Here is a 57,671-nt window from a genome sequence, read left to right on the forward strand (position 1 = left end):
ACAGCAATAATTCTAGCCAGGGGCGACCGGGCCTTCTAAGAATTATCCTTAACTAAAGCGCAGAGCGTGACCGCTATCGCGAAAAATCCTAAAAAGTCAAACTCTGCTCATGATAACCATTTTGTTGAAGAAGCTACTCTCTGGCTTAGTTACTGCGTGTAAATCCTGACGGGGGGACAATCATAAATCGCGGAAAGAAAGCGTAACCGCAAATCTTCTTCTACACTTAAGTGGCTACATCTTAGTGACTTTTTAAATTTTGGCGAGGAAATGGAATGAAGATAATACTCTGGATCATTGCGATTATATTTATTGTGGGCCTGCTGACGCTGACCGGCGTGTTCAAAATTCTGTTCTAGGCGCCTCCCCGTAACGGGGAAGCCTCTCCCCGTTACCCCTTCGTCTGCGCCGTCATACTCTCTAATGGACGTTCACCGCTCTTGTTCTGAGCGACCTTTTTTTTACGCCGATACACAGGTCCTCCTGCCGCAGCGTAATAGGGGGTATCCGTCAATGTCATCGGTTTATGGCAATTCGCACAAACTGCGCCATGATGATTGCCGTAGCGGCAACCGCGAGTTGAAAACACAAATTTACCACATCCACATCTTCCGCAGCGCATAATCACGACACGTTCTCCCTTACGTCAGAAATCTGCTACTTGATCCTGATTTATCTTATCAAAATAAGATTATTAAATGATAAATGTTATTTATTAATTTTTAATGTGGACATTCACCTCTAACAACTTGATTTTAAAATACTCACAGTAATGCTGTGGATACAAAGTGCGCAAAAACACGATAAAAATTACTTCTTTATTGCTGATTTTTTCCTTTTTAATGTGATAAATGCCAACTTTTCTCTGGGATAACGCAGGCGTTTTTGTGCTTTAGTCACTTTACGTGATTGTGATGTTTGTTGTGAATTACATGTTATTTAAAAGGGGTTGATAGGAGATATTACTTAGGAGTTAAGCATTAAAGCTCTGAATGTTTCCAGTATATTGACAGGCATTGTTAAGAAAAAGATAAGTCTATTTATTGAGCGTTCAAGTTGCGGGTTTTACACTTAAACGATTCGGGAACCGGTTTTTATTAGCCGGTTTTATCATCCTTATCGATCACACCCACTGGCATAGCACCGCATGAAGTTGACCATTACTCTACCTTTTATCCTGACCCTGTCCTTACTTACGGCTACAGGAGCGGCACAAGCCAAAACGCTGGGTGAAGGAATCGCCTATACGTGGCAATCCTTCAGCGATAAAGTCACTACGACCTGGAACGATCCGCAACAATATGACCTCTATGTGCCCGCTATCACATGGCATAACCGTGCGACATACGATCGTGAGCATATCAATAAGTACAATGAGCGACCCTGGGGAGCGGGAGGCGGCATTTCCCGCTACGACGAAAAGGGAAACTGGAACGGCCTCTACGTGATGGCGTTTAAAGATTCCTTTAATAAGTGGGAACCCTTTGGCGGCTACGGCTGGGAAAAAATCTGGCGCCCTGTCGAGGATCGGGACTTTCGCCTGGGTCTGGGCTACACAGCGGGTGTAACGGCACGCGATAACTGGAAATATATCCCGGTTCCGGCAGTGTTGCCCCTCGCATCAATAGGTTACAGTAAGGCCACTTTTCAGATGACCTACATTCCGGGCACGCACAATAACGGTAATGTTTATTTCGCCTGGTTCCGCTGGCAGTTTTAACGGCGGTGGGCAATAAAAATCGCTTCTGGCGGTAAAAAAGTCGACATTTATCACTTTTTCACAACTGACCACTGGACAAAAGCCTCGGCAATTGCTGTACTAACTGTCGACACAGTTTAGTGTCCATTTTTCATGTAAAGGTAATATAGATGTCTAAGATCAAAGGTAGCGTTAAGTGGTTTAATGAGTCCAAAGGATTCGGTTTCATTACTCCTGAAGATGGTAGCAAAGATGTGTTCGTACACTTCTCTGCCATCCAGAGCAACGGTTTCAAAACTCTGGCTGAAGGTCAGCGCGTAGAGTTCGAAATCACCAACGGTGCCAAAGGCCCATCTGCTGCTAACGTTGCCGCCATTTAAGTTATCAGACAGAATTCTAAAAACCCGCCGACTGGCGGGTTTTTTTTTGCCCTGCGCTTCCAGATCAAGAGAGAGCATAGTGCGTGTGTGGCTGTTGCCAGATAGCCTCTGAACCTGTCCCTACACGTTTCAACTTTCGTCACGCCTGAGTAAGGTTACCGGCTTGCGAATCTCTGATGACAGACTATAAGTGTTAAATTCCCCCTCATATTATGCAGACCCATGTCAGGAGAAAATGATGATAATCCGTTTCGCACAGGCGAGTGACAGTTTTGCCCTGAGTGCATTATTAGCTGAACTCGGCTATGAAGGGACGGAGTCATTCATCGACGACCGGCTTGAACAGCTTATTAACGATCGGATGGAGCGTCTGCTGATTGCTGAAGAGGGTAAAACCATTCTGGGCTTTCTTTCCCTGCATTTTATTCCTCAACTGGCGCTGCAGGGGGACTTTGCCCGCATCAGCTATTTCTGCATTGCCGAAGGCGAGAGGAGTAAAGGTACGGGGCATCAACTTCTTCAATATGCTGAAAAGCTGGCGCAGGAGCACGGCTGCGATCGTATGGAAGTCCACTGCAACGAGCATCGTATTAAGGGCAACGCCTTTTACAGGCGGGAGGGTTACCGTGAGGCGCCTTGTTATCTGATAAAGCTATTGTCAGGACGGGCTTAATCATCCCGATAGACCGCGATTCATTATTCTCGCGCAGCCTGTTAGCGGAAGATGCTGATATCAGATTGGCTTTCCGGCAAAATTTGCGCGCCTTTTGGGAGACAAACATGAAAGTGGCACTTGGGCAATTCGCCGTCAGTCGCGACTGGCGGGAAAATAGCCTGACCTGTACCGGACTGATGGCGCAGGCGCTGGTGGGAGAAGCCGATCTACTGCTGCTGCCTGAAGCCGTGCTGGCACAGGATATGAACGATCCCAGTCGGGTTATTGAGGCTGCTCAGCCGCTGGACGGCCCCTTCCTGAAAGCGATACTGGCCGCCAGCCAGGCTAATCAGCTAACCACTATCATGACCGTCCACGTTCCTGACCGGACGGGAAAAGTGATGAACGTGCTGATTGCAGTGCGGGCTGGCGAAATTATTGCCCGTTATGACAAGCTGCATCTCTATGATGCTTTTGCGATGCAGGAGTCGCGCAGGGTAACGGCAGGAAGTAAAATACCGCCACTGATCGAGGTGGCCGGAATGAAAGTCGGACTGATGACCTGTTATGACGTTCGCTTCCCCGAGCTGGCACGCCGGCTGGCGCTGGAGGGGGCTGAGGTACTGGTATTGCCGGCAGCCTGGGTCAAAGGCCCGCTAAAGGAGATGCACTGGGAGGTGCTGGTCACAGCGCGCGCGCTGGAAAATACCTGTTATATGGTTGCGGTTGGCGAATGCGGCCCACGAAACTGTGGAAACAGCCTGGTCGTCGATCCGCTGGGTGTCGCCATTGCTAAAGCCGGAGAATCGCCTGCACTGCTATTTGCCGGACTCGATCCGGCCCGTATTGCTCATGCGCGCAGCGTGCTGCCGGTGCTGCAAAATTGTCGCTTCGCATCGCCAGAACTGAAATGACCGGGCGGCGAGCTGTAGCGGAAGCGTTCCTTAACTCCAACCAGCCCGTCACAGGTTTTGGCTTTGCTTTAGCCTGAATAGTACTCTGTTACAGATTGGAGTTGTATTGAGCAACCGGCCGCGCGTTAATAGAGCCTGTAGAGATGACCACAATCTTATTCAGGTTACTAAAAGAAGGGATATATGGAAGGTTTCAGTATTGCCAAATTACTTATCATCGGTGCTCTGATCGTTTTACTCTTCGGAACTAATAAGTTACGTAGTCTCGGCGGGGATCTGGGTGCGGCGATAAAGGGCTTTAAAAAAGCGATGAGCGATGATGACGCTGTGACCACTAAAGCGCCAGTCGCTGAAGATAAGCCAGCCGGTCAGGTCGCGCATAAAGAGTAATTGCCTGGCGGGCAATAAAAAAACGGATGAACCGGTCATCCGTTTTTTTATGCATGGCCAAAAAGTGTAAATAACTGTAAATTCACGGGCAGCCTGTGCTACCTCAGGACGCTATTTTACTTCCAGCCCTTTTGCCTGCATATCCGCATGATAGGAGGAGCGGACGAAAGGACCGCAGGCAGCGTGGGTGAAGCCCATCTCCATCGCGGCCTCTTTCATCTCATCAAACTCCGCCGGGCTGACGTAGCGCTGCACTGGCAGATGGTGGCGGCTTGGCTGCAGATACTGACCTAAGGTCAGCATGGTCACGCCGTGACGGCGCAGATCGCGCATCACCTCAACGATCTCAGCATTGGTTTCACCCAGGCCGACCATCAGGCCCGACTTTGTCGGGACGTCAGGATGCGCTTCTTTGAAACGCTCAAGCAGTTTCAGCGACCATTCATAGTTGGCGCCGGGACGAACCTGACGGTAAACGCGTGGCACGTTTTCAAGATTGTGGTTGAAGACATCCGGCGGCGTAGCGGTAAGAATATCCAGTGCGCGATCCATACGCCCACGGAAGTCAGGGACCAGCGTTTCGATTTTGATCGTGGGGTTTTTAGCGCGAATGGCCGTGATACAGTCGGCAAAATGCTGTGCCCCACCGTCACGTAAATCGTCGCGGTCAACGGAGGTGATCACCACATAGCGAAGCCCCATATCGGCAATAGTCTGTGCGAGCTTTTCCGGCTCGTTGGCGTCTGGCGCAACCGGACGGCCGTGGGCCACGTCACAGAACGGACAGCGACGGGTGCAGATGGCACCCAGAATCATAAAGGTCGCCGTACCGTGGTTAAAACATTCTGCAAGGTTAGGGCAGGAGGCCTCTTCACAGACGGAGTGCAGGCCATTTTTTCGCATGGCGGCTTTGATGCCCTGAATGCGGCTGGAGTCAGCGGGAAGTTTGATTTTCATCCACTCCGGCTTGCGCAGTATCTCCGTGCGCTCGGTGACCACCGTTTTAACCGGGATCAGGGCCATTTTGTCTGCGTCGCGGTATTTTACGCCGCGTTCCATCTGAATGGGTTTACTCATAATCTTGCAAATTCCAGGTTGGCATGCGCTGAGGTCCGCATAAACTCAATGAGTTGTTGAACCGTCACTCCTCAGGATGGGGAATGACCGCATCGTGAATGCTTCAGATTGAGGGCTTCAACTTTTTTTGATAAAAGCGCAAAAATTATATCATCTCGCCGGGTCAGTTTCAGCCAGCCTGCGAGAGAATATGTGACGAAATTGTAAATCCGCACGTACGGTCACGTTGCAGGCAGCTGTTGACCCTCCAGCCAGCGGAGGCTCCCGATGCCGAGTAGTCTGGCAAAGTGCTCAATCAGCAGCGGCTGCACCTCCGCCAGCGTAGTGCCGGGTTTCAGCGCGCTCAGCTGCGTCATCTCCAGGCCCGCATAGCCACAGGGGTTGATGCGCAGAAAGGGCGTTAAATCCATATCCACATTCAGCGCCAGCCCGTGAAATGAGCAGCCATTGCGGATACGCAGACCCAGTGAGCAAATCTTCTTATCGTCCACATAGACGCCTGGCGCATCGGGACGGCTTTCCGCCACGACGTTAAATTGCGCGAGCGTGCTTATGACCGTTTGCTCCAGCGCAGTGACCAGCTGACGGACGCCCACTTTACGGCGCTTCAGATTGATCATCACATACATTACCTGTTGGCCGGGGCCGTGATAGGTCACCTGCCCGCCGCGGTCGCTTTGCATAACAGGAATATCACCGGGCGTCAGCAAATGCTCCGCCTTGCCTGCCTGACCCTGCGTAAATACAGGAGCATGTTCAACCAGCCAGATTTCATCGGGCGTCTCATCACTGCGTCGATCGGTGAAATGATGCATCGCCTGAGAAACAGGCGCCCAAGGCTGAAGGCCCAGTTGACGGATAAGTAGAGTATTCTGCGGCAAAACGCGTGGTCCGTTTGAAGAGTGAAGGGCAGTATAACGCCGACAGAGAGCAACAGCCAGATGCCCTCCGTCAGCTTTGATGCTTACAGCACCATACGAACAATTTCGATTTTACCCAATTCTTCATACAGCGTTTCCACCTGCTCAATGTGAGTGGCAGTAATAGTGATGGAAACGGAATGATAATTGCCTTTGCTGCTGGGCTTCACGTCCGGGGAGTAATCGCCTGGCGCGTGGCGCTGAACAACTTCCACAACTTGATCAACCAGTTCCGGCTGTGCAAGGCCCATTACTTTATAGGTAAAGGCGGTTGGGAATTCGAGCAGTTCTTTCAGGTTGGTTTTCATGGGTGGCTCCGGTAACGCAAAACAAAGACTCCCGCCGCAGCGGGAGTCTACAGATGCTTCAAATATGGGGGGCAATTATACCGAAATCAAGAGATGAATGCTGTTCTTAACGGGGCATACCTGCATTCGCTAGCCCGGCGGGTTAGCCGAACCAGTGATGGAACGTCAGCTTGATGTAGTCGATGATGCGGCCAAAGAAGCCGCCTTCAGGCATATCGTTCAGCACAACCAGCGGATGCTGCTCAATGGTTTTGCCATCAAGCTGGAAGTTGATGGTACCCACAACCTGATTTTTGGTTAACGGTGCATGAAGCTCAGTATTGCTCAGGGTATAGCTGGCTTTCAGATCTTTCATCCGTCCGCGAGGGATAGTCAGATAAACATCTTTTGCAACGCCCAGCTGCACGCGGTCGCTGTTGCCAAACCAGACCGGCTCGGAGGCAAACTCTTTCCCGGCCTTCAGCGGTGCCACGGTTTCAAAGAAGCGGAAGCCCCAGGTCAGCAGTTTCTTACTTTCGGTTTCACGGCCTTTATAGGTACGACCGCCCATCACTGCGGAAATCAGGCGCATCTGCCCTTCCGTTGCTGACGCGACCAGATTGTAACCCGCCGCATTGGTGTGGCCCGTTTTGATGCCGTCCACATGCAGGTTGGTGTCCCACAGCAGACCGTTACGGTTGGTCTGGCGGATATTGTTGTAGGTGAATTCTTTCTCTTTATAGACGGCATACTCATCCGGCACATCGCGGATAAGCGCCTGACCAATCAGCGCCATATCGCGCGCTGAGCTGTACTGCCCGTCAGCATCCAGGCCATGAACGGTCTGGAAATGGCTGTTTTTCAGGCCAAGCGCGTTCACGTAGTTGTTCATCAGCCCAACGAAGGCATCCTGGCTACCGGCGACATAATCCGCCATGGCCACACAGGCATCGTTGCCCGACTGCAGTACGATCCCACGAGTTAACTGGGAAACCGGCACCCGATCGCCTGGTTTAAGGAACATCAGCGAGGAGCCTTTGAACACCGGATTGCCCGTCGCCCAGGCATCCTTACCTACGGTTACAATATCATCCTGACTGATTTTCCCCGATTTAACGGCCTGACCGATAACGTAGCTGGTCATCATTTTCGTCAGGCTGGCCGGATCGCGACGCGCATCGGCATTTTTCTCGGCAAGCACTTTTCCTGAGTTATAGTCAATCAGGATGTAGGCTTCAGCATCAATGTCTGGCACGCCGGGGATCATAGTTTTGATATTCACGTCATCGGCGTGGGCAAAAGTGGTCAGGCTGAAAAGTATCAGCGATCCCGCCGTCAGGCGTTTGAGCATTTTAGGGGAAGTCAGATTGTTCATGTAAGGACTACAACATCCATGGGCTGAGTTAAAAAAGTGACCCACTATAGCAAAAGCACCCCAGACCGGCATCCGTCTTTACCTGCTTAAGGTTAGCAGATGTATCAAACTGTTAGCGGACACCGGTCTGGCGAAAAGTTGTTACAGTGCGTCTGGCGCAACGGCAGTAATAAAGGAAGCGTGGCCAGCCTCGCTGGTGAGGCGCTGTTGCAGAGCGCTGGCCTGCTGTCGGGAGGTAAACCGGCCAAGCTGAACGCGATAAACCTCTCCCTGATGGCTTACCGCACCTGGCACACCGAATTGTTTGCTGAGGGATTCCATCAACGCTTTAGCACGAGCACCATCGCGCAGCGCACCGACCTGTACCGCGAAGTTACCTGAAGCCGGAGACGGCTGGCTGGTCACTGCCGCCGCCGCGGATGTCGCCACGACAGGCGCCGCCGTTTCAGGCGACTCAATAACCCCATCGCGCAGGGGTTGCGGCGCGCCCAGGAAGCCGTTGCTGCGAACCGGTGCGCCCATTCCCTCTTCGCTGTTAAGGCTGCTGTTCTCTACCGGACGAACATCTACAGCTTCGGTTGGCGACGTCACCCGCTGAGCAGCAGCCGTTGCTGCGCCGCCGCCCATGACGGTCATTCCGCCGCCAATATCTGGACGGGGCGGCAGCGCATAGCTTTGCTTAGCGACGCGGGTACCAATGGTGCCGGGACCGGAAAGCGTACCGTCGGGAGCCACGCTGATGTAGTCAACCTTAACACGGCTGTTATTGGAGATATTCAGCCGGTCGCCTGCCGCCCTGGAAAGGTCAATGATGCGGCCTGGGGTAAAGGGGCCGCGATCGTTGACGCGAACGACAAGCTGGCGGCCATTCGCCAGGTTGGTGACGCGGACATAGCTGGGCAGCGGCAGCGTGGGATGCGCGGCGGTCAGGGCTTCAGGATCAAACTGTTCCCCGGTGGCGGTCCGCTTGCCTTGCGCTTCTTCGCCGTACCAGGAAGCCAGACCCGTTTCGCTGAAGTTGGACGGATCTTTCACGATGCGCCAGCTCTTTCCATTGGCGCTATAGTCCTGGTTAGTGTCCGGATTGACGGGCTCGTAGCGTGGCTCCACGCCGCCGATCTCAACGACAGGGCCGTTATAGGTTGCCTGGTGTTGCGCTACCGGCGCCTGCTGCTCGCTGGTCGTACAGGCTGCAAGCAGCACCGACGCCAGGCTAATCCAAAGCCAATCCTTACGCATGTTCAAGCCTCTTAAACGCTTTTCGATAACAGTTTTCGGTGGGTGTGAATAGACATGATAATGCCAAACCCGGCCATCAGCACGATCAGGGCAGAGCCGCCGTAGCTGACCAGCGGCAGCGGAACCCCGACCACCGGCAGTATGCCACTCACCATGCCAATATTCACGAAGACATAGACAAAGAATATCAGCATCAGGCCGCCGGCCATCACCCGGCCGAAGGTTGTCTGGGCTCGTGCGGCCATCACCAGACCGCGCATGATCAGCAGAACATAGAGCAGCAGCAGCACCAGTACGCCGACTAAGCCCAGTTCTTCTGCCAGCACAGCGAAAATAAAGTCCGTATGCCGCTCCGGCAAAAACTCCAGCTGTGACTGGGTACCGTGAAGCCAGCCTTTGCCACGGAGACCGCCGGAACCGATAGCGATTTTAGACTGGATGATGTGGTAGCCGGCCCCGAGCGGATCGCTTTCGGGATCGAGCAGCATCATCACGCGATCCCGCTGATAATCATGCATCAGGAAAAACCATAAAATCGGGATAAACGCGGCGACCAGCGCCACGGCTATCGCGATCAGCTTCCAGCTCATGCCGGAAAGGAACAGCACGAAGAGGCCGGATGAGGCGATCAGGATCGAGGTGCCCAGATCGGGCTGTGCCGCAACCAGTAGCGTTGGCATAAAAATCAGTATCAGCGCGATGCCGGTATTTTTCAGTGTGGGAGGGCAAATATCCCGGTTGATAAAGCGCGCCACCATCAGAGGCACCGCAATTTTGGCAATCTCTGAGGGCTGGAAACGAACGATGCCCAAATCAAGCCAGCGCTGGGCGCCTTTACTGATATGGCCAAACGCATCCACGGCAATCAGCAGAATGACGCAAACGATATAGAGATAGGGCGCCCAGCCTTCATAAACGCGCGGCGGGATCTGGGCCATCACCAGCATGACGACAATACCTATCGCCACCTGGACAAGCTTACGTTCCATCATTCCGGGATCCTGCCCGCTGGCGCTCCACATGACCAGGGAGCTGAAAACCAGCAGCGCAACGATCAGCATAAAAAACAGCGGATCGACATGAATTCGGGTCCAGATAGTACGTTTCTGGTGACGATCATTCATGATTATTCACCCTCATAGCCTAACGGCACCGGAGCGGCGTCAGGCAGGTTGGTATTGTTATCCCCGAGCATAATGTGATCGAGAATCTGACGCATGATGGTGCCGACCGCCGGGCCTGCGCCGCCATTTTCCAGAATCATCGCGATCGCCACACGGGGGTTTTCATAAGGGGCGTAGGCCGTCATCAGCTTGTGGTCCCTCAGGTGTTCGGCAATTTTATGCGCGTTGTAGGTTTCATTCGCTTTCAGGCCATAGACCTGCGCCGTACCGGACTTCGCAGCGATTTTGTACGGGGCATCAGAGAAACTTTTCCGTGCTGTGCCGTTGGGGCGGTTTGCCACACCATACAGACCATCTTTGGCAATCTCCCAGTAGCCGGAATGGATATCGGCAATGGGAGCGGATTCCGGCTGGCGCCACGGCACCTGCACGTTATTCTCCACATAAGATTTCATCAGATGGGGCGTCTTGACGATGCCGTCGTTTATCAGCGTCATCATTGCCTTGTTCATCTGAAGCGGCGTGGCGGTCCAGTAGCCCTGACCGATACCGACCGGAATGGTATCGCCCTGATACCAAGGCTTTTTATAGCGTTTTAACTTCCATTCGCGGGTTGGCATATTGCCCGGCGTCTCTTCCGTCAGATCGATACCGGTAAGATGGCCATAGCCAAATTTACTCATCCACTCAGAGAGACGATCGATGCCCATGTCATAAGCGACCTGATAGAAGAAGGTATCCGCCGACTCTTCCAGCGATTTCGTGACGTTCAGGCGTCCATGGCCCCAGTGTTTCCAGTCACGGAAGCGTTTTTCAGAGCCCGGTAACTGCCACCAGCCGGGATCGAACAGGCTGGTATTTTTGGTGATTACACCGCTGGTCAGCGCGGAAACGGCGATAAAGGGCTTCACCGTAGAAGCCGGCGGATAGGCGCCCTGCGTGGTGCGGTTAATCAATGGCCGGTCAGGATCTTTAAGTAACCTGTTGTAATCCTTGCTGCTGATGCCGTCGACGAACAGATTCGGGTCGTAGCTGGGCATTGATACCAGGGCAAGGATGTCACCATTTCTGGGATCGGTGACCACCACGGCAGCACGGCTGCCAGCCAGAAGCGTTTCAATATATTGCTGTAGCTTCAGATCAATCGTCAGATAGATATCCTGACCGGCCTGGGGCGGCTGTTCATGGAGCTGACGGATCACGCGGCCACGGTTATTCACTTCCACTTCTTCGAAGCCGGTTTTGCCGTGCAGCATATCTTCGTAATAACGTTCAATTCCGAGCTTGCCGATATCATGCGTGGCGGCGTAGTTAGGCCATTTGCCCTCTTTATCCAGGCGTTCCACATCACGGTCGTTGATTTTAGAGACGTAACCCAGTACATGCGTCAGCGCTGAGTTATAGGGATAATAACGCCGCTGGTAGCCTTTCACTTCCACGCCGGGAAAGGCGTACTGATTGACTGCGAAGCGGGCGACCTGAACATCGTTCAGCCCTGTTTTAACCGGAATAGAGGTAAAGCGGCGGGAGCGTTTGCGCTCTTTTTCGAAAGCGGCAAGGTCTTCATCGGTCAGATCGACGATGGGCCGCAGCGCCTGCAACGTTTTTTGCAGGTCATCGACTTTTTCCGGCACCAGTTCTATCTGATAAATGGTTCTGTTCAACGCCAGCGGAATACCGTTACGGTCGTAAATAATACCGCGGCTGGGCGCAACCGGCACCAGCTTGATGCGGTTGGCGTTAGAACGGGTGCTGTAATCACTGTAACGAAGGATTTGCAGATGATACAGATTGGCCACAAGAAGCGATGAAAGCAGTAAAATTCCTGCAAAAGCGATCAGCGCCCGGCGAACAAACAGGGTCTGCTCGGCGGTATAGTCACGAAATGAGTTGCGTTTTAATTTCATCCGCTGCTTAAGTGTGTCCGGTTAACCCTGTCGCTTATTCGCGATGATAGGGGTGATTCGCAGTAATGCTCCATGCACGATACAGGCTCTCTGCAACCAGTACGCGAACCAGCGGATGGGGCAGGGTGAGTGCAGAGAGTGACCAGCTTTGTTCCGCTGCCGCTTTACAGGCGGGGGCTAGCCCTTCAGGGCCGCCGATCAGCAGACTGACGTCGCGGCCATCCTGCTTCCAGCGCTCAAGCTGGCTGGCCAGCTGCGGCGTTTCCCAGGGATGGCCGGGAATATCGAGCGTGACGATGCGGTTGCCTTTACCGACAGCTGCCAGCATCAGCTCTCCTTCTCGTTCAAGGATGCGCTTGATATCCGCGTTTTTGCCCCGTTTGCCTGCAGGCACTTCTGTCAGCTCAAAAGGCATATCTTTGGGAAACCGGCGCAGGTATTCCATAAACCCGGTTTGTACCCAATCCGGCATTTTGGTCCCCACGGCGACCAGCTGGAGCTTCACCTGCTAACTCCAGAGCTTTTCGAGTTCGTACAGACGGCGGCTCTCTTCCTGCATTACGTGCACAATGACGTCACCGAGATCGACCACGACCCAGTCTGCGGTCACTTTACCTTCAATGCCTAATGGCTTGAGACCGGCAGCGCGGCTCTCCTGCATCACGTGATCGGCAATGGAGGCGACATGGCGCGTTGAAGTGCCGGTGCAGATAATCATGCAGTCGGTGATGCTGGATTTGCCCTGTACGTCGACAGCGACAATATCCTGGCCTTTCAGATCGTCGATCTTATCGATGACGAAGTCTTGGAGTGCTTTACCTTGCAAAAGGTTCCCCCTCGGGTGTGAGTGTGACATACGATTTTTCCGAAGCCTTCCGGAAAATTTAGCGGCGAAGTATACCATGAGGTTTGGGGTTACGATATAAACCCGCATCATTGATAAATGCCAGAACGGGAGCGGGCAGGAGCGAGTCGCAGGCTGTGCCGTTATGCAAGCGCTGGCGGATCTCCGTGGCGGAAATGGGGAGCAGGGGCGTCTCTGCCAGAAATACTTTCCCGGCGGGGTTCTTATGGAGTGCCTGAGGCGTATGCACCTGGTGCTGATGCAGCCACTCTTGTAATGGCGGACTGGCCATCTGGCGATCGTAGCCGGGCCGCTTGCTGACCAGCAGATGAGCAAACGACAGCAGTTCCTGCCAGCGATGCCATTTGGGCAGAGAGAGCAGTGAATCGTAACCAATAATAAACGCCAGCGGCTGTTCCTGTCCGCGTTCTGCCCGAAGTGCGGCCAGCGTTTCGATGGTGTAAGAGGGCGTTTGTCGCGCCATCTCACGGAGATCGATATCGAAAAGAGGGTCATCCGCTATCGCCAGCCTGACCATCTCAATACGCTGAGCGGGCGTCGCTTCAGGCTGAGGACGATGCGGCGGAACGTTGTTTGGCAGCAGCGTAACTTTATTCAGTCCAACCTGGGCGGCCAGGCTTCTGACCGGTTTCAGGTGCCCGTAATGAATGGGATCAAACGTACCACCAAAGAGCGCCTGTAGTGCGGGTTTCTCAGACATCACAAAAACTCTCCGGAAAATCGCTACTGCACAGCAGCAGCGACAGGGTTTCCAGTTCAGGCCAGACATCCTGCCCGTAATCCTGCTTAAGCGTCAGCTCGATACGGGTCAGCAGGCCGACAGCCTGAGCAAGCTGACGGGCATGAAGACGTTGCAGCGCTTCGCTAAACAACGGGCGGCGGTTCTGCCAGACGCGATGCTGATCGAATAGCGTACGAAGCGGCGTACTGTTCATCTGGCGCTGCAGTGTAACTAGCAGCAGCAGCTCGCGCTGAAGCGTTCTCAGCAGAATCACGGGCTCACTCTCTTCTGCCTTCATCTGCCGCAGAATATGGCGCGCCCGTTTGCCTTTGCCAGCCAGCAGCGCATCAACCCAGTGAAACGGGGTGAAGTGAGCCGCATCGTTGACGGCTTCTTCCACTCTTGGCAGCGTCAGTTTGCCATCCGGCCAGAGCAGCGACAGACGTTCAAGCGCCTGCGACAGCGCCAGTAAATTCCCTTCGTAACAGTAGCAGAGCAGCTGAATCGCCGCGTCGTCCAGCGCCAGTTTCAGGCTTTTTCCCCGTGCCGCCACCCAGCGCGGCAGCTGCGCCTGTTCCGGCGTCTGGCAGGGCACCACGACGCCATGGGCGCTGAGGGCTTTAAACCAGGCGCTGTTTTCCTGCGCTTTGGTCAGCTTCGTGCAGCGCAGCAGTAGCAAAATGTCGGGATGCAGAAGCGTGGAAAGTTTCATCAGCTGTTCGCCAATAGCCGCATTAGGGCCATTTTCCGGCAGCGTCAGCATCAGCGTCTGACGGCTGGAGAAGAGGCTGAGCGCCTGGCAGGCAGAAAATATGGTATCCCAGTCGGTTTGCGCATCCAGCGCGATGCTGAAATGCTCCGTAAAGCCTTGCTGCTGTGCAGCAGCGCGGACCGCATCCTGAGCTTCCTGCAGCAGCAGCGGTTCATTACCGGTGAGGATATAGCAGGCGCGCAGCCCGTCACGAAGCTGCGCGCTCAGCTGTTCAGGATAAATCCTGATCATTTTGCATAGGTATCGTCTGGCAGAGCGGAACGCGGGGAGACCTGATCGATAGCGGCCGGTGTGGCGTTCAGCGTATCGATTGAGCTGTCGTTCTCCGCTGCGTGCACGGTCAGAAGCTTACGGACCAGCTGCTCGGCGGCCTGGGTGCGCATCTCGCTGTAGATAATATTCTGCTCGGAGTCCTTCGCCAGCGCGGCCAGTGGGTTATCGAAGAAGGAACGATAGACCGTGGCCCGGATTGGGTAAATCCCCTTATTCGGGATCATGACCTGAGCGCGGACGGTCATCACCATCGAATACTCTGCCGTTTTCCCATCCTGGAAAATAGAGGCCGTATCGCGGCCAAGCGTTGCGCCCTGTAAACGGAGCGAAGGCACATCGGTACGCAGGCCGGGATCGTCCAGAATTGTCACGTCGTTCAGACGCAGCTGCTCACGAACCGCGCGCGTCAGCGGGCCGTAAGGATCCGAGGTGTCAACAATCATGGTTTTCATTTCGGGCGGAACCGAGGTGGTCCCGCGCAGATGAAAGCCGCAGCTGGCGGTGAGCATCACCGCCAGACCAACAGCCAGAGAGATAATAGGATGTCGCACAATTCCTCCTGACATCAACCCACGACCAGGTTAAGCAGCTTGCCCGGGACGTAAATCACTTTACGGATGGTGACGCCAGCAAGATATTTGGCGACCAGATGTTCCTGCGCGGCACGCGCCTGAACCTGCTCCTGCGTGGCGTCCGCCGGAACGGTAATCTTGCCACGCACCTTACCATTAACCTGCACGACCACCAGCAGAGAATCTTCAACCATTGCCGCTTCGTCGGCCTGCGGCCATGCTGCGTTGTCGACGTCGCCCGCACCGCCCAGCGCCTGCCAGAGGGTGAAGCAGGCGTGTGGGGTAAACGGATAAAGCATACGAACCACGGCCAGCAGGGCTTCCTGCATCAGCGCACGGTCCTGTTCCGTTTCCTGAGGCGCGCGCGCCAGCTTGTTCATCAGCTCCATAATGGCCGCGATGGCGGTGTTAAAAGTCTGACGACGACCAATATCATCCGCCACTTTGGCGATGGTTTTATGCAGGTCGCGGCGCAGCGATTTCTGTTCATCGCTCAGACTCGCCACGTCGAGTGCGGCTGTCGGCCCTTTCTCGGTGTGCTCGAAGACCAGTCTCCAGACGCGCTTAAGGAAGCGGTTTGCACCTTCCACGCCAGATTCCTGCCATTCCAGCGTCATATCCGCCGGAGAGGCAAACATCATAAACAGACGGACGGTATCCGCACCGTAGCGTTCCACCATAACCTGGGGATCGATGCCGTTGTTCTTGGACTTGGACATCTTGCTCATACCAGCGTAAACCAGTTGGTGACCGGCTTCGTCGGTGGCGTTGATGATGCGGCCTTTCTCGTCGCGCTCAACGGTAACGTCAACCGGTGAAACCCAGTTACGCTCGCCGTTAACGCCGGTATAGTAGAAGGCATCGGCCAGCACCATGCCCTGACACAGCAGGCGTTTGGCCGGCTCATCGGAGTTAACCAGCCCGGCATCACGGAGCAGTTTGTGGAAGAAGCGGAAATAGAGCAGGTGCATAATCGCATGCTCAATGCCGCCCACATACTGATCGACCGGCAGCCAGTAGTTTGCCGCCGCGGGATCCAGCATGCCTTTGTCGTAGTCCGGGCAGGTGTAACGCGCATAGTACCAGGAAGACTCCATAAAGGTGTCGAAGGTGTCCGTTTCGCGCAGGGCTGGCTGGCCGTTAACGGTGGTTTTTGCCCACTCAGGATCGGCTTTAATCGGGCTGGTGATGCCATCCATCACCACATCTTCCGGCAGGATCACCGGCAACTGATCTTCCGGCGTTGGCATCACTGTGCCATCTTCCAGCGTTACCATAGGGATAGGTGCGCCCCAGTAGCGCTGACGGGAAACGCCCCAGTCACGCAGACGATAATTCACCTTACGGGTGCCGACACCTTTTCCGGCCAGCTTATCCGCGATGGCGTTAAAGCCCTCTTCATAGCTCAGGCCGTCAAACTCGCCGGAGTTAAACAGCGTACCTTTTTCGGTCATCGCCGCCGCGCTGAGATCCGGTTCGGTGCCATCGCCATTAAGAATTACCGGCTTAATCGGCAGATCGTATTTGCGGGCAAACTCCCAGTCGCGCTGATCGTGACCTGGAACGGCCATCACCGCACCGGTGCCATATTCCATCAGGACAAAGTTGGCTACCCATACCGGCACATTTTCGCCGCTGAGTGGATGCACGGCATACAGGCCGGTGGCCATGCCTTTTTTCTCCATCGTCGCCATCTCGGCTTCGGCAACTTTGGTGTTACGGCACTCCGCGATGAAATCCGCCAGCACAGGGTTATTCATCGACGCCTGGATCGCCAGCGGGTGGCCGGCAGCAACGGCGAGGTAAGTCACGCCCATAAAGGTGTCGGGACGCGTGGTATAGACGGTCAGCTTCTCTTCGCTGTCGGTGACGTCAAACGTAATTTCCACCCCTTCAGAGCGGCCAATCCAGTTACGCTGCATAGTTTTGACCTGCTCAGGCCAGCTCTCCAGCGTGTCCAGATCGTTTAACAGTTCATCTGCGTAATCGGTGATCTTAACGAACCACTGCGGGATCTCTTTGCGCTCGACTTTGGTATCGCAGCGCCAGCAGCAGCCATCAATAACCTGCTCATTGGCCAGTACAGTTTGATCGTTCGGGCACCAGTTGACCGCTGAGGTCTTTTTATAGACCAGACCTTTCTCATAAAGGCGGGTGAAGAACCACTGCTCCCAGCGATAGTATTCAGGCTGGCAGGTCGCCAGTTCGCGATTCCAGTCATAGCCGAAACCCAGCAGCTTAAGCTGGTTCTTCATATAGGCGATATTGTCGTAGGTCCAGGGCGCCGGCGCCGTGTTGTTCTTGACTGCCGCGCCTTCAGCGGGCAGGCCGAACGCATCCCAGCCAATCGGCTGCAGAACATTTTTACCCAACATACGCTGGTAGCGTGAAATCACATCACCGATGGTGTAGTTACGGACGTGGCCCATATGTAGGCGGCCAGAAGGATAGGGCAGCATGGAGAGGCAATAATACTTCTCTTTACCTTCCTCTTCCGTCACTTTGAACGTTTGCTTCTCTTCCCAGTGTTGCTGAACGTGGGATTCTATCTCTTCCGGGCGATATTGCTCTTGCATGGTAGCCAGTGGTCCTTTGTAAATAGCGCTGATTCCTGCAGCATTCAGGGCTCAGGGGCGGGCCTCTTACCTTAAGGGAGATACGTTACAGAAACGTATGCGATCGGTAAGGGAGCCTGTCGCCACCTGGCGCTGTCGTGAATGCCATGGGATATCAACAATTTTCTGAGTGCGTTTAGATCCGCATAGCATAGCTGATAAGCATCGGGCGCAACAACAGTAACCGCCGCCTCTTCGGTCTTTTCTCTGCAAGCTGGAAGGGAGTGTGCAGTTTTCTCAGTGAATGCATCACTTCTCCGCGCAAGATCGGGTTTCACGCTAGACTTAAACGTAACGTGTTGGAACGTTCAGGAGAAAAAATGAACAAGGTCGCTCAGTATTACCGGGAGCTGGTTGCAGCGCTGACGGAAAGAATTAATCAGGGAGAGCATGATATTGATGCGTTAGTAGAAAGTGCGCGGGAGCGTATGTACGCCAGAGGTGAGCTTACCCGTACGCAGATCGATGATGTAACGCGTGCGGTAAGGCGCGATTTAGAGGAGTTTGCCCGAAGCTATACCGAGACGCAGGATACCGCCAGCGACAGCGTGTTTATGCGCGTTATTCGCGAAAGTATCTGGAAAGAGATGGCGGATATCACCGATAAAAGCCAGCTGGAATGGCGGGAAGTTTTTCAGGACCTGAATCACCACGGCGTTTACCAAAGCGGTGAGGTGGTCGGATTAGGCAATCTTGTCTGCGAAAAATGTCACTTTACCCGCGCGATTTACACGCCGGAAACCCTGACGCGCTGCCCTGAATGTGGGCATGACCAGTTTCAGCGACAGCCTTTCGAACCGTGAAAAGTAGCCAGCCTCCCTCCAGGGCTAAATCTTAACCCTGGAGGGGATCTGTCAGACAGGATCAGTGTAAGATTTTCGCCAGGAAGTCTTTAGCGCGATCGGATTGCGGATTGGTGAAGAAGTCATCCTTGTGCGAGTCTTCCACGATGCGGCCTTCATCCATAAAAATCACCCGGTTAGCTACCTTGCGGGCAAATCCCATCTCATGAGTCACCACCATCATCGTCATGCCTTCATTGGCTAATTCCACCATGACGTCCAGCACTTCGTTGATCATTTCCGGATCGAGTGCAGAGGTGGGTTCGTCAAACAGCATGGCAATAGGGTCCATACAGAGCGCGCGGGCGATAGCCACACGCTGCTGCTGACCGCCTGAAAGCTGGCCGGGATGTTTGTTGGCGTGAGCGGAAAGGCCGACGCGTTCCAGCAATTTGAGGCCTTTCTGCCGGGCTTCTTCTTTATTCCGCTTCAGCACTTTTACCTGAGCGATGGTCAGGTTCTCCACAATGCTCAGATGCGGAAAGAGTTCAAAGTGCTGAAAGACCATGCCAACTTTAGAACGCAGTTGCGCCAGATTGGTTCGCTTATCGTTAACGGCGATGCCATTAACCTCAATGCTGCCTTTCTGAACAGGTTCCAGGCCGTTAACCGTTTTAATCAGCGTTGATTTACCCGAGCCTGACGGCCCGCACACGACCACCACTTCGCCTTTTTTGACTTCGGTTGAGCAGTCGGTCAGCACCTGAAAGTGACCATACCACTTAGAAACGTTTTTCAGGGTAATCATTTAAACTGTCCTTTTTTTCTTTAAATAGCTGACCAACAGCGAAGCGCTAAGGCTGATTACAAAATAGACCGCACCGGCAAACAGCACCATTTCAATCTCTGTACCGTTGTTAATGCCGATAGTGTCCGCAGTACGGAAGAAGTCCGCCAGACTGAGCACGTAAACCAGCGAGGTATCCTGGAACAGAACTATCCCCTGAGTGAGCAACAGCGGCACCATGGCGCGAAAGGCCTGAGGCAGGATGATCAGTTTCATCGACTGCCACTGGGTCATGCCCAGCGCCAGGGCGGCGTTACCCTGGCCACGGGCGATACTGATAATCCCTGCGCGAATAATTTCAGAATAATAAGCCGCTTCAAACAGTGAGAAGGCAACCATGGCCGAAATCAGACGGATATCCGTTTTGGGCGACAGGCCGAGTACCTTTTGCAGAAAGCTCGGGACAATCAGATAGAACCAGAGCAGTACCATCACCAGTGGAACAGAACGGAATAGATTGACATACAGTCGGGCAAACCAGCTGACTGGTTTAAATCGTGAGAGGCGCATCACGGCCAGCAATGTTCCCCAGAGGATGCCGAAGAATACCGCCGTGAGGGTAATTTTGAGCGTCAGGATCATGCCATCTACCAGGTACGGCAAGTTTGGCGCGATCGTGCTCCAGTCAAATTCGTACATTATTTGCCTCCCATGCCGCCAGGCAGCCGGACTTTACGCTCGACCAGGCTCATCAGCAGCATCACCACCAGGTTGATCGCGATATAAATCAGCGTGATAGCGGTAAAAGATTCATAGGCGTGCGCGGAATAGTCCAGCAGCTTACCTGCCTGTGCAGCCAGATCCACCAGCCCGATGGTGGAGGCGATAGCCGAGTTCTTCACCAGATTCAGCATTTCCGACGTCATCGGCGGAACGATCACGCGGTAGGCGTTCGGCAGCAAAACGTAACGATACGTTTGTGGCAGCGTCAGGCCCATCGCCAGGCCGGCATTCTTCTGTCCGCTGGGCAGCGACTGTATGGCGGCGCGTACCTGCTCACAGACGCGTGCGGCGGTAAAGAGGCCAAGGCAGAGGACCGAACAGGTGAAGAACTGAACGTTAGGGGCGATATCAGACTTAAACCACATTCCCAGCTCAACAGGCAGCAGTTCCGGCACCACCAGATACCAGATAAAGAACTGCACTATCAGCGGAACGTTACGAAACAGTTCCACATAACAGGTGCCGATCGATGAAAGCAGACGGTTAGGGACGGTACGCAGAATGCCAAAGAGCGAACCGACGAAAAAAGCGATAATCCACGCGCAGAGGGAGACGGCGATGGTGACCTGAAAACCTGACCAGAGCCATCCCAGGTAGGTGGTATTACCGAACGGTGCCTCTTGCAGAAAGATGCCCCAGTTCCAATCAATTGACATAAATCACTCCGGTAAAAAAAGGGTAGCGAAGCTACCCTGAAGATTGATGAGCGGCCACTGATGCAGGTTATGGGGAACGACCATAACCCACCTTTGCCTGAGATGGACGCACCGGGCGTCTCTCAGGCTGTTGTCTGTCCGGGCCTTTGTTCAGCAATCATGGGGCAGCGAAGGGCTGCCCTTATTTTCATTATTAGTTCAGCGCCTTATCGTTAGGCGTTTTAAATATCGCTTTCATGTCATCAGATAGCGAAAATTCCATGTTCAGATTTTTAGGTGGGATCGGCTGTTTGAACCAGGTATCAAACCATTTTTCCGCTTCGCCTGAGGTCTGGGCTTTGGCAATGGTTTCATCAACCAGCGTTTTGAAAGCTGGATCATCTTTGCGCAGCATACAGCCGTAAGCTTCTTTCGACTGCGGTGCGCCAACGATTTCCCAGTTGCCTGGCTGCTTGGCCTTGGCGCGTTCGCCTGCCAGCAGCGCATCGTCCATCATAAAGGCCACGGCACGACCGCTCTGCAGCGTACGGAATGAGTCGCCATGATCTTTCGCGCTGATAATGCGCATGTTGAGTTTCTGTTCATCGTTTAGCTTATTCAGCAGCACTTCTGACGTTGTGCCGGATGTCACGACGACCGTTTTGCCTTTCAGGTCGGAAAAGTCTTTGATATCGCCACCTTTCTTGACCAGCAAACGGGTGCCGATCACAAAGATAGTATTGGAGAAAGCCGCCTGTTGCTGACGTTCAACGTTATTCGTCGTGGAGCCACACTCAAAATCGTAGGTGCCGTTTTGCAGCAGCGGGATACGGTTCTGAGAGGTAACAGGCAACATTTTTACCTGAAGGTCGGGCTTGTTCAGTTTAGTTTTGATCGCGTCCACGATCGCGTTGGAATAGGCCTGTGAGTAGCCGACAACTTTTCGGGAGTTATCGTAATAAGAAAAGGGAACTGAGGATTCACGGTGACCCACCACGATAACGCCGTTATCGTTGATTTTTTTCAGGGTGCCAGTGAGTTCTTCTGCCTGGGCAACACCTGCGGCTGCACTTAACAGCAGCAGCGATAATGCCACTTTGCGCATCTGCATGTTCCAACTCCTTCATGGTGAAGCGCAAAAATAAAATTGCGCCGATTATGATGTTATGTGTATTTCCTGCTGCTTTTCTTTTAATCCCAGGGGTAACCTCACCCGGTATAGCCCTAACATAGCGGATTGTTAATGCAATGAAACAACAAAGTTTCTTTTTTGAGAACTGCGCCGCACCAAAGAGGAGCAATTTTCTGGCAATGCTCCGCCATGGAGCATAAGCCGGCCCTTAATAGTGCATTAACATTCGCTGTTGCGGTCACTGCAGGCAGTACCGCAGGGCGGTTACTGTAACAAGCAATTGTTATGCCAAAATTTCCAGAAGGTTATCTGTTTGAGTGGCATTTCAGGCGGGAACAAGTGAACAGGGGAGGAAGGGAACTGAAAAAGGAAAAATGAAGAGAAGAAGACGCTGAACCCCGGAAGGTTCAGCATGGGAACATTAACGTTGCCTGCGGCGCAGAACGGCTGCGAAGAGGCCGGACAGCAGCGTGATAATCCAGATGGTCCCATTGCCGAAGCGGGCATAAGGCGTTAACCCCTGAGTCGGGGTAACCTGGGTCGCCAGCACGCCGGCAGTAAATTGCGGGATCATCTCTTCAACATCACCCTGGGCATTGATCACCGCCGTCACGCCATTGTTGGTATCACGCAGCAGGGGACGCCCAAGTTCCAGCGCCCGCATCCTTGCCATCTGAAAATGCTGCCAGGGTCCAATTGAATGGCCGAACCAGGCGTCATTGGAGATGGTCAGCAGGAAGTCGGTATCGGGGCGGAAATTATCCCTGACCTGCTGACCCAGAACGATTTCATAGCAGATCGCGGCGGTCAGGTTAAGGCCCGCCACTTTCAGCTGAGGCTGGACGTAGCTGCCCCGGCTGAAAGAGGACATCGGCAGATCGAAGAAGGGGGCCAGCGGACGCAGTAACGATTCCAGCGGCACGAATTCGCCGAACGGCACCAGATGATTCTTCTGATAGCGATTTGGACTGGTGTAGTCATAGGGCTGTTTGTCACCGAGCACGATAATGGAGTTGTAATCGTGGTAGCGATTATTCTCCAGCCTGGAGTCGACGATGCCGGTTAGCAGGCTGGTTCCCTCTTCACGCAGTTCGCGATCCACTGACCGGATAAACGGCTGTTGATTGCTTTCCAGATCGGGGATTGCTGACTCAGGCCAGATAATCAATGAGGCTTTACCCACATAAGGCCGGCTGAGTGAGGTATAGGTTTTCAGCGTATTTATCAGCTGGTTAGGGTCCCACTTAAGTGACTGTGGAATATTCCCCTGTACCATCGCCACTTTAACAGCACGTTCGGGCATAGCCTGAAACCAGTTTATCAGGCGCAGCGGCCAGGGCAGCAGCAGCAGCGCCAGCGCCACCACGGCGGCAATCCAGTGGCGTTTAGCCAGCGCGAATACCAGCAGGCCAGCAACCATCATCAGCACGAAGGTGATGCCCTCCACGCCAGTCAGTGGCCCAAGCCCTTTCAGCGGCCCGTTAATCTGGCTGTAGCCAAACTGAAGCCACGGAAAACCGGTCAGGATCCAGCCGCGCAGGAACTCCGTGATTTGCCAGAGTACGGGCGCAGCCACCACGAGACGCAGCAGTGAAGTTTGCGGAAACAGCCGGTTGAGAAGCGCTGCAAACAGCATGGTATAGAGCGAAAGGTAAGCCGCCAGCAGGATCACCAGCAGGATGTTGACCGGGCCTGGCATGCCGCCGAACGTCGCTATGCTGACATACACCCAGTTAATGCCGCTGCCAAACAGGCCAAAACCCCAGACAAAACCGATGGCGGTAGCCTGACGCGTGGTGCGGTTAAGCGTCAGCCCTAACAGGCCAGCCAGTGCAACAAGCGCGGCAGGCCAGAAATCATAGGGTGAAAAAGAGAGGGTGCCAGCGGCACCCGTCAGCAGCGCTAAAAGCAGGCGAACCCGCTGGCGCTGGTATAAAGAAGCCATCATTGAGGATTATTCTTCCAAAGTCGGTTGCGGCGAGTTTTCCGGGATTTTAACGTGCACCTGGATAATGCGTCGACTGTCGGCCATAGCAACCTTAAACTGATAGCCATCAATATCGATGCTTTCACCACGCGCGGGCAGATGACCAAACGCCTGCATGACCAGACCGCCAATAGTATCCACCTCTTCATCACTGAAGCTGGTATCAAAGACCTCGTTGAAGTCTTCAATCGGCGTCAGGGCGCGGATAGTATAGGTATGGCGGCTTAGCTGACGGATATCACGATCTTCTTCATCGTCATACTCATCTTCAATTTCACCGACAATGAGTTCCAGAATGTCCTCAATCGTGACCAGTCCGGAGACGCCGCCAAACTCATCAATCACAATCGCCATATGATAGCGCTGCGAGCGGAACTCCTTCAGCATGCGGTCCACGCGCTTGCTTTCCGGTACCACGACCGCCGGACGCAGCACGGCTTCCATGCTGAAAGGCGACGCGCTGCTGCTCATAAAGGGCAGCAGATCCTTCGCCATCAGGATGCCTTCGACATGATCTTTGTCTTCGCTGATGACCGGGAAGCGGGAGTGGGCGGACTCAATGATCACCCCCAGGCACTCTTCCAGCGTCTGGTTACGTTTCAGGGTGACCATTTGCGAACGAGGGATCATAATGTCGCGAACGCGCTGTTCGGCAATATCCATCACCCCTTCCAGCATGTCGCGGGTATCAGGATCGATCAAATCGTTCTGTTCGGAGTCGCGGATCAGTTCCAGCAGGTCGTCACGGTTTTTTGGCTCACCGTGAAACAGCTGGTTGAGGATTAGGGTAAAAAATCCCTTTTTACTACTGGGACTGTCATTGTTCTGTGAATGGTCATCGCTCATGGCGTTTTAGTTTGTATCACTCTGGTCAGATTATGAAAGGCCCCTTTCCGCAGGCAGGCCGGAAAAGGGGCGATGTCAGGCATTAAGCCTGGTCAGGGTAACGCTTTCTCCGAAATGTACGGGTCGTCATAACCAAGAGCAAGCATTATCTCGGTCTCGATCGTTTCCATTTCTTCGGCTTCGTCATCTTCAATATGGTCATAGCCCAGCAAATGCAGGCTTCCATGCACGACCATATGCGCCCAGTGGGCCAGTAATGGTTTCTCCTGTTCTTCCGCTTCCTGTTCAACTACCTGACGACAGATGATCAGATCGCCCAGCAGCGGAAGCTCGATGCCGGGCGGAGCTTCGAAGGGAAATGAGAGCACGTTAGTCGGTTTATCTTTCCCCCGGTAGTTATGGTTCAGATCGCGACTTTCCGCCTCATCGACCACGCGTATGGTGACTTCGCTCTCTTCCTGAAACTGAGGTAAAACCGCTTCCAGCCAGCGGCGAAAATCAGATTCTGCCGGCAGGCCTTCAGGCCGTTCGCAGGCAAGCTGGAGATCCAGAATGACTGTGCTCATTTCTGCACCTGTGCGGCCAGCGCTTCACGCTTACGTTCTTCCGCCAGGGCATCGCGACGCTTCTGATCGGCTGCCTCCCAGGCTTCATAAGCAATCACGACGCGGGCGACCACCGGATGGCGCACGACATCTTCGCTATGGAAGAAGTTAAAGCTGATTTCATCAACCTCTGCCAGCACTTCAATGGCGTGACGCAGGCCCGATTTCAGATTACGCGGCAGGTCGATCTGGGTTACGTCACCGGTGATCACCGCCTTGGAATTGAAGCCGATGCGGGTCAAAAACATCTTCATCTGCTCGATGGTGGTGTTCTGGCTCTCATCCAGAATGATAAACGCATCGTTTAGCGTGCGGCCACGCATATAGGCCAGCGGCGCAACTTCGATAACGTTGCGTTCAATGAGCTTTTCCACCCGCTCAAAGCCCAGCATTTCAAACAGGGCGTCATACAAGGGGCGCAGATAGGGGTCAACCTTCTGGCTGAGATCGCCCGGCAAAAAGCCCAGCTTCTCGCCAGCTTCAACGGCGGGGCGGGTCAGCAGAATGCGGCGCACTTCCTGACGTTCCAGCGCATCAACCGCGGCGGCCACGGCCAGATAGGTTTTCCCCGTTCCTGCCGGGCCGATGCCGAAGGTGATGTCGTGGTCAAGCATATGCGCCACGTACTGCGCCTGATTAGGCGTACGGGGTTTAATCACGCCGCGTTTGGTTTTGATATTAACCGCTTTACCATATTCAGGAACGCTGTCATCAGCCTGTTCCAGCACCCGGCTCTCTTTAATCGCCAGATGGATCTGCTCAGGATCAATATCAGGAACGTGACCGCGCACCGGCGCCGTATCAACGTACAGATCGCGCAGTATGGTGACGGCGGCGTTGACGGATGGCGCTTTGCCGACAAGCTTAAATGCGTTGTCGCGACGGTTGATTTCAATGCCTAGCCGGCGTTCCAGCTGTTTGATGTTGTCATCAAAAGGCCCGCAGAGGCTCAGCAAACGGGCGTTATCAGCAGGATCCAGCGTTATTTCGCGTGTTTCAGTATTCAAACTAATCCTTTGGGTCGCTCAGGGCCAGGTTGAGGATGGCGTGTCATTGGCGCACCGCGCGAGTAAACGGCGGTACCATAAGGGAATTATTTATGGCGAGGCCAAAAGGCGCAAGCGCTGAAGCAAATATTTGGGCGCTGCTTTCAGAAAGCAAGGGGCACGGACTGAATTCCTGCGGCGAGCCGGCAAAGCCCGCCGCACTATTATGGGGATCAGGGCTGGAAAAGACCGACGCCCAGCTCGTTTTCCTTACGCGTACGCGCAATAACCGAGGCGGGTGTTTCGATGCTGCGTAAATCCATCTGCTCTTCGGTGCGAACCACAACGCCGCGCAGGGAGTTGCTGTAGACGTCAACAATTTCCACATCGACGAATTTACCGATCATCTCCGGCGTACCTTCAAAATTGACCACGCGGTTGTTTTCGGTACGGCCCGACAGTTCCATCACGTTTTTGCGTGAGGTGCCTTCTACCAGAATCCGCTGTACGGTACCCATCATACGGCGGCTCCAGATCATCGCCTGCTGGCTGATACGTTCCTGTAGCTGCCACAGGCGCTGCTTTTTCTCCTCTTCCGGTACATCGTCAGGAAGATCGGCCGCCGGTGTGCCAGGGCGGGCAGAGTAGATAAAGCTGAAGCTGGTATCAAAATTAACGTCAGCGATAAGCTTCATGGTCTGCTCAAAGTCCTGCTGAGTTTCACCCGGGAAACCAATAATGAAATCGGAACTGATCTGGATATCAGGACGGGCAGCGATAAGCTTACGGATGATCGCTTTATATTCCAGCGCGGTATGCGCGCGTTTCATCAGGGTAAGGATACGATCGGCGCCGCTCTGGACCGGCAGATGCAGGAAGCTGACCAGCTCAGGCGTATCGCGGTAAACCTCGATAATATCGTCGGTGAACTCAATCGGGTGGCTGGTGGTGAAGCGTATGCGGTCTATACCATCAATCGCCGCGACCAGGCGCAGCAGATCGGCGAAGCTACAGACGTCGCCATCGTAAGTCTCACCCCGATAAGCATTAACGTTCTGCCCCAGCAGGTTCACTTCGCGAACGCCCTGGGCCGCCAGTTGCGCTATCTCAAAGAGAATATCGTCACAGGGACGGCTGACTTCTTCACCACGGGTATAAGGCACCACGCAGAAAGTACAATATTTGTTACAGCCTTCCATAATGGAAACGAATGCCGTCGGGCCATCCGCTCTTGGCTCTGGCAGACGATCAAATTTCTCAATTTCCGGAAAGCTGATGTCCACGACCGGGCTTTTTGAACCGCGTACGGTATTGATCATTTCCGGCAGGCGGTGAAGCGTCTGCGGGCCGAAAACGATATCGACATAGCTGGCGCGCTGACGAATATGCTCGCCTTCCTGCGATGCAACGCAGCCGCCAACGCCGATAATCAGCTCAGGATTATTTTCTTTCAGCGATCGCCAGCGACCAAGCTGATGGAAGACCTTTTCCTGCGCTTTTTCACGGATGGAGCAGGTGTTAAGCAGCAGAACGTCGGCTTCTTCCGCCACCTCGGTCAGGGTGAAACCATGGGTGCTGTTTAGCAGGTCAGCCATCTTGGATGAGTCGTACTCATTCATCTGACAGCCCCAGGTTTTGATATGCAATTTTTTAGTCATCTGGTTGCCATTTATCAAGCAGGAGGAAGTACGGGGCGCGTATTGTAATGCTTTGCTGCTGTGGTGACCAGCGTACAAGCTTTTCTGTCAGCAATTCCAATTGGCCCCTCAAATTCCGGTACACTTAGGGTAACAGAATCCGCCCTGAACGTTACAGACCAGGGTACAGGGATGGCTTACGGACAGGATAAAAAAATGAGTGAGACAAAAAAATGGGATGCCGTCGTTGTGGGCGGCGGGATGGTTGGCGCTGCGCTGGCGAGCGGGCTGGCGGAACAGGGGTTTCAGGTGGCCGTGCTGGAGCAGCAGGCGCCTGCGGAATTTGATCCTGCAAGCGCACCCGATATCCGGATTTCCGCAATCGGCGCGGCCTCCGTTGACCTGTTAAAGCAGCTAAAAGTCTGGCCGGCTGTCGAGGTGATGCGCTGTACACCTTACCGGCGGCTGGAAACCTGGGAATGGCACAGCGCGCGCGTCGGCTTTGATGCGGAATCACTTGGCCTGCCGGAACTGGGTTTTATGGTGGAAAACAGTGTGCTACAGCGGGCGCTCTGGGAACGCCTTCAGACACAAAAGATCGATCTTTTTTCGCCAGCCCGGCTAAAAGATCTTCAGCCCTGTAATGGTGGATGGAAGGTGATGCTGGAAAGCGGCGAGACGCTTAACGCCCGACTGGTCATTGGCGCTGATGGCGCCAATTCACAGGTTCGCCAGCTTGCCGGTATCGGTATACATGGCTGGAACTATACGCAGTCCTGTATGTTGATCAGCGTGAAGTGTGAACAGCCAGCGGGGGATTGTACGTGGCAGCAGTTTACGCCCGAGGGCCCGCGCGCTTTCCTGCCCCTCTCTGACGGGTGGGCTTCTCTGGTGTGGTATGACCGTCCAGCCAGGATCCGTCAGCTACAGGGAATGAATATGATGCAGCTGGCGCAGGAGATAAAAACGCATTTTCCCGCCCGCCTTGGACGGGTAACGCCTGTTGCTGCCGGTTCATTCCCGCTGGTACGCCGACACGCCACGCGCTATGTACAGCCGGGGCTGGCTCTGGTTGGCGATGCCGCGCATACGATTAATCCGCTGGCTGGCCAGGGCGTTAATTTGGGCTATCGCGATGTGGATGCGCTGATCGACACCCTGGTCGCCTCCCGCGAGCGCGCGGAGGACTGGGCCTCTGAAAGGGTACTGCTGCGCTACCAGCGGCGCAGGCAGAAAGATAATATGCTGATGCAAACCGGTATGGATCTTTTCTATTTTGCCTTCAGCAATCCTTTTACGCCGCTGCGGGTGGTACGTAATCTCAGCCTGATGATGGCTGAGCGATCCGGTGTGCTTAAGCGGCAGGCGCTGCGTTACGCGCTGGGATTGTAAAGTGAGATGAGGTTCAGTGCGCCTCAGCTTGAGAAGGGCGGGCGCACAGTAAGCAACAATGCCTGTCGCCAGACGTAAAAAAGCCCGCATAAGCGGGCTTTTTTACGTCTGGCTGGGGTGCAGGGATTCGAACCCCGGAATGCTGGTATCAGAAACCAGTGCCTTACCGCTTGGCGACACCCCAATTTTTTGTTGCGATCTGCACGGCAAATCGTCTTTTTATGGCTGGGGTGCAGGGATTCGAACCCCGGAATGCTGGTATCAGAAACCAGTGCCTTACCGCTTGGCGACACCCCAATAAAATTGGTGGCTACTACGGGAATCGAACCTGTGACCCCAGCATTATGAGTGCTGTGCTCTAACCAGCTGAGCTAAGTAGCCTAATTTTACTGCGTTGTAACTCTAACATACTTTTTAAAAAATGGCTGGGGTACCTGGATTCGAACCAGGGAATGCCGGTATCAAAAACCGGTGCCTTACCGCTTGGCGATACCCCATCCGTGCAAAGCCGCTTATGGAAATGGTGCGGGAGGCGAGACTTGAACTCGCACACCTTGCGGCGCCAGAACCTAAATCTGGTGCGTCTACCAATTTCGCCACTCCCGCAAAAAGATGGTGGCTACGACGGGAATCGAACCTGTGACCCCAGCATTATGAGTGCTGTGCTCTAACCAGCTGAGCTACGTAGCCATCTTTTTTCGCGTTACCTTCATCGGCGTTGCGGGGCGCATTATGCGGAGTTGACCTAAAAGCGTCAACAAGTTTTTTCCCGTTTTTTATCCTGAGCGTTTCGTTTGTCTGGCTTGTAACCAGCATGATGATTAAATCAACAAATTCTGACGCTAACACGCGCAAAATAAAAAAATAACGGGCCACGAAAGGCCCGTTTTATCCGCTGACGACAGAAGTTATTTGTAGGCCGACTGGTGCACGCCTACCGCGCGTCCTGACGGATCGTCCATCGTTTTGAACGCTTCGTCCCACTCAATGGCTTTTGCAGACGAACAGGCGACGGAAGGGCCGCCCGGTACGCATTCTGCCGCGCTCGGCAGCGGGAACAGCTCCTCAAAAATTTCACGATACAGATAGCCTTCCTTCGAGGTTGGCGTGTTGTACGGGAAACGGAAATGGGCCGTCTTAAGCTGCTGATCGGTTACCTGCTGAGCCGCGACTTCTTTCAGCGTATCGATCCAGCTATAGCCGACGCCGTCCGAAAACTGCTCTTTCTGACGCCACGCCACGCTTTCCGGCAGGTAAGAAGAGAAACATTCGCGCAGGATATGTTTTTCCATTTTGCCGTTCGGTCCGCACATTTTATCGGCCGGATTGATGCGCATCGCCACATCAAGGAATTTTTTATCCAGGAAGGGCACTCGGGCCTCAACGCCCCAGGCGGACATCGCTTTGTTGGCGCGGGCGCAGTCAAACATATGCAGCGCCAGCAGTTTGCGCACGTTTTCCTCGTGAAACTCTTTGGCATTTGGCGCTTTGTGGAAGTAAAGATAGCCACCAAAGACCTCGTCTGCGCCTTCACCTGAGAGCACCATTTTAATGCCCATCGCCTTGATCTTACGGGACATCAGATACATCGGCGTGGAGGCACGAATGGTGGTCACATCGTAAGTTTCAATGTGATAGATCACATCGCGGATGGCATCCAGACCTTCCTGCACCGTAAAGTGAATTTCATGGTGTACCGTGCCGAGGTGATCGGCAACTGACTTCGCTGCTTTCAAATCCGGTGACCCTTCCAGACCGACCGCAAAAGAGTGAAGCTGAGGCCACCAGGCATCGCTTTTATCCTGATCTTCAACGCGCTTCGCGGCATATCGCTTGGTCACTGCTGAGATGATCGAAGAGTCAAGTCCGCCAGAGAGCAGCACACCGTAAGGGACATCTGACATCAGATGGCTCTTCACCGCTTCTTCCAGCGCCTCTTTCAGGGCTGGTGCATCAGTTTTGTTATGTTCAACCGCTTCGTAGCTGAACCAGTCGCGCTGCCAGTAACGATGGATTTCGTGGTCGGTGCTGGACATGTAGCTTCCCGGCGGAAACTCTTTGATGGTGCGACAAACCGGCACCAGCGCTTTCATCTCTGAGGCGACATAGAGGTTGCCATGTTCATCGTTGCCCATATAAAGCGGGATAATCCCGATGTGATCGCGACCAATCAGCCAGGTGTTTTTCTCGCTGTCATAAAGGATAAAAGCGAACATCCCCTGCAGCTCATCCAGAAAATCGACGCCTTTCTCCTGATAGAGCGCGAGGATCACTTCACAGTCTGAACCGGTCTGAAACGCATAGCGATCGCTCAGCTCAGCGCGCAGCGCCTGATGGTTATAAATTTCACCGTTGACGGCCAGTACGTGAGTCTTCGCGGCGTTATAGAGCGGCTGTGCGCCGTTATTCACATCGACGATAGAGAGACGTTCATGAGAAAGAATCGCGTTGTCGTCTGCATAAACGCCAGACCAGTCCGGGCCGCGATGACGCATCAGTCGGGAAAGCTCTAACGCTTTCTTACGCAGCTCAACAGGATCGGTTTTGAGATCCAGTACGCCAAAAATTGAACACATAGCTAACTCCCTATCGACATCCCTGAGTGGTGATGATGGTAACGTATAAGTGTATGGCGAGGTTTATCGCCCGATAGATAAGAAAATGCGCTATCTCACCCCATTGACGCAAGCATTTTAGCGTTTACCTGAGAAATAGTCTGTTGACGCGGCTCTGGATTTGATGATTATTCAATAAATAGGGCTAAAAATTGATGAAATGATAATCTCCATAAAAAAGCGGTTACTTTTTGAACGATGAGAGTGGTGGCCTGACCGGATGGTCAGGCTTGCAGGCTAAAGAATATCGATATCTGCCACTGAGGGGAAAACCCAGCTGGGCCGGAATGGCATCGCGTCAATATCACTGAGCGTTGAAACACCGGACAGTACGAGAATCGTCTCCAGTCCCGCCTGAAAGCCAGCCAGGATATCGGTACGAAGATTATCGCCCACGATCACCGTTTCATCTGAATGCGCCTGCATTTTGTTCAGCGCGGCCCGCATAATCCAGGGGCTGGGTTTACCGACATAAAAGGGAGAGCGGCCAGAGATCTTTTCTATACCCGCACAGAGCGCGCCACAGGCCGGAACAAAGCCGCGGGCATGGGTGTCGGGATTGGTGGCAATAAAGCGGGCACCGTTCGCCACAAAAAACGCGGCTTTATGCATCATATCCCAGTTATAAGAGCGGGTTTCCCCCACAATAACAAAATCGGGATTGATATCGGTTATGGTAAAACCCGCTTTATAAAGCTCGTGAATAAGCGCGCCTTCGCCCACGACGTAGGCTTTTTTTCCTTCCTGACGCCGCAGAAAATCCGCCGTGGCCATCGCTGAGGTGTAAAAAACGCTGTCCGGCAGATCGATCCCCGCAGAAGCAAACCGGTTAGCCAGATCGAGCGCCGTCTGTGAAGGGTAGTTGGTCAGTACGACCAGCGGCATCCCTTTCTCCAGAATCCGTTGCAGGAATTCATTGGCGCCCGGAACGGCGGTGTTATCGTGCATCAGTACGCCGTCGATATCGCAAATGACGTTTTTAATGCTCATTTTTTCGCTGTCGTTCAGAGTTAAAGCGCTCATTAACCTTCCAGAAGATGTTGTAAAAGAATGCCGTTAAGCATGGCACGTTTTGCCAGCGCAAAGGCGCCTATGGCAGAGCGGTGGTCGAGTTCCGAACGGACAACCGGCAGATTTTTGCGAAACGCCTTCAGGACCTGCGTGTTAATACAGCCCTCAATGGCGGGGAAGAGTACTTTATCCGCTTCGGTGATCTCACCAGCAATCACCACTTTCTGCGGATTAAATAAGTTAATCGCAATGGCGACCGTTTTCCCGAGATGCCGGCCTACGTGCTCAATCACTTCGGCTGCCAGCACGTCGCCGCGGTTAGCGGCTTTACAGATCTGGCCGATCTGGCACTCCTCTGGCGTCAGCGAACTCGGATAGCCCCGCGCAAGCATGTCACGCACGCGATGCTCTATGGCCCCGTTGGCAGCGATCGTTTCCAGGCAGCCAAAATTGCCACAGTGGCAGCGTTCACCTAAAGGATCGACCTGAATATGCCCCAGTTCGCCCACGTTACCGTTGCTGCCCAGGAAAATATGGCCATTAGCGATAATGCCTGCGCCTGTTCCGCGGTGGACACGCACCAGTATGGAGTCTGCGCAGTCGCGTGATGCACCAAAATAGTGCTCGGCCAGCGCAAGGCTGCGGATGTCATGGCCGACAAAGCTGGTCACGCTGAACCGTTTTTCAAGGTTAGCGACCAGCGGCCAGCAGTTGACGTTGATATGCGGCATGTAGCGGATCACGCCATTATTGGGGTCCACCAGCCCGGGAAGGATAACGGCGATAGCGATCAGTTCACGCAGCTTGCGCTGATGCTGTTCGCTAAAGTGCGCAATTGCGTTAAACAGAGCGTGTTCCAGGGTTTCCTGCGTGCGTTCCGGCAGCGCATAGTCCTCCTGGGCAAGCGATTTTCCGCTGAGATCGAAGAGCGTGAGCGTGGCATCATTGCGCCCCAGACGAACGCCAATGGTATTGAAGCCCCGGGTTTCTGTCACGATGGAGATAGCGCGGCGGCCGCCGGTGGAGGCCTGCTGGTCAACTTCTTTGATCAGGCCGCGCTCAATAAGCTGACGGGTAATTTTGGTGACGCTGGCGGGGGCTAGCTGGCTGTGCTCGGCAATCTGTATGCGCGAAATCGGACCCTGCTGATCGATAAGCCGGTAAACGGCTGCGCTATTGAGTTGCTTAACAAGATCGACATTTCCTATTTGAGCCTGGCCGCCAGTGGTCATTCAGTTTCTACTCGCTTAAGACTTCGTCACCGTTAACGATAGTCTGGATTATTTTGTAGTCACGGGTGAACAGCGTCAGGTTGGCCACTTTACCGGCTTCAATCGAGCCTAACCTTTTCTCCACACCCATCGCCCGTGCCGGGTAAAGCGTTGCCATACGTAACGCCTCGTCCAGGGAAATGCCTGCATGTTCGACGCTGTTCGCTACCGCTTCGATCATAGTCAGGGCAGAACCGCTGAGTGTGCCGTTTTCGTCAACGCAGAGTCCATTACGGTAGTATATTGTTTTTCCTGCAAAAATGAACCGATCAATCGATGCTCCGGCGGGTGCAGTGGCATCGGTAACCAGTACTAGCTTATCGCCTTTAATGCGTTTGGCGTTACGGATGTTAGCGTAATGAACGTGCAATCCATCGGCAATAATGCCGCAATAAATATCAGGGGCGTCAAACAGCGCGCCAATAAGTCCCGGCTCGCGACCGGTAATCGTTGGCATGGCGTTATAGAGGTGAGTGGCGAAGCTGACACCGGCAGCGATGCCGCGCCGTGCTTCCTCCCAGGTGGCGTGAGAGTGACCACAGGAAATAACGATACCCGCTTCGCTCAGCTGACGGATGAAGTGCTCCTCTACCTGTTCAGGAGCTAGAGTGATCTTGGTAATCACCTCTGCATTTGCACAGAGATAATCCACAATCTCCTGATTAGGCTTACGAATTAAGTCAGGATTATGCGTGCCTTTTTTAAGCGGGTTCAGCCAGGGACCTTCGAGGTGCAGGCCCAGCGCCTTGTTAGCGTTTTGCGCCAGATAGCTGCGCATCGCTTCAACCGCGCGCTTCATCAGCGCATCGCTGCTGGTGATAAGCGTCGGCAGAAAGCTGGTACAGCCCGATTTTTCGTTCGCCTTCTGCATAATGTTCAGCGTTTCTACGCTGATAGCGCTGGGATCATCATTAAACTGCACGCCGCCGCAGCCGTTCAGCTGTACGTCGATAAAGCCGGGAGCGATCATCGCGCCTTGCACGTCGCGGGCAGCGATGCCAGCTGGCAGTTCTTCCTGCGCGCAGACGCGCTCGATCAGGCCGTTGGCAATAATAACAGCATGATTGTCCAGTATTTCATGACCGGTATAAATGCGGCCATTGGTTAATGCGTACATAACTCTCTCCCGGCGGTGTCTGGCTGACCGCGCCGTCCCGGCACGGTTCAACGCAATACTGATGTCTTACAGATCTTTCACGTTTTCCGCTTCCATTTCGCGGAAATACTTAACGGTTTTCACTTTCAGTTCCATTGTCGCAGGCTCATCGCAAACCACCACAGATTTGGCATGCAGCTGCAGGCAGCTGATGGTCCACATATGGTTTACGTTTCCTTCCACTGCGGCCTGAAGCGCCTGGGCTTTCACGTGTCCGGTGACGAGAATCATCACTTCTACGGCATCCAGTAGCGTGCCGACACCGACAGTGAGCGCATATTTCGGTACCTGATCCACATCGCCGTCAAAAAAGCGAGAGTTGGCCACGCGGGTATCGTGCGTCAGGGTTTTGATACGAGTGCGGGAAGCCAGAGAAGATGCAGGTTCGTTGAACGCGATATGTCCGTCGTTACCGACACCCCCCATAAACAGGTGAATTTTGCCATAGCTGCGAATTTTTTCTTCATACTGGCGGCATTCTGCGTCAATATCTGGCGCGTTGCCGTTAAGCAGGTGGATATTTTCCTGTTGAATATCAACATGATCAAAAAAGTTGCGGTACATAAAGCTGTGGTAGCTTTCCGGATGCTCTTTTGGCAGGCCAACGTACTCATCCATATTGAAGGTGATAACGTGTTTAAAGCTAACCTGGCCTGATTTATGCATTTCAACTAAATGCTTATAGGCTACCAGCGGCGTGCCGCCGGTAGGCAGCCCCAGCACGAAAGGGCGATCGGCAGTGGGGTTAAACGCGTTGATGCGATTGACAATATGACGGGCGGCCCATTTTCCGACATGGTCAGGGGTAGCCAAAGGAATCAGTCTCATGTATCACCTCATGTAAGCAAAGTTAGAAATGGTTGACGGTGCCCTTGCTGCTGAAAGTAAGCGTACGTGTCGGGGGCCATATCCGCGAGGGATAAATCCGTCGTGATTTTTCGGATCATAAAATAAGTTTGCGGCGATAGCCAGAAGCATGAAAAATTTCATGGCTATTTTGGTGATAAAAGTCACAGTTGTAGCGGTTTTAATTTGCGAAGCGAATTAAATTTTTCTTACACTCCGCTTCGGGGTTTGAACTGTTATTCAGAAACCAACAGGCCGTGATAATAAAACGAAACGGCTCATGGCGCCTTAACGGGTCTTATAGGGGGAAAGGTGAATATTCTAAGCTATCTGCAAAAAGTAGGACGGGCGCTCATGGTGCCGGTGGCAACACTGCCCGCCGCCGCGATTCTGATGGGCGTCGGCTACTGGCTTGATCCAGATGCATGGGGAGCAGGTAACGCACTTGCAGCGCTGCTCATTAAATCGGGTTCAGCAATTATCGATCATATGTCCGTTCTGTTCGCCATCGGCGTGGCTTACGGCATGTCCAAAGATAAAGATGGCGCCGCGGCGCTGACCGGTTTTGTTGGTTTTCTTGTCGTAACGACACTCTGCTCGCCAGCTGCGGTCGCAATGATTCAGAAAATTCCGGTCGAACAGGTGCCGATGGCATTCGGTAAAATCGAAAACCAGTTCGTCGGTATTCTGGTCGGTATCATCTCTGCAGAGATGTATAACCGCTTCAGTCACGTTGAGTTGCCTAAGGCGCTCTCCTTCTTCAGCGGTCGTCGTCTGGTGCCGATTCTGGTCTCCTTTCTGATGATCCTGGTTGCCTTTATTTTGATGTATATCTGGCCGTTGATTTTCGGTGGCCTGGTCAACTTTGGTGAAAGTATTCAGAAAATGGGATCGATCGGTGCGGGCGTCTACGCGTTCTTCAACCGTTTGTTGATCCCGGTTGGCCTGCATCACGCCCTTAACTCCGTTTTCTGGTTTGACGTGGCAGGCATCAACGATATTCCAAACTTCCTGGGTGGGGCGCAGTCGCTCGAAAGCGGTAAGGCCGCTGTCGGGATCACTGGCCGTTATCAGGCTGGCTTTTTCCCCATCATGATGTTCGGTCTTCCAGGCGCTGCGCTGGCCATTTTTCAGTGTGCACGTCCGGAAAACCGCGCCAAAGTCGGTGGTATCATGCTGGCGGCAGCCTTCGCCGCTTTCTTTACCGGTATCACTGAACCGCTGGAATTTTCCTTTATGTTCGTGGCGCCAGTTCTCTATGTGATCCACGCTGTGCTAACCGGTATTTCGGTATTTATCGCCGCAAGTATGCAGTGGATTTCCGGCTTTGGCTTCAGCGCCGGGCTGGTGGATATGGTGCTCTCTTCACGAAATCCGCTGGCCACCCACTGGTACATGCTGATCCCGCAGGGGCTGGTCTTCTTTGTTATCTACTACGTGGTATTCCGCTTCACCATCAAAAAATTCAATCTGCTGACGCCAGGACGTGAATTGGCGGTGGATGGCGATGAAAGTGATGGCTATGACGTCAACGTTGAGAAAAGTGGCAATAAAGAAACCGATACTGAATCGCTTGCCCGTCATTACATTGGTGCCGTAGGAGGCTCTGATAATCTGACCGGGATCGACGCCTGCATTACGCGCCTGCGTCTGAACGTGAAGGATAGCGCCTCAGTCAACGAGGCTGTGGTTAAGCGCCTTGGCGCATCGGGTGTTATTCGCCTGAACAAGCAGAGCATTCAGATTATTGTCGGCACTCGTGCTGAAACTATCGCTTCTGCCATGAAAACTGTATTAAGCCGGGGGCCGGTTCCCTCAGCGGCAACGGCAACAACACCGGTAGCCAGTGCTGCGCCAGTAGTCCAGGCGGTACCTAATGTGTCAAAAGGGATTATCGGCACGCTGGTGGCGCCGGTAAGCGGTGAAGTGGTTGCGCTTGAGCAGGTGCCTGACGAAGCTTTCGCCAGTAAAGCGGTCGGTGAAGGGCTGGCGATCAAGCCAACCAGCAGTACCGTAGTTGCGCCTGCCGCCGGCACCGTGGTGAAGATCTTCAATACGAATCACGCCTTCTGTCTGGAAACGGAAAAGGGCATTGAGGTTGTGGTGCATATGGGGCTTGATACGGTTGCGCTGGGCGGTAAAGGCTTTACGCGTCTGATTGAAGAGGGTGCGGAGGTTGTCGCTGGTCAGCCAGTACTGGAAATGGATCTCGACTGGCTTAACAGCCATGCCCGCTCGATGATCAGTCCCGTTGTTGTCAGTAATATTGAAGACTTCGGCGGCATCAATCTGGTCGCTGGCGAAACGGTTGTGGCGGGCGAAAGCCGTCTGTATGAGATTAAGGGCTAACGACTCAGCTCAGTAAAGTCACAGGGCGGGAAGCGATTCCCGCCCTTTTTTTATCATTAAGCCCTAACAAACGGTTGTTTCCCTTCCCGGCTTTGTGGATCATACTCCGTTATTTCACGTACTAATTACGCTAAGCATTCCTGAGGAAATTAAGATGAGTGAGGCAGAAGCCCGCCCAACTAACTTTATTCGTCAGATTATTGACGAAGATCTGGCGAGCGGTAAGCATAGCACCGTGCATACGCGCTTCCCGCCCGAGCCTAATGGCTACCTGCATATTGGCCATGCTAAATCCATTTGCCTCAATTTTGGCATCGCCCAGGATTACCAGGGCCAGTGCAATCTGCGCTTTGATGATACCAACCCGGTGAAAGAAGACCTGGAGTTCGTGGAATCCATCAAAGAGGACGTACAGTGGCTGGGCTTTGAGTGGAGCGGTAACGTCCACTACTCATCTGACTATTTTGACCAGCTGCATCATTACGCTGTTGAACTTATCAATAAAGGCCTGGCCTATGTTGACGAGCTGTCGCCTGAGCAAATTCGCGAATATCGCGGCTCCCTGACGTCGCCGGGTAAGAACAGCCCTTATCGCGACCGCAGCGTGGAGGAAAACCTGGCGCTGTTTGAGAAAATGCGTAACGGAGAATTTGCCGAGGGAACGGCCTGCCTGCGTGCCAAAATTGATATGGCGTCCAGTTTTATCGTGATGCGCGATCCGGTGCTTTATCGCATCAAGTTCGCTGAACATCATCAGACGGGCAATAAGTGGTGCATCTATCCGATGTACGATTTCACCCACTGCATTTCCGATGCGCTGGAAGGGATCACCCATTCGCTCTGTACGCTGGAGTTTCAGGATAACCGCCGTCTCTATGACTGGGTGCTGGATAACATCACCATTCCCGTGCATCCGCGCCAGTATGAGTTTTCCCGCCTGAATCTGGAGTATGCGATCATGTCCAAGCGCAAGCTCAGCCTGCTGGTCAGCGAAAAGATTGTCGAGGGTTGGGACGATCCGCGTATGCTCACCGTATCAGGCCTGCGTCGTCGTGGTTACAGTGCAGCGTCTATTCGCGAGTTCTGCCGCCGTATTGGCGTGACCAAGCAGGACAACATTGTTGAAATGGCTTCGCTGGAATCCTGCATTCGTGACGATCTTAACGAAAATGCGCCGCGTGCAATGGCCGTTCTCGACCCGGTGAAGCTGGTGATTGAAAACCTGCCCGCGGGACACGAAGAGATCATCACCATGCCGAATCATCCGAATAAACCGGAGATGGGAACGCGGGAAGTGCCGTTCAGTCGTGAGATCTACATCGATCGTGCTGACTTCCGGGAGGAAGCTAACAAGCACTATAAACGTCTGGTGTTGGGCAAAGAGGTCCGCCTGCGTAATGCGTATGTGATCAGGGCTGAACGCGTAGCAAAAGATGATGAAGGCAATATCACCTGCCTGTTCTGTACCTGTGATACGGAAACGCTCAGCAAAGATCCTGCTGATGGCCGTAAGGTGAAGGGCGTCATCCACTGGGTTTCGGCGGAACACGCGTTACCCGCTGAATTCCGGTTATATGATCGTCTGTTTAGCGTACCGAACCCAGGTGCGGCGGATGATTTCCTGACGACTATCAATCCGGAATCGCTGATTATCCGTCAGGGATTCGTCGAACCTGGGCTGAGCCAGGCGCAGCCGTCCAGTCCGTATCAGTTCGAGCGTGAAGGTTACTTCTGCGCGGACAGCCGTTACTCCGCGCCTAACAAGCTGGTGTTTAACCGCACTGTGGGTTTGCGTGATACCTGGGCAAAAACGGGCGAGTAATTTTTCCAGCCTCTGTCGGGGATTGGCCAGGCAGAGACGGTGATGACAGATTAAATCCGTCATTCTTTTCGGGATGACGGATTTTTGTATGTACTGTCATCGCGGGAACTGGGGATCTGAAACGGTCGTATTTCGTTTCAGCAGCGTATACAGACGAAAAAAAACCGGTGAGGCTTCACCGGTTTTTTGTTTTGGCACAAAGCGAGTGCGGCCTTTAATGCCTCACAGAACCTGAATAATAGCGTTCGGGAGATAAAAGACGACATTCATCCGCTTACTTGTCGTGCAGCGTCTCATCTTCCCGGCAGTCGCCGGTAGAGCAGTGCCCATACAGATAGAGGCTGTGATTGCTGAGCTTGATACCATGTTTAGTGGCGATATCACGCTGACGGGATTCGATAGACTCATCACGGAATTCGATCACTTTTCCGCAATCCAGGCAGATCAGATGATCGTGGTGATGCTGCTGAGTCAGTTCAAAGACGGACTTACCGCCTTCGAAATTGTGACGCGTCACAATGCCGGCGTCATCAAACTGGTTCAGAACGCGGTAAACCGTCGCCAGACCAATCTCTTCGCCCATATCAATCAGGCGTTTATACAAATCTTCCGCACTGACGTGATGGCCAACGGGTTCCTGAAGCACTTCCAGAATTTTAAGTCTTGGAAGCGTGACTTTCAGGCCGGCCTTCTTTAATGCGGTGTTATTGTCAGTCATGCGGATATTGTCCTGTTACTTTGCTAGTCACTAAGTGGCTGAAAAGCCCTGAGCATCGGTCGTCGCTGAAAAGTCAGGCGCCTCAGTATAGAACTGATAGTTCGAAATGGAAACCGCGGAAAGGCGTCCCCACCAGGAAAATAAGGGTAAAAAAGCCGTTACATCCTGAAAAGCAGGCGCCTGCCTGAGCTGGATTACATTTCATGCTTTCTCATCAACGCTGCCTTCAGGGCGAAAGGCGCTGAGAAAGCCGGATGACCGATGGCGATATTGTACAGTTTTGCAGGTGAAAGTTACAAAAATGTGCCTATTACTATTATAGGAAAAACCATGCGCCTGATGTGAGATAACTCCCACATCAGGCGGCTGTTATCAGGCTTCGAGGATTTCCTTGAGGTGCAGTTCCTCATAAATCTGTTTTACCCACTTCTCTGTACGTTCAGCGGTTAACTCGGGTTGGCGATCTTCATCAATGGCCAGCCCCAGGAAGTGGTTATCATCCGCCAGGCCTTTAGACGCCTCAAAATGATAGCCTTCTGTCGGCCAGTGGCCGACGATCACCGCGCCTTTAGGCTCAATGATATCGCGAATGGTGCCCATCGCATCACAGAAGTACTCGGCATAATCTTCCTGATCGCCGCAGCCAAACAGGGCAACCAGCTTACCGTTAAAGTCGATTTCTTCAAGGGTAGGGAAGAAGTCATCCCAGTCACACTGGGCTTCGCCATAGTACCAGGTTGGAATGCCCAGCAGCAGAATATCAAAGGCTTCAAGGTCTTCTTTGCTGCTTTTCGCGATATCATGAACCTCAGCCACCTCGTTACCGAGCTGCTTCTGGATCATTTTTGCAATGTTTTCGGTATTGCCTGTATCGCTGCCAAAGAAAATGCCTACGATTGCCATGAGTTTAATAACCTCTTGAAACTTAATGATATGGTGACTGCTGTTAAAGACAGATAACGGCAATGATAGCAGACAGCCTCAGGGGGATAAACGTGTAATCCTCCTGCTTTTGTCGCTTTGTGCTTTGTCCCGGCCTGCGTGAGTCATTGTTGAGAGGGCCGTTTAAGCGTTCCGTCTGACTAACTGTGCCATCACCATTTCTTCTATCAACTCGCTGCGGCTCATATTACGCTGCTCGGCGAGCTGGTTCAGTGCATCTACCGCGTCGCTGTTCATTTTCAGCTCTACGCGCTTGAGTCCACGCACTTTATCCCGTTTGAGCTGGTTGCGTTTATTGATACGCAGCTGCTCATCACGCGTTAGCGGATTTGTTTTAGGTCGTCCCGGGCGACGCTCATCTGCGAACAGATCGATCGTGGTGCGGTCCGTGTTTTCTTTTGCCATAGAATCGAGATACTGAAAAGGCTGGATTACTGATGAATTGGTCAGGCTGCCGGCTGAAATTCCATCAGCGACAAATTTTTAGCGCGCCATCATACCCTGTGAAAGTGGGGACGACAATGATTTAACATCCCCATGAATCTTTTGTTTTTACAGGCCTAAAAAGCGACTGATAACGCGTAAAACCGCCTCAGGTTTTTCCGCATGGACCCAGTGGCCTGCGCCGCCGATCACATGGGCTCGCGCCTGAGGAAATTGCGCAAGCAGCGCATCACGGTACTGGTCATCAAGGTAAAATGAGCGTTCGCCGCGGATAAAAAGCGCAGGATGTGGCCAGGGCGGTAACGTTTCCCAGCCGATAATCTCGTCATAAGTGTCCCATAACACCGGCACGTTGAACCGCCATTCACCCTCATGGAAAGATTTAAGCAAAAACTGAATGACGCCTTCGTCCTCTATACGCTGACGCATCAGGGTGGTCGCCTCACTCCGGGTCGTGATACCTGCCGCGCTGACCGCCTTCATGGCGGCAAAAAAGCGATCGTGATGACGTTCCTGGTAGGCGATGGGGGCAATATCTATAACCACCAGTTGTTCAACGCGGCCGGGTACCAGTGCGGTCAGCGCCATTGCGATTTTACCGCCCATAGAGTGGCCCACGACGGTGAAACGATCAATCCCCAGATCGTCAAGTGTCTCCACGACATCCTGCGCCATGGCGGGATAGTTCATCTCTTCTGAACGTGGCGAAAGGCCGTGATTGCGCACGTCAATCTGCACCACGCGGCGGCGATCCTTCAGCCCCCGGGCCAGCACGCCAAGGTTGTCGAGGCTGCCAAAGAGGCCATGAATCAGCACCACTGGCGCGGCGTCGGCGGCTGATTGTTCAGATTGCAGGCGAACATTCAATTTCATAGTAAAGTTCTTACAGGGGAAACGAGGGGTTAGGGTATCATGGAAGAACCTATTCTGCTGAAAAGGCAGGTGTGCTCCGCCAATCTCTTTGCGGCATATTCTGACTTTTGCCCGCTTTCAGGACTGGCGCTACACCCCGGCAGGATTTAACTTTATAATCCACATGTTAGAGCTGGTTCGAAAGGCTAACGTGCGTTTGTCATCCACAGCGTGCGCGCTGACCGGCTCTTAAGCACTAACCGTACTGGATAAAGATGAAAACTATCGAAGTCGACGAAGAGCTGTACCGTTATATCGCCAGCCATACCCAGCATATTGGTGAAAGCGCCTCTGACATTTTACGGCGTATGCTTAAATTTTCCGCCGGTCAGCGCGCACCAGCGGCTACCCCAGTGGCAGCCATTTCTGGATCTACGGCGAAAGAAAGTGGCGTAGGAAAGGAAGAGGCGCGTCCGTTGGATCGCGTCCGCGCCATGCGTGAACTGCTGCTTTCTGACGAATATGCTGAACAGAAAAAAGCGGTGAATCGCTTTATGCTGATTTTGTCGACTTTATACAATCTTGATCCCAAGGCATTTGCCGCCGCGACCGAATCGCTTCATGGTCGTACGCGCGTCTACTTTGCGGGGAATCAACAGACCCTGGTACAGAATGGCACCCATACCAAGCCGCAGCACGTTCCGGGCACGCCGTATTGGGTGATCACCAACACCAACACAGGCCGTAAACGCAGCATGGTCGAACATATCATGCAATCAATGCAGTTCCCGACGGAACTCACTGACAAAGTTTGCGGCACCCTCTAACTGAGAACCTAAGTGTCAGGGAGAAGCGCCAATGGCTAATCACCCCCGTGCCGGGCAGCCAGCCCAGCAGAGCGATTTGATTAACGTTGCACAATTAACGTCGCAATATTATGTCCTGCAGCCCGATCTGAGTAATGCGGAACATGCGGTGAAGTTTGGAACTTCAGGCCATCGCGGTAGCGCAGGACGCCAGAGCTTCAACGAGACGCACATTCTGGCTATCGCCCAGGCTATTGCGGAAGAGCGTAAAAAGAACGGGATTACCGGTCCCTGCTATGTGGGTAAAGATACGCATGCGCTCTCCGAACCGGCCCTGATCTCAGTGCTGGAAGTGCTGGCGGCGAACGGCGTGGATGTGATTGTTCAGCTGGACAATGGCTATACGCCGACCCCGGCTATCTCGAATGCCATTCTTGAACACAACAAAGCGGGTGGTCCTAAAGCCGACGGGATTGTCATCACGCCTTCGCATAACCCACCGGAAGATGGCGGTATTAAATACAATCCGCCAAATGGTGGGCCTGCGGATACCAACGTCACTAAAGTCGTTGAAGATCGCGCCAATGCCCTGATGAAAGATGGCCTGAAAGAGGTTAAACGCATCGCGCTGGATCAAGCCTGGGCGAGCGGCCATCTGCAGGAAAAAGATCTGATCCAGCCTTATATCGAAGGCCTGGCGGAGATTGTTGATATCGCTGCCATTCAGAAAGCGGGCCTCAAAATTGGCGTCGATCCGCTTGGCGGTTCGGGTATTGTCTACTGGCAGCGTATCGCGGAGTTCTACAAGCTGGATCTGACCATCGTCAATGACGCCGTGGATCAGACTTTCCGCTTTATGCATCTCGATAAAGATGGCGCAATCCGTATGGACTGCTCATCTGAAAGTGCCATGGCGGGGCTGCTGGCGCTGCGTGATAAATTCGATCTCGCTTTTGCCAACGATCCGGATTATGACCGTCACGGCATCGTCACGCCGGCGGGCCTGATGAACCCGAACCACTATCTTGCGGTCGCGATCAACTACCTTTTCCAGCATCGTCCTCAGTGGGGCAAAGAGGTGGCGGTCGGGAAAACGCTGGTCTCCAGCGCGATGATTGACCGAGTGGTTAACGATATCGGTCGCCGTCTGGTCGAAGTGCCGGTTGGCTTCAAATGGTTTGTTGATGGTCTTTACGACGGCAGCTTCGGCTTCGGTGGCGAAGAGAGCGCGGGTGCTTCCTTCCTGCGCTTCGATGGCACCCCCTGGTCTACCGACAAAGACGGCATCATTATGTGCCTGCTGGCCGCGGAAATTACTGCCGTCACCGGAAAAAATCCGCAGCAGCACTATGATGAGCTTGCTGAGCGTTTCGGCGCCCCAAGTTACAACCGTTTGCAGGCTTCCGCGACCTCTGCACAGAAGGCGGCGCTGTCGAAACTCTCACCTGAAATGGTCAGTGCCGATACGCTGGCAGGCGACCCTATCACTGCCCGCCTGACGGCAGCACCAGGTAATGGCGCCTCCATCGGCGGTCTGAAAGTCATGACGGAAAACGGCTGGTTTGCCGCGCGTCCTTCAGGGACAGAAGATGCATATAAGATTTACTGTGAAAGTTTCCTCGGTGCTGAGCATCGTGAAAAAATTGAAAAAGAAGCCGTGGAAATTGTCAGTGAAGTGCTGAAAAACGCCTGATTTCTGATCTGTTCCGAAAGGCGCTGCTTGCAGCGCCTTTTTTTATGGCTGCCGGATATCCGTTGGTATAAGCCAGGCCATTACCTGCCCGAAAGTAACGCACCTTAATGCAAAGTGAATGATGTGTTAATTATTTATTGTCATTTAACTTTTTCGTAACTTTGCAACATTACGCAGGCGTAATCTGTCGGTTTTTTCAGCAAAAAAGTGGTCGGATGAGTAGTAATATTACACAATCAGCGCTATTATTTTGCTCAGATTACACATTCACTTTGCCTGGAGGACGTATGCGTCTTTATCAACCGTACCCGTTACATCGAATCGTATTGCGCCGCCTGGCGGTGTTAATCCTTGGCACGCTCGCCTTGCCTGTAATGCTGTTTCGTCGGGATCGCGCCCGGTTTTACAGCTATCTTCACCGGATATGGTCCAAAACCAGCAGTCAGCCGGTCTGGCTGGCGCAGTCCGAGGCCGCAGCCTGCGATTTTTATTAAAAACATTCCCGCTCCGGCGGGAATTTTTTTTGTCTTCAGTACCGCTTTTTATAAACAGTGCAGGCTTATCCCGCGCGTATCGGCTACACTTAAACCTCTACAAGAAGTTGGAGGTTGTACAACTATGAGCGAAAAAATTCCTGTCGGCATCAGCGCCTGCCTGCTTGGAGATAACGTCCGCTTCGATGGGGGGCATAAGCGTTGTGCGTTCGCAGCGGAGGACCTTGCCCCTTATATGCGTTTTGATCCTATCTGCCCTGAAATGGCGATAGGATTACCCACGCCACGACCCGCCTTACGCTTAACCCGAAACGCCGCGGAAGGAGACGAGGTTGCGCTCTGCTTCAGTAATGGGAAGGGCGATCCGCTGACAGAAGAGATGCAGCGTTTCTCAGAAAATAAAATTGCGCATCTTCATCATCTCTGCGGCTATATCGTTTGTGCAAAATCGCCCAGCTGCGGCATGGAGCGGGTGCGTGTTTACAAACCTGAGAATAACGACAACCGCAAAGAGGGCGTGGGGATATTTACCCGCGAACTGATGAAGCAGATGCCCTGGCTTCCGGTAGAAGAGGACGGCAGACTGCACGATCCGGTACTGCGTGAAAATTTCGTTGAGCGCGTTTATACCCTGCATGAATTCAATACGTTATGGCGCAGTGGCCTGACACGCGGCAAAGTGATCGCCTTTCACAGCCGCTATAAACTCTCACTTCTGGCCCACTCGCAGCCGCAGTATCGCGAACTGGGACGCTTTGTGGCCGCGATAGAAAGCTGGCCATCGCTGGAAGCCTTCGCCTTTGAATACCGTCAGCGGCTGATGGATCTGCTTAAACATCAGGCGACGCGGGGTAACCATACCAACGTGCTGATGCATGTTCAGGGTTACTTTCGACCCCAGCTCAGTTCCAAACAGCGTCAGGAGCTGGCGGCGCTTATCGACCATTATCGCCAGGGACTACAGCCTCTGCTGGCACCTCTGACGTTGCTTAAACACTATATGTCAGAATTCCCCGATCCCTACCTGGCTCAGCAGCGCTACTTTGAACCCTATCCGGAAGCGCTTCGTCTGCGCTACGGTCACTGAATCAGCCCACAGGAAGTCCCATGACCACGCATCTGGTCTGGCTGCGCAACGACCTGCGCATCCACGATAACTACGCCTTAAACGCGGCATGCCGCAATAAAGATGCCAACGTGCTGGCGCTTTATATCGCCACGCCAGCGCAGTGGCAATCCCACACTCTGGCGCCAAAACAGGCGGCGTTTATCTTCGACAGCCTGAAAGAGTTGCAGCAGGCGCTGAGTGAAAAAGGGATTCCACTCCATTTTTTGCATTGTAATGACTTCGCCGCTGTTCCCGATGCGCTGAAAGCGTTCTGTGAACAGCATCGTGTTGATCGCCTGTTTTACAACTATCAGTATGAGGTCAATGAACGCGAGCGTGACGCGGCAGTTGAGCGAACGCTTTACGATCACGATGTGATATCACAGGGGTTTGATGACAGCTTACTGTTACCGCCCGGCAGCGTGCTGAACGGCAACCGCGAAATGTATAAAGTCTTTACGCCTTTTAGCCGCGCCTTCGTTAAAAGACTGAACGAGGGATTACCGGAATGCGTTCCAGCGCCCGAACCCCGTAAAAATGCCCCGCTGGATCAGCAGCCTGAACTACAGCCGTTTGATTATCCTTTTGAGAAGTATGATGACACGCTTTTTCCCGCAGGGGAGAAGGCGGCGCTTAAACGGCTACGGGAATTTTGCCAGCAGCCCGTTACGGATTATCCGGAAAACCGCAACCTTCCTGCCGTTGATGGCACCAGCCGTCTGTCAGTCTATCTCTCTACCGGCGTCCTCTCTCCCCGACAGTGTCTGCACCGTCTGCTGAGAGAACATCCTGAAGGCCTGGAGAAGAGCGACGTTTTTGTCTGGCTCAACGAGTTGATCTGGCGGGAATTCTATCGCCATCTGCTGGTGGCCTGGCCAAAGCTTTGTCGCCATCAGCCTTTTATCAGCTGGACGGCTAAGGTGCAGTGGCAACGTGATAAAGCGCTGCAGGAAGCCTGGGAGCAGGGTAAAACCGGCTATCCGATCGTTGATGCGGCTATGCGTCAGATGAACAGTCTCGGCTGGATGCATAACCGGCTGCGAATGATTACGGCCAGCTTCCTGATAAAAGATCTGCTTATTGACTGGCGCGAGGGGGAACGCTATTTCATGTCCCAGCTGATTGATGGCGATCTGGCTGCCAATAACGGCGGCTGGCAGTGGGCCGCCTCAAGCGGTAACGACGCGGCACCTTATTTCCGCATCTTCAATCCCACCACCCAGGGCGAAAGGTTTGATAAAAACGGCCATTTTATCCGCCAGTGGCTGCCAGAGCTGAATGACGTTCCTGACGAGCATATTCATCAGCCACACGTCTGGGCTGAAAAGAACCAGATATCACTGGATTATCCGGTACCGATTGTCGATCATAAAGAGGCGCGCAAGCGCACGCTGGAGGCCTACGAGGCCGCCAGAAAATCATAAGCAGGCGCCGGACTGCGGAACATTCAGGAAAGATTATGCGTAATACAGAACTTGAACATATTGTGAATCAGCAGCTCGACACCGCGAGCTTCAGCGATTATGCGCCGAATGGCCTTCAGGTCGAAGGACGTGGTGAAGTCGCAAAGATCGTCACGGGCGTCACCGCCTGTCAGGCGCTGCTGGATGAAGCCGTCCGGCTGAATGCGGATGCAGTACTGGTACATCATGGCTATTTCTGGAAAAACGAGGTGCCGGTTATTAAGGGCATGAAGCGCAACCGGCTGAAAACCCTGCTGACGAATGATATTAATCTTTATGGCTGGCATCTGCCGCTGGATGCACACCCACAGCTTGGTAACAACGCGCAACTTGCGAAGCTTCTCGGCATTGAGGTGCAGGGTGAAGTCATGCCACTGGTACCCTGGGGTGAGCTGAACCAGGCCCTGACCGGCGAGCAGCTTGCCCGCCGCATTGCCGATAAACTTGGCCGCGAGCCACTGCATTGTGGCGATAATGCACCTGACGAGATCCGCCGTGTGGCCTGGTGTAGCGGCGGTGGACAAGGTTTTATTGATGCCGCTGCGGCCTTTGGTGTGGATGCTTTTATTACGGGTGAAGTCTCAGAACAAACCATCCACAGCGCGCGTGAACAGGGGCTTCACTTCTTCTCGGCAGGGCATCATGCTACCGAGCGCGGAGGGATCAAAGCCCTCGGTGAATGGCTGGCCGAAAATCACGGTCTTAACGTTACCTTCATTGATATTCCTAATCCTGCCTGATTCAGCCTGAGCGGCAGCGCTGCCGCTCAGGGCTTTCTATTGACACATCCCTTACATTTCCGCATAACTGTTTGTCTAATAACATAAACGGATGGCCTTACCGACAGGTCAGGAGGAGTGTTTTGCAACGAGCACGTTGTTATCTGTTAGGCGAGCGCGCCGTGGTGCTTGAGCTGGAACCCCCTGTTTCCCTTCGTAGTCAGCAACGTATCTGGCAGCTTACCGCGCGCCTTACGGGGCGTCCGGAAGTGACGGAAATTGTGCCGGGGATGAATAACATCACCGTGATGCTGAGTGAGCCGCAAAGTACCGCGCTGGACGCTATCGAATGGCTCCAGTTATGGTGGGAAAAAAGCGAGGCGCTGGAAGTTGACACCCGTCAGATGGAGATTCCGGTTGTTTATGGTGGGGCAGCAGGTCCCGATCTGGCAGAAGTGGCGCACCACAGCGGTCTGACGCCGCAACAGGTTGTTGAGATTCATGCGTCGGCGGCCTATGTGGTTTATTTTATCGGTTTTCAGCCAGGATTCCCTTATCTGGGCGGCCTGGACGGGCGACTACATACGCCGCGCCGTGCCGAGCCGCGAGTGGCCGTGCCTGCCGGATCCGTTGGCATTGGCGGCAGCCAGACCGGTATCTATCCGTTTTCAGCACCCGGCGGCTGGCAGCTTATTGGCCGGACCGACCTGAATTTGTTCAATCCACAGCATACGCCGCCCGCTTACCTCAGGCCTGGCGACAGCGTGCGCTTTGTGCCGCAAAAGGAGGGGATATGCTGAAAATTCTTCGTGCGGGAATGAGCACAACGCTCCAGGATGCGGGCCGGACAGGGTGGCGTCAGTTTGGCGTTTGCCTGAGTGGCGTTCTGGATCAGCCAGCGATGGAAACTGCCAATCTGCTGGTGGGCAATGATAAAAACAGCGCCGTGCTGGAAATCACGCTGGGGCAGTTTTGCGCCGAATTTGGGCGCGATGGCTGGTTTGCGCTGACCGGCGCGGGCTGCAACGCCGATCTTGATGGTAAGCCTGTCTGGACCGGCTGGCGTACGGCGGTAAAAAAAGGGCAGCGGCTGACGCTCAAAATGCCGACGCGCGGTATGCGCAGCTATCTGGCACTCGACGGCGGCTTTGTCGTGACGCCCGTGCTCGGCTCCTGTAGCACCGACGTTAAGGCCGGTTTTGGCGGCTTCGGCGGCAAAGCACTCCAGGACGGGGATCTGTTACCGCTTGCGGAAGCGCGGCGGACGTTCAGTCATCCCGTTGGTGTACGCCAGCTGCTGTTTGGTAACCGTGTCCGGGCGCTGGTCGGCCCGGAGTTTCATGAATTCAGTCATGAAAGCCGGGAAGCCTTCTGGCGTACTTCCTGGCAGCTTCAGCCGCAGAGTAATCGCATGGGTTATCGTCTTCAGGGACGTCCTCTGACCCGTACCGCCAGTCGGGAGATGCTCTCGCACGGACTGATACCGGGCGTTATTCAGGTGCCGCCGAATGGACAGCCGATTGTCCTGATGGCGGATGCGCAAACGACCGGCGGTTATCCACGCATTGCCTGCGTGATCGAAGCCGATCTCTATCATCTGGCGCAGATACGTCTGGGCGAAAAGATACATTTTGTTCACTGTACGTTAGACGAGGCGCTGCAGGCAAAACGTGAGCGTGAGCGATCGATGGCACAAATGGCATGGGGGCTGGAACATGAAGGTCGATCTTAATGCCGATCTGGGCGAAGGTTGCGCTCACGATCGCCAACTCTTGCAGATAGTCTCTTCCGTCAATATCGCCTGTGGATTCCACGCGGGTGATGCGCAGACAATGCTGCAAAGCGTACGCTGGGCGAGGGAATTTAACGTGGCAATGGGCGCGCATCCCAGCTTTCCCGACCGGGAAAATTTTGGCCGTTCAGCGATGCAGCTGCCGCCAGAGACGGTTTACGCACAGATGATCTATCAGATAGGCGCCCTGAAGGGGCTGGTCGAAAGTGAAGGCGGCAGGTTAGTTCACGTCAAGCCGCACGGCATGCTTTATAACCAGTCGGCGCAGCAGGCTGCGCTGGCAGAGGCCATTGCCAGGGCGGTAAAGGCTGTTGATCCAGGATTGATTCTGGTAGGCCTTGCCAACAGTGAATCGATTCGCGTAGCGCAAGCGCTGGGGCTGACCACTCGTGAAGAGGTTTTTGCCGATCGCGCCTATCAGGCTGATGGATCCCTGGTGCCACGTTCCCAGCCGGGTGCCATGGTGGAGAGCGATGAACAGGCTATTGCGCAGACGCTGAGCATGATTGAGCAGGGAAGAGTTCAGTCGCTGAGCGGTGAATGGGTGAGCGTAAAGGCGGATACCGTCTGTGTTCACGGCGACGGCACTCACGCGCTGACCTTTGCGCGCGAACTCCGCAAGGCATTTACTCAACATAACATTGAGATTACCAGCCTCTGATGCTGTAAACGCAACAGGCATGCTGCCCGTCTCTGGCGGGAATAACTCAGGATTTTCGGAGAAGATATGGAAAGTGCAGTAAACCTCTGGCCGCTGGCTGGCATTCTCGCCATCGTTATCGGCTTTCTGCTACGTTTTAACCCGGTGCTGGTGGTGATTGTTGCCGGCATCATTACCGGGTTCGCCGCTAAAATGCCTATTGGCGATATTCTTGAAAAGCTGGGTTCCGGCTTTCTCAATACCCGCAACCTGCCGCTAATCCTGCTGCTGCCGCTGGCCGTTATCGGCCTGCTTGAGCGGCACGGTCTGAAGGAGCGCGCCCAGACATGGATTGCACAAATCAAAACTGCCACGGCAGGTCGTCTGCTGATCGTTTACCTGTTTGTCCGTGAGGCAACGGCCGCGCTGGGGCTGACCAGCCTTGGCGGACATCCGCAAATGGTGCGGCCGCTGCTGGCACCGATGGCTGAGGGGGCGACGGAGAACCGCTACGGCGAACTGCCGGATCATGTTCGTCACCGTTTACGCGCGATGTCAGCTGCAACGGATAACGTGGGCCTGTTCTTCGGTGAAGATATTTTTGTCGCCTTCGGTGCGATTATCTTTATGCACAACTTTATGCTGGAGTCAGCCGGTATCCAGACTGAGCCGCTGCATATTGCACTCTGGGGGATCCCGACGGCGATTTGTGCTTTTATTATCCACTCCGTGCGCCTGCGCCGGCTGGACAAGACGCTGGCGGCTGAGCTTGCCGCGCTGAACGCCGACGCACTGAAAGCGAAGGGAGGCCGCTAATGTTTCAGCAACAATATCTGTTCTGGCTGGCTGGTTTTATTTTGATGGTCGTGGCCATTATGTCCTGGCGCGACAAAGCCAATCCGCGTCGCCTGACCACAGGCCTGTTCTGGGCGCTATATGGTCTGGTCTTTTTTGTTGGAGACTGGTCGGTCAGACTGCTTGGCGAACGTTCGCTGCATATCACCATCGGCATTATCGTGGTGGTAATGGCGCTGATAGCCGGACTGGGTGGTGTGAAGCTGGGTTCCTACCATCAACGGACCGGCGAACAGCGCGCGGAGAGCGCGAAACGGCTGGGCAACCGTCTGTTCCTGCCTGCGCTGGCGATCCCGGTAGTGACCGTCATCGGCGTACTGACGTTTAATAATATTCAGGGACTGCGGGAGCTGGTGTTCGGCACGGGAAATCACTCCACACTGATTACACTTTTCTCCATGATGGTGGGTTGTGTGGTGGGCTGGCTGATTGCGCTGAAGCTGACGCATGACACGCCCGCGCAATCGGTGCAGGAAGCGCGCCGGCTGCTTGATGCTATCGGCTGGGCTTTTATTCTGCCGCAGATCCTGGCAACGCTGGGTCTGCTGTTCACCAGCGCGGGCGTTGGGACGGCTATCTCCCATCTGACCGAAACGTATCTGGCCGTGGACAATAAGTTTATTGCCGTCGCCACCTACGCCATTGGCATGGCGCTGCTAACCATGGTCATGGGCAATGCCTTCGCCGCATTCCCGATTGTGACCGCCGGTATTGGTATTCCGATTCTGGTTCTGCAGCATCATGGGAACCCAGCGGTAATGGCGGCAATCGGTATGTTTTCCGGCTACTGCGGCACGCTGATGACGCCGATGGCGGCAAACTTCAACATTGTGCCCGCGGCGCTGCTTGAACTGCCCGATCGTAACGCGGTCATTAAGGCTCAGGTGCCAACCGGCGTGCTATTGTTAATCGCGAATGTCTTTCTTCTTTATTTCCTGATGTTCCTGTGAGGCTGAAATGAAAACGGTACTGATTACCGCCTTCGAACCATTTGGTGGCGAAGTGATTAACCCGTCATGGGAAGCGGTGAGCCAGCTTCACGAGCGGATGATTTGTGGCGCTCGCGTAGTGGCAAAACAGCTGCCCTGCGTATTTGGAGAATCACTGACGTCGCTGACGGCGAGCCTTGACGAACTGAAACCCGATCTGGTTATCGCGGTCGGGCAGGCGGGTGGACGCGTGGATGTGACGGTGGAACGGGTCGCTATTAATGTTGATGATGCGCGCATTCCGGATAATGCAGGTAATCAGCCCATTGATGAAACTATCGTCGAAGGCGGACCGGCTGCCTATTTTTCAACACTGCCGGTAAAAGCGATCGTTGAGGGGATCCGCGAGGCGGGGATCCCTGCCTCGGTCTCCCAGACGGCAGGCACTTTTGTCTGCAACCATGTCATGTATGGCCTGCTGCATAGGCTGGCCAAGCAGAAAGGCAAGCATAAAGTGCGTGGTGGATTTATTCATATACCCTGGCTGCCGGAGCAGGCGGTTAAATATCCAGGCGCCGCCAGTATGCCTGCGCCGACGGTGATCCTGGCGCTCGAAATGGCGTTGAGTATTGCCCTGACGGTGGAAGAAGATATTCGTCTGACGGGCGGGGCCACGCATTGATTGTCACTGACAGGGAGCGGTATGCCTGAAGGACCGGAAATTCGACGGGCGGCAGACAAGCTTGAAGCCGCCATCGGCGGAAAAACGCTGACCGATGTCTGGTTTGCCTTTCCCGAGCTTAAAGTGTGGGAACCTCTGCTGGTGGGGGAGAAGATCACGGCCTTTGAAACACGAGGCAAAGCGATTCTGACCCATTTTTCCGAAGGTCACACGCTCTACAGCCATAATCAACTGTATGGCGTCTGGCGAATTACCGACCCGGGCGAAGTGCCGCAAACCAACCGCGTACTCCGGGTCCGCCTGAGTACGGCGGATAAAACCGTGCTGCTCTACAGCGCGTCTGATATTGAGATGCTTGATGCGCAGTCTCTTGCCACGCATCCTTTTCTGCTGCGGGTAGGGCCGGATGTACTGGATATGACGCTGACGCCGGAAAGCGTGGCGGAACGGCTACTCTCTAAGCGCTTTCGCCGACGTCAGTTCAGCGGGCTGCTGCTGGATCAGGCTTTTCTGGCGGGGCTGGGGAATTACCTGCGGGTTGAAATTCTCTGGCTGGCGGGGCTGGCGGCTCACCACCGGGCAGAGGATTTGTCGCCAGAGCAGCTGCAAAAATTTGCCGCGGCTCTGCTGGACGTACCAAGGCTTTCTTATCAGACGCGTGGCGTGGTGAACGATAAAAAACATCATGGCGCACTGTTCCGCTTTAAAGTCTTTCACCGTGCCGGCAAGGCGTGCGAACGCTGTGGCGGCACGATTGAGAAAACGACGCTCTCATCGCGCCCCTTCTACTGGTGTCCGGGCTGTCAGCACTGAACATGGTGCTTCCCTCGTTTTATGTATGACAGCAGCCTGAGGCGGCTTTGGGTACTTTTCTTTAAAAATAACGACAGGGAAAAGGCCGGAAGGTTGGGGTGGAAAGGGATGAAGGTTCAGCCGGGATCGGAAAGGCGGCTTAAAAAGAGCTGGGAGTTGCAGGCCTCAGGGGCATGACCAGGGTAAATAAAAAGGGGAGCCGCAGTGGCTCCCCTTGTCTTTCAGCGATCCGGATTATTTCAGATCGGATTCAAAATCACGCTGATCGTAGCCGGTATAAAGCTGGCGCGGGCGGGCAATTTTAATGCCGTCATCGTGCATCTCTTTCCAGTGTGCGATCCAGCCAACAGTACGTGCCATGGCAAAAATGACCGTAAACATGGAGGACGGAATCCCCATCGCTTTCAGAATAAGGCCAGAGTAGAAATCGACATTTGGATAGAGTTTGCGTTCGATGAAGTAAGGATCGTTGAGCGCGATATGCTCAAGCTCCATCGCCACTTCCAGCAAATCATCCTTCATGCCGAGCTCTTTCAGCACTTCATGGCAGGTTTCACGCATGACGGTGGCGCGTGGATCGTAGTTCTTATAGACGCGGTGGCCAAAGCCCATCAGACGGAACGAGTCGTTTTTGTCTTTTGCACGTCTCAGGAATTCAGGGATATGCTCGACGGAGCTGATCTCTTCCAGCATCCGCAGACAGGCTTCGTTCGCGCCGCCGTGCGCCGGTCCCCACAGGGAGGCAATCCCCGCCGCAATACAGGCGAAGGGGTTCGCGCCGGAGGAGCCAGCGGTACGTACAGTAGAAGTCGATGCGTTCTGCTCGTGATCAGCATGCAGGATCAAAATACGATCCATTGCTCGTTCCAGCACCGGATTCACAACATATTCTTCACAAGGCGTGGAGAACATCATATTCAGGAAATTGCCTGCGTAGGAAAGGTCGTTGCGTGGATAGACAAACGGCTGGCCGATTGAGTATTTGTAGCACATCGCCGCCACGGTCGGCATTTTAGAGAGCAGGCGGAACGCCGCGATTTCGCGGTGACGCTCAATGTTAACATCCATCGCATCATGATAGAACGCCGCCAGCGCGCCGGTTACGCCGCACATAACCGCCATTGGGTGTGAATCACGACGGAAGCCACGGAACAGATGATGAATCTGTTCATGGATCATGGTGTGGCGGGTAACAATTGTGCTGAACTCTTCAAACTGCGCTTTCGTCGGCTTCTCGCCGTTCAGCAGAATGTAACAGACTTCAAGGTAATTTGAGTGCAGGGCAAGCTGATCGATGGGGAAACCACGGTGCAGCAGAATCCCTTCATCACCATCAATATAGGTGATTTTAGATTCACAGGATGCCGTCGAGGTGAAGCCTGGGTCAAAGGTGAAATAACCCTGGGATCCCAGGGTACGGACGTCGATCTCAGCCTGTCCTAACGTGCCTTCAAGCACATCCAGTTCAATAGGAGCTTCGCCTGGTAGGGTTAGCGTTGCTTTTTTATCAGCCATTTACAGTCTCCTTAGCGCCTTATCTATGAATCTTTGACACCAGAAATGCCATTATGTCCACGGCGGCGTGCGGAATGGCAGATACTCGTCTCTGTGGCATCTTAAATGTGCAGGGTACAGAGTGACGGGCGTTTGCAGGCCGGGAGGGCACAATCGTGCTGCGTTTCGCGGTTGTTAAAGATCCGGTCTGGTCATAACGTGTTGGTAACCGTTACCTGATACTTTAAGTCAATTGGAACTCACTTTTACATAACTAATCGCCTGGAGAAAGTGTATCTCCATAACTTTTGTGAATCCCACTACTTTTAATCGTTTGTTTGTAACAGAAATGTTTAACTTTTGTCAAATCAGTTGATTAAAAATGTATGTTATGTGAAAAATGTGAGGGGTGTCACTGTTCCATCCAAATGTTTCCAAGATGTTTGTAGGGGAATTGTAATGAGTTTGTGATCCCCCTATACTTCCGCCAGGTCTCCGGGAATACCCTGCTGTAGGAGCCACCCAGCGTTTTATACGCGTCGTTTTGACACTGGACGTTGCAGTTTTAGTGCCTGGCGCAGTGCTTCATGAAACGTTGTCTGACCCGCCCTCAGGACCGGAGGAAGCAAAATAAGAAAGGCTGTGTGGGCAAAACCGTGAAAAAACAAAGACCTGTCAACTTGGATCTCTCCACGATCCGGTTTCCCGTTACTGCAATAGCGTCTATTCTCCACCGCGTGTCCGGCGTCATTACGTTTGTTGCCGTTGGTATACTGCTCTGGTTACTGGGCCTGTCACTC

General features: G+C 53.7%; 55 protein-coding genes and 6 tRNA genes (1 of these 61 running past the window's edge). 23 read left to right on the forward strand and 38 right to left on the reverse strand.

The window, feature by feature from the left end; all coding sequences use genetic code 11:
- Positions 1–1,147: 1,147 nt before the first annotated feature.
- The 5 genes from pagP to tatE all read left to right on the forward strand — a co-directional run bounded on the left by pagP (position 1,148) and on the right by tatE (position 4,038).
- Positions 1,148–1,720 carry a lipid IV(A) palmitoyltransferase PagP gene (gene pagP, locus EA20_RS0113790; RefSeq protein ID WP_024967387.1) on the forward strand — a complete coding sequence of 191 codons (573 nt, stop codon included), beginning with the start codon at positions 1,148–1,150 and terminating at the stop codon, positions 1,718–1,720.
- 149 nt (positions 1,721–1,869) lie between these two features.
- Positions 1,870–2,079 (forward strand): transcription antiterminator/RNA stability regulator CspE, encoded by a 210-nt coding sequence (gene cspE, locus EA20_RS20320; RefSeq protein ID WP_004156612.1) that lies wholly within the window; start codon positions 1,870–1,872, stop codon positions 2,077–2,079.
- A gap of 238 nt (positions 2,080–2,317) precedes the next feature.
- Positions 2,318–2,752 (forward strand): GNAT family N-acetyltransferase, encoded by a 435-nt coding sequence (locus EA20_RS0113800; RefSeq protein WP_024967388.1) that lies wholly within the window; start codon positions 2,318–2,320, stop codon positions 2,750–2,752.
- 107 nt (positions 2,753–2,859) lie between these two features.
- Positions 2,860–3,648 carry a deaminated glutathione amidase gene (locus tag EA20_RS0113805; protein WP_024967389.1) on the forward strand — a complete coding sequence of 263 codons (789 nt, stop codon included), beginning with the start codon at positions 2,860–2,862 and terminating at the stop codon, positions 3,646–3,648.
- A 183-nt stretch (positions 3,649–3,831) separates the two neighbouring features.
- Entirely contained in the window at positions 3,832–4,038 is a 207-nt protein-coding gene (gene tatE, locus EA20_RS0113810; RefSeq protein WP_024967390.1) for a twin-arginine translocase subunit TatE, read from the forward strand.
- 111 nt (positions 4,039–4,149) lie between these two features.
- Here the strand turns inward: tatE and lipA are convergent, their stop codons facing one another.
- The 13 genes from lipA to leuS all read right to left on the reverse strand — a co-directional run bounded on the left by lipA (position 4,150) and on the right by leuS (position 17,746).
- Positions 4,150–5,115 carry a lipoyl synthase gene (gene lipA / locus EA20_RS0113815; protein WP_024967391.1) on the reverse strand — a complete coding sequence of 322 codons (966 nt, stop codon included), beginning with the start codon at positions 5,113–5,115 and terminating at the stop codon, positions 4,150–4,152.
- 221 nt (positions 5,116–5,336) lie between these two features.
- The gene (gene lipB / locus EA20_RS0113820) at positions 5,337–5,996 is read right to left on the reverse strand and encodes a lipoyl(octanoyl) transferase LipB (RefSeq protein WP_024967392.1); all 660 of its coding nucleotides are present in this window, start codon (positions 5,994–5,996) and stop codon (positions 5,337–5,339) included.
- 83 nt (positions 5,997–6,079) lie between these two features.
- Positions 6,080–6,343, reverse strand: coding sequence for a DUF493 family protein YbeD (ybeD, locus tag EA20_RS0113825; protein WP_024967393.1), 264 nt, complete (start codon positions 6,341–6,343; stop codon positions 6,080–6,082).
- A gap of 142 nt (positions 6,344–6,485) precedes the next feature.
- Complete coding sequence (gene dacA, locus EA20_RS0113830; protein ID WP_024967394.1) at positions 6,486–7,697, reverse strand: D-alanyl-D-alanine carboxypeptidase DacA; 1,212 nt, start codon at positions 7,695–7,697, stop codon at positions 6,486–6,488.
- A 141-nt stretch (positions 7,698–7,838) separates the two neighbouring features.
- Positions 7,839–8,936, reverse strand: coding sequence for an endolytic peptidoglycan transglycosylase RlpA (gene rlpA, locus EA20_RS0113835; RefSeq protein ID WP_024967395.1), 1,098 nt, complete (start codon positions 8,934–8,936; stop codon positions 7,839–7,841).
- A gap of 11 nt (positions 8,937–8,947) precedes the next feature.
- A complete protein-coding gene (gene mrdB, locus EA20_RS0113840; protein WP_024967396.1) occupies positions 8,948–10,060 on the reverse strand; it encodes a peptidoglycan glycosyltransferase MrdB in 1,113 nt (370 codons plus the stop codon).
- A gap of 2 nt (positions 10,061–10,062) precedes the next feature.
- Positions 10,063–11,967 (reverse strand): peptidoglycan DD-transpeptidase MrdA, encoded by a 1,905-nt coding sequence (mrdA, locus tag EA20_RS0113845; RefSeq protein WP_024967397.1) that lies wholly within the window; start codon positions 11,965–11,967, stop codon positions 10,063–10,065.
- A gap of 34 nt (positions 11,968–12,001) precedes the next feature.
- Positions 12,002–12,472, reverse strand: coding sequence for a 23S rRNA (pseudouridine(1915)-N(3))-methyltransferase RlmH (gene rlmH, locus EA20_RS0113850; protein ID WP_024967398.1), 471 nt, complete (start codon positions 12,470–12,472; stop codon positions 12,002–12,004).
- A 3-nt stretch (positions 12,473–12,475) separates the two neighbouring features.
- A complete protein-coding gene (gene rsfS, locus EA20_RS0113855; protein ID WP_024967399.1) occupies positions 12,476–12,793 on the reverse strand; it encodes a ribosome silencing factor in 318 nt (105 codons plus the stop codon).
- Positions 12,794–12,851: 58 nt separating this feature from the next.
- A complete protein-coding gene (gene nadD / locus EA20_RS0113860) occupies positions 12,852–13,532 on the reverse strand; it encodes a nicotinate-nucleotide adenylyltransferase (protein ID WP_024967400.1) in 681 nt (226 codons plus the stop codon).
- Positions 13,525–14,556 carry a DNA polymerase III subunit delta gene (gene holA / locus EA20_RS0113865; protein WP_024967401.1) on the reverse strand — a complete coding sequence of 344 codons (1,032 nt, stop codon included), beginning with the start codon at positions 14,554–14,556 and terminating at the stop codon, positions 13,525–13,527. Before holA ends, nadD begins: the two co-directional genes overlap by 8 nt.
- Entirely contained in the window at positions 14,553–15,149 is a 597-nt protein-coding gene (gene lptE / locus EA20_RS0113870) for an LPS assembly lipoprotein LptE (RefSeq protein ID WP_024967402.1), read from the reverse strand. The genes holA and lptE overlap by 4 nt, the downstream gene beginning before the upstream one ends.
- A gap of 14 nt (positions 15,150–15,163) precedes the next feature.
- Positions 15,164–17,746 (reverse strand): leucine--tRNA ligase, encoded by a 2,583-nt coding sequence (gene leuS, locus EA20_RS0113875; RefSeq protein ID WP_024967403.1) that lies wholly within the window; start codon positions 17,744–17,746, stop codon positions 15,164–15,166.
- Positions 17,747–18,105: 359 nt separating this feature from the next.
- Here leuS and EA20_RS0113880 point away from each other — a divergent pair, with 359 nt between their 5' ends.
- Complete coding sequence (locus tag EA20_RS0113880; RefSeq protein ID WP_024967404.1) at positions 18,106–18,588, forward strand: zinc ribbon-containing protein; 483 nt, start codon at positions 18,106–18,108, stop codon at positions 18,586–18,588.
- 61 nt (positions 18,589–18,649) lie between these two features.
- Here the strand turns inward: EA20_RS0113880 and EA20_RS20815 are convergent, their stop codons facing one another.
- From EA20_RS20815 to miaB, 9 genes are all read right to left on the reverse strand, one after another.
- A complete protein-coding gene (locus tag EA20_RS20815) occupies positions 18,650–19,375 on the reverse strand; it encodes an amino acid ABC transporter ATP-binding protein (protein WP_024967405.1) in 726 nt (241 codons plus the stop codon).
- On the reverse strand, positions 19,376–20,053 hold the full coding sequence (gene gltK / locus EA20_RS20820; RefSeq protein ID WP_024967406.1) for a glutamate/aspartate ABC transporter permease GltK: 678 nt from the start codon (positions 20,051–20,053) through the stop codon (positions 19,376–19,378).
- Complete coding sequence (locus EA20_RS0113895; protein ID WP_024967407.1) at positions 20,053–20,793, reverse strand: amino acid ABC transporter permease; 741 nt, start codon at positions 20,791–20,793, stop codon at positions 20,053–20,055. Before EA20_RS0113895 ends, gltK begins: the two co-directional genes overlap by 1 nt.
- A gap of 193 nt (positions 20,794–20,986) precedes the next feature.
- Positions 20,987–21,883 (reverse strand): amino acid ABC transporter substrate-binding protein, encoded by an 897-nt coding sequence (locus EA20_RS0113900; RefSeq protein WP_024967408.1) that lies wholly within the window; start codon positions 21,881–21,883, stop codon positions 20,987–20,989.
- Between the two features lie 442 nt (positions 21,884–22,325).
- Positions 22,326–23,852, reverse strand: coding sequence for an apolipoprotein N-acyltransferase (gene lnt, locus EA20_RS0113905; protein WP_038381596.1), 1,527 nt, complete (start codon positions 23,850–23,852; stop codon positions 22,326–22,328).
- Between the two features lie 6 nt (positions 23,853–23,858).
- Positions 23,859–24,737, reverse strand: a complete 879-nt coding sequence (gene corC / locus EA20_RS0113910) for a CNNM family magnesium/cobalt transport protein CorC (protein ID WP_024967410.1) — start codon at positions 24,735–24,737, stop codon at positions 23,859–23,861.
- 92 nt (positions 24,738–24,829) lie between these two features.
- A complete protein-coding gene (gene ybeY / locus EA20_RS0113915) occupies positions 24,830–25,303 on the reverse strand; it encodes an rRNA maturation RNase YbeY (RefSeq protein ID WP_024967411.1) in 474 nt (157 codons plus the stop codon).
- Positions 25,300–26,349: a PhoH family protein gene (locus tag EA20_RS0113920; protein ID WP_024967412.1), complete on the reverse strand. Its 1,050-nt coding sequence runs from the start codon at positions 26,347–26,349 to the stop codon at positions 25,300–25,302. The genes ybeY and EA20_RS0113920 overlap by 4 nt, the downstream gene beginning before the upstream one ends.
- A 212-nt stretch (positions 26,350–26,561) precedes the next feature.
- Positions 26,562–27,986, reverse strand: a complete 1,425-nt coding sequence (gene miaB, locus EA20_RS0113925) for a tRNA (N6-isopentenyl adenosine(37)-C2)-methylthiotransferase MiaB (RefSeq protein ID WP_024967413.1) — start codon at positions 27,984–27,986, stop codon at positions 26,562–26,564.
- 195 nt (positions 27,987–28,181) lie between these two features.
- On the opposite strand from miaB, the gene ubiF reads away from it, so the two are divergent.
- On the forward strand, positions 28,182–29,357 hold the full coding sequence (gene ubiF, locus EA20_RS0113930) for a 3-demethoxyubiquinol 3-hydroxylase (RefSeq protein WP_024967414.1): 1,176 nt from the start codon (positions 28,182–28,184) through the stop codon (positions 29,355–29,357).
- 109 nt (positions 29,358–29,466) lie between these two features.
- On the opposite strand, the gene EA20_RS0113935 is transcribed toward ubiF, so the two are convergent.
- The 11 genes from EA20_RS0113935 to nagB form a co-directional block, all read right to left on the reverse strand.
- Positions 29,467–29,541: transfer RNA gene (locus EA20_RS0113935), tRNA-Gln, on the reverse strand.
- Between the two features lie 38 nt (positions 29,542–29,579).
- Positions 29,580–29,654: transfer RNA gene (locus EA20_RS0113940), tRNA-Gln, on the reverse strand.
- 7 nt (positions 29,655–29,661) lie between these two features.
- Positions 29,662–29,738 (reverse strand) — tRNA-Met (locus EA20_RS0113945).
- Between the two features lie 41 nt (positions 29,739–29,779).
- Positions 29,780–29,854 (reverse strand) — tRNA-Gln (locus EA20_RS0113950).
- Positions 29,855–29,878: 24 nt separating this feature from the next.
- Positions 29,879–29,963: transfer RNA gene (locus tag EA20_RS0113955), tRNA-Leu, on the reverse strand.
- 7 nt (positions 29,964–29,970) lie between these two features.
- Positions 29,971–30,047 (reverse strand) — tRNA-Met (locus EA20_RS0113960).
- 218 nt (positions 30,048–30,265) lie between these two features.
- Positions 30,266–31,933, reverse strand: a complete 1,668-nt coding sequence (gene asnB, locus EA20_RS0113965; protein ID WP_024967415.1) for an asparagine synthase B — start codon at positions 31,931–31,933, stop codon at positions 30,266–30,268.
- 276 nt (positions 31,934–32,209) lie between these two features.
- Positions 32,210–32,962, reverse strand: coding sequence for an HAD-IIA family hydrolase (locus EA20_RS0113970; RefSeq protein ID WP_024967416.1), 753 nt, complete (start codon positions 32,960–32,962; stop codon positions 32,210–32,212).
- Positions 32,963–32,994: 32 nt separating this feature from the next.
- Positions 32,995–34,215 (reverse strand): N-acetylglucosamine repressor, encoded by a 1,221-nt coding sequence (locus EA20_RS0113975; RefSeq protein ID WP_024967417.1) that lies wholly within the window; start codon positions 34,213–34,215, stop codon positions 32,995–32,997.
- Positions 34,216–34,222: 7 nt separating this feature from the next.
- Positions 34,223–35,371 carry an N-acetylglucosamine-6-phosphate deacetylase gene (nagA, locus tag EA20_RS0113980; RefSeq protein WP_024967418.1) on the reverse strand — a complete coding sequence of 383 codons (1,149 nt, stop codon included), beginning with the start codon at positions 35,369–35,371 and terminating at the stop codon, positions 34,223–34,225.
- Between the two features lie 66 nt (positions 35,372–35,437).
- Positions 35,438–36,238, reverse strand: coding sequence for a glucosamine-6-phosphate deaminase (nagB, locus tag EA20_RS0113985; RefSeq protein WP_024967419.1), 801 nt, complete (start codon positions 36,236–36,238; stop codon positions 35,438–35,440).
- A gap of 336 nt (positions 36,239–36,574) precedes the next feature.
- Here nagB and nagE point away from each other — a divergent pair, with 336 nt between their 5' ends.
- A complete protein-coding gene (gene nagE, locus EA20_RS0113990) occupies positions 36,575–38,605 on the forward strand; it encodes an N-acetylglucosamine-specific PTS transporter subunit IIBC (protein WP_024967420.1) in 2,031 nt (676 codons plus the stop codon).
- Positions 38,606–38,759: 154 nt separating this feature from the next.
- On the forward strand, positions 38,760–40,427 hold the full coding sequence (gene glnS, locus EA20_RS0113995; RefSeq protein WP_024967421.1) for a glutamine--tRNA ligase: 1,668 nt from the start codon (positions 38,760–38,762) through the stop codon (positions 40,425–40,427).
- 274 nt (positions 40,428–40,701) lie between these two features.
- Here the strand turns inward: glnS and fur are convergent, their stop codons facing one another.
- The 4 genes from fur to ybfF all read right to left on the reverse strand — a co-directional run bounded on the left by fur (position 40,702) and on the right by ybfF (position 43,404).
- A complete protein-coding gene (gene fur / locus EA20_RS0114000; RefSeq protein WP_024967422.1) occupies positions 40,702–41,145 on the reverse strand; it encodes a ferric iron uptake transcriptional regulator in 444 nt (147 codons plus the stop codon).
- A 372-nt stretch (positions 41,146–41,517) separates the two neighbouring features.
- The gene (gene fldA, locus EA20_RS0114005; RefSeq protein ID WP_200868320.1) at positions 41,518–42,048 is read right to left on the reverse strand and encodes a flavodoxin FldA; all 531 of its coding nucleotides are present in this window, start codon (positions 42,046–42,048) and stop codon (positions 41,518–41,520) included.
- Positions 42,049–42,210: 162 nt separating this feature from the next.
- On the reverse strand, positions 42,211–42,492 hold the full coding sequence (gene ybfE, locus EA20_RS0114010; RefSeq protein WP_024967424.1) for a LexA regulated protein: 282 nt from the start codon (positions 42,490–42,492) through the stop codon (positions 42,211–42,213).
- A 147-nt stretch (positions 42,493–42,639) separates the two neighbouring features.
- Positions 42,640–43,404, reverse strand: a complete 765-nt coding sequence (ybfF, locus tag EA20_RS0114015) for an esterase (protein WP_024967425.1) — start codon at positions 43,402–43,404, stop codon at positions 42,640–42,642.
- A gap of 254 nt (positions 43,405–43,658) precedes the next feature.
- On the opposite strand from ybfF, the gene seqA reads away from it, so the two are divergent.
- The 13 genes from seqA to nei all read left to right on the forward strand — a co-directional run bounded on the left by seqA (position 43,659) and on the right by nei (position 55,377).
- Positions 43,659–44,210 (forward strand): replication initiation negative regulator SeqA, encoded by a 552-nt coding sequence (gene seqA / locus EA20_RS0114020; RefSeq protein WP_024967426.1) that lies wholly within the window; start codon positions 43,659–43,661, stop codon positions 44,208–44,210.
- A 31-nt stretch (positions 44,211–44,241) separates the two neighbouring features.
- A complete protein-coding gene (gene pgm, locus EA20_RS0114025) occupies positions 44,242–45,882 on the forward strand; it encodes a phosphoglucomutase (alpha-D-glucose-1,6-bisphosphate-dependent) (RefSeq protein WP_024967427.1) in 1,641 nt (546 codons plus the stop codon).
- 287 nt (positions 45,883–46,169) lie between these two features.
- Entirely contained in the window at positions 46,170–46,376 is a 207-nt protein-coding gene (locus EA20_RS0114030; protein WP_024967428.1) for a YbfA family protein, read from the forward strand.
- Positions 46,377–46,500: 124 nt separating this feature from the next.
- Positions 46,501–47,463 carry a 2-thiouracil desulfurase family protein gene (locus EA20_RS0114035; protein ID WP_024967429.1) on the forward strand — a complete coding sequence of 321 codons (963 nt, stop codon included), beginning with the start codon at positions 46,501–46,503 and terminating at the stop codon, positions 47,461–47,463.
- A 20-nt stretch (positions 47,464–47,483) separates the two neighbouring features.
- Entirely contained in the window at positions 47,484–48,908 is a 1,425-nt protein-coding gene (gene phrB, locus EA20_RS0114040; RefSeq protein WP_024967430.1) for a deoxyribodipyrimidine photo-lyase, read from the forward strand.
- Between the two features lie 35 nt (positions 48,909–48,943).
- Positions 48,944–49,687, forward strand: a complete 744-nt coding sequence (locus EA20_RS0114045) for a type 2 GTP cyclohydrolase I (RefSeq protein ID WP_024967431.1) — start codon at positions 48,944–48,946, stop codon at positions 49,685–49,687.
- Positions 49,688–49,809: 122 nt separating this feature from the next.
- Positions 49,810–50,466: a 5-oxoprolinase subunit PxpB gene (pxpB, locus tag EA20_RS0114050; RefSeq protein ID WP_024967432.1), complete on the forward strand. Its 657-nt coding sequence runs from the start codon at positions 49,810–49,812 to the stop codon at positions 50,464–50,466.
- Positions 50,460–51,398 (forward strand): 5-oxoprolinase subunit PxpC, encoded by a 939-nt coding sequence (gene pxpC, locus EA20_RS0114055; protein ID WP_024967433.1) that lies wholly within the window; start codon positions 50,460–50,462, stop codon positions 51,396–51,398. The genes pxpB and pxpC overlap by 7 nt, the downstream gene beginning before the upstream one ends.
- Positions 51,382–52,119 carry a 5-oxoprolinase subunit PxpA gene (gene pxpA, locus EA20_RS0114060; protein ID WP_024967434.1) on the forward strand — a complete coding sequence of 246 codons (738 nt, stop codon included), beginning with the start codon at positions 51,382–51,384 and terminating at the stop codon, positions 52,117–52,119. Before pxpC ends, pxpA begins: the two co-directional genes overlap by 17 nt.
- Positions 52,120–52,185: 66 nt before the next feature.
- On the forward strand, positions 52,186–52,914 hold the full coding sequence (locus EA20_RS0114065; protein WP_024967435.1) for a DUF969 domain-containing protein: 729 nt from the start codon (positions 52,186–52,188) through the stop codon (positions 52,912–52,914).
- Positions 52,914–53,903 (forward strand): DUF979 domain-containing protein, encoded by a 990-nt coding sequence (locus EA20_RS0114070; protein ID WP_024967436.1) that lies wholly within the window; start codon positions 52,914–52,916, stop codon positions 53,901–53,903. Before EA20_RS0114065 ends, EA20_RS0114070 begins: the two co-directional genes overlap by 1 nt.
- Positions 53,904–53,910: 7 nt before the next feature.
- On the forward strand, positions 53,911–54,564 hold the full coding sequence (gene pcp, locus EA20_RS0114075) for a pyroglutamyl-peptidase I (RefSeq protein WP_024967437.1): 654 nt from the start codon (positions 53,911–53,913) through the stop codon (positions 54,562–54,564).
- A 21-nt stretch (positions 54,565–54,585) separates the two neighbouring features.
- Positions 54,586–55,377 carry an endonuclease VIII gene (gene nei, locus EA20_RS0114080; RefSeq protein WP_024967438.1) on the forward strand — a complete coding sequence of 264 codons (792 nt, stop codon included), beginning with the start codon at positions 54,586–54,588 and terminating at the stop codon, positions 55,375–55,377.
- Between the two features lie 234 nt (positions 55,378–55,611).
- On the opposite strand, the gene EA20_RS0114085 is transcribed toward nei, so the two are convergent.
- Positions 55,612–56,892 (reverse strand): citrate synthase, encoded by a 1,281-nt coding sequence (locus tag EA20_RS0114085; protein WP_024967439.1) that lies wholly within the window; start codon positions 56,890–56,892, stop codon positions 55,612–55,614.
- Positions 56,893–57,515: 623 nt separating this feature from the next.
- Between EA20_RS0114085 and sdhC the strand changes: the two genes are divergently transcribed.
- Positions 57,516–57,671 carry the beginning of a succinate dehydrogenase cytochrome b556 subunit gene (gene sdhC, locus EA20_RS0114090; protein ID WP_024967440.1) on the forward strand. It continues 234 nt past the right edge of the window, so 156 of the gene's 390 nt are visible here — the first part of the coding sequence; the start codon lies at positions 57,516–57,518; its stop codon lies beyond the right edge, outside the window.

It is taken from the genome of Pantoea sp. IMH, assembly GCF_000599885.1.
GTDB lineage: Bacteria > Pseudomonadota > Gammaproteobacteria > Enterobacterales > Enterobacteriaceae > Erwinia.

Bases quoted from the DNA above. Each gene is read 5' to 3' on its own strand.
- pagP (WP_024967387.1), top strand. From the start codon at position 1,148: ATGAAGTTGACCATTACTCTACCTTTTATCCTGACCCTGTCCTTACTT.
- cspE (WP_004156612.1), top strand. From the start codon at position 1,870: ATGTCTAAGATCAAAGGTAGCGTTAAGTGGTTTAATGAGTCCAAAGGA.
- EA20_RS0113800 (WP_024967388.1), top strand. From the start codon at position 2,318: ATGATAATCCGTTTCGCACAGGCGAGTGACAGTTTTGCCCTGAGTGCA.
- EA20_RS0113805 (WP_024967389.1), top strand. From the start codon at position 2,860: ATGAAAGTGGCACTTGGGCAATTCGCCGTCAGTCGCGACTGGCGGGAA.
- tatE (WP_024967390.1), top strand. From the start codon at position 3,832: ATGGAAGGTTTCAGTATTGCCAAATTACTTATCATCGGTGCTCTGATC.
- lipA (WP_024967391.1), bottom strand. From the start codon at position 5,115: ATGAGTAAACCCATTCAGATGGAACGCGGCGTAAAATACCGCGACGCA.
- ybeD (WP_024967393.1), bottom strand. From the start codon at position 6,343: ATGAAAACCAACCTGAAAGAACTGCTCGAATTCCCAACCGCCTTTACC.
- dacA (WP_024967394.1), bottom strand. From the start codon at position 7,697: ATGAACAATCTGACTTCCCCTAAAATGCTCAAACGCCTGACGGCGGGA.
- rlpA (WP_024967395.1), bottom strand. From the start codon at position 8,936: ATGCGTAAGGATTGGCTTTGGATTAGCCTGGCGTCGGTGCTGCTTGCA.
- mrdB (WP_024967396.1), bottom strand. From the start codon at position 10,060: ATGAATGATCGTCACCAGAAACGTACTATCTGGACCCGAATTCATGTC.
- mrdA (WP_024967397.1), bottom strand. From the start codon at position 11,967: ATGAAATTAAAACGCAACTCATTTCGTGACTATACCGCCGAGCAGACC.
- nadD (WP_024967400.1), bottom strand. From the start codon at position 13,532: ATGTCTGAGAAACCCGCACTACAGGCGCTCTTTGGTGGTACGTTTGAT.
- holA (WP_024967401.1), bottom strand. From the start codon at position 14,556: ATGATCAGGATTTATCCTGAACAGCTGAGCGCGCAGCTTCGTGACGGG.
- leuS (WP_024967403.1), bottom strand. From the start codon at position 17,746: ATGCAAGAGCAATATCGCCCGGAAGAGATAGAATCCCACGTTCAGCAA.
- EA20_RS0113880 (WP_024967404.1), top strand. From the start codon at position 18,106: ATGAACAAGGTCGCTCAGTATTACCGGGAGCTGGTTGCAGCGCTGACG.
- EA20_RS20815 (WP_024967405.1), bottom strand. From the start codon at position 19,375: ATGATTACCCTGAAAAACGTTTCTAAGTGGTATGGTCACTTTCAGGTG.
- gltK (WP_024967406.1), bottom strand. From the start codon at position 20,053: ATGTACGAATTTGACTGGAGCACGATCGCGCCAAACTTGCCGTACCTG.
- EA20_RS0113895 (WP_024967407.1), bottom strand. From the start codon at position 20,793: ATGTCAATTGATTGGAACTGGGGCATCTTTCTGCAAGAGGCACCGTTC.
- EA20_RS0113900 (WP_024967408.1), bottom strand. From the start codon at position 21,883: ATGCAGATGCGCAAAGTGGCATTATCGCTGCTGCTGTTAAGTGCAGCC.
- lnt (WP_038381596.1), bottom strand. From the start codon at position 23,852: ATGATGGCTTCTTTATACCAGCGCCAGCGGGTTCGCCTGCTTTTAGCG.
- corC (WP_024967410.1), bottom strand. From the start codon at position 24,737: ATGAGCGATGACCATTCACAGAACAATGACAGTCCCAGTAGTAAAAAG.
- ybeY (WP_024967411.1), bottom strand. From the start codon at position 25,303: ATGAGCACAGTCATTCTGGATCTCCAGCTTGCCTGCGAACGGCCTGAA.
- miaB (WP_024967413.1), bottom strand. From the start codon at position 27,986: ATGACTAAAAAATTGCATATCAAAACCTGGGGCTGTCAGATGAATGAG.
- ubiF (WP_024967414.1), top strand. From the start codon at position 28,182: ATGAGTGAGACAAAAAAATGGGATGCCGTCGTTGTGGGCGGCGGGATG.
- asnB (WP_024967415.1), bottom strand. From the start codon at position 31,933: ATGTGTTCAATTTTTGGCGTACTGGATCTCAAAACCGATCCTGTTGAG.
- EA20_RS0113970 (WP_024967416.1), bottom strand. From the start codon at position 32,962: ATGAGCATTAAAAACGTCATTTGCGATATCGACGGCGTACTGATGCAC.
- EA20_RS0113975 (WP_024967417.1), bottom strand. From the start codon at position 34,215: ATGACCACTGGCGGCCAGGCTCAAATAGGAAATGTCGATCTTGTTAAG.
- nagA (WP_024967418.1), bottom strand. From the start codon at position 35,371: ATGTACGCATTAACCAATGGCCGCATTTATACCGGTCATGAAATACTG.
- nagB (WP_024967419.1), bottom strand. From the start codon at position 36,238: ATGAGACTGATTCCTTTGGCTACCCCTGACCATGTCGGAAAATGGGCC.
- glnS (WP_024967421.1), top strand. From the start codon at position 38,760: ATGAGTGAGGCAGAAGCCCGCCCAACTAACTTTATTCGTCAGATTATT.
- fur (WP_024967422.1), bottom strand. From the start codon at position 41,145: ATGACTGACAATAACACCGCATTAAAGAAGGCCGGCCTGAAAGTCACG.
- fldA (WP_200868320.1), bottom strand. From the start codon at position 42,048: ATGGCAATCGTAGGCATTTTCTTTGGCAGCGATACAGGCAATACCGAA.
- ybfE (WP_024967424.1), bottom strand. From the start codon at position 42,492: ATGGCAAAAGAAAACACGGACCGCACCACGATCGATCTGTTCGCAGAT.
- ybfF (WP_024967425.1), bottom strand. From the start codon at position 43,404: ATGAAATTGAATGTTCGCCTGCAATCTGAACAATCAGCCGCCGACGCC.
- seqA (WP_024967426.1), top strand. From the start codon at position 43,659: ATGAAAACTATCGAAGTCGACGAAGAGCTGTACCGTTATATCGCCAGC.
- pgm (WP_024967427.1), top strand. From the start codon at position 44,242: ATGGCTAATCACCCCCGTGCCGGGCAGCCAGCCCAGCAGAGCGATTTG.
- EA20_RS0114030 (WP_024967428.1), top strand. From the start codon at position 46,170: ATGCGTCTTTATCAACCGTACCCGTTACATCGAATCGTATTGCGCCGC.
- EA20_RS0114035 (WP_024967429.1), top strand. From the start codon at position 46,501: ATGAGCGAAAAAATTCCTGTCGGCATCAGCGCCTGCCTGCTTGGAGAT.
- phrB (WP_024967430.1), top strand. From the start codon at position 47,484: ATGACCACGCATCTGGTCTGGCTGCGCAACGACCTGCGCATCCACGAT.
- EA20_RS0114045 (WP_024967431.1), top strand. From the start codon at position 48,944: ATGCGTAATACAGAACTTGAACATATTGTGAATCAGCAGCTCGACACC.
- pxpC (WP_024967433.1), top strand. From the start codon at position 50,460: ATGCTGAAAATTCTTCGTGCGGGAATGAGCACAACGCTCCAGGATGCG.
- pxpA (WP_024967434.1), top strand. From the start codon at position 51,382: ATGAAGGTCGATCTTAATGCCGATCTGGGCGAAGGTTGCGCTCACGAT.
- EA20_RS0114065 (WP_024967435.1), top strand. From the start codon at position 52,186: ATGGAAAGTGCAGTAAACCTCTGGCCGCTGGCTGGCATTCTCGCCATC.
- EA20_RS0114070 (WP_024967436.1), top strand. From the start codon at position 52,914: ATGTTTCAGCAACAATATCTGTTCTGGCTGGCTGGTTTTATTTTGATG.
- pcp (WP_024967437.1), top strand. From the start codon at position 53,911: ATGAAAACGGTACTGATTACCGCCTTCGAACCATTTGGTGGCGAAGTG.
- nei (WP_024967438.1), top strand. From the start codon at position 54,586: ATGCCTGAAGGACCGGAAATTCGACGGGCGGCAGACAAGCTTGAAGCC.
- EA20_RS0114085 (WP_024967439.1), bottom strand. From the start codon at position 56,892: ATGGCTGATAAAAAAGCAACGCTAACCCTACCAGGCGAAGCTCCTATT.